Source organism: Micromonospora sp. B9E7 (assembly GCF_039871815.1).
Taxonomy (GTDB): domain Bacteria; phylum Actinomycetota; class Actinomycetes; order Mycobacteriales; family Micromonosporaceae; genus Micromonospora.
Genome location: NZ_JBDPLX010000005.1, coordinates 345,186 through 402,318, shown reverse-complemented (window position 1 = coordinate 402,318; position 57,133 = coordinate 345,186). Strand labels below are relative to the sequence as shown.

Annotated in this window: 50 protein-coding genes and 1 tRNA gene (2 of these 51 only partly in view); 18 read left to right on the top strand and 33 right to left on the bottom strand. The window is 71.1% G+C overall.

Annotated features, from left to right (window positions below; genetic code table 11):
- The 3 genes from ABGB10_RS11090 to ABGB10_RS11080 all read right to left on the bottom strand — a co-directional run.
- Positions 1-1,303: the 5' portion of a hemolysin family protein gene (locus tag ABGB10_RS11090; RefSeq protein WP_347660764.1), read on the bottom strand. 17 nt of this gene lie to the left of the window's left edge; 1,303 of the gene's 1,320 nt are visible here — the first part of the coding sequence; the start codon lies at positions 1,301-1,303; its stop codon lies beyond the left edge, outside the window.
- Between the two features lie 109 nt (positions 1,304-1,412).
- Positions 1,413-3,611: a (Fe-S)-binding protein gene (locus tag ABGB10_RS11085; protein ID WP_347660809.1), complete on the bottom strand. Its 2,199-nt coding sequence runs from the start codon at positions 3,609-3,611 to the stop codon at positions 1,413-1,415.
- A 208-nt stretch (positions 3,612-3,819) separates the two neighbouring features.
- Complete coding sequence (locus tag ABGB10_RS11080; protein ID WP_124821296.1) at positions 3,820-4,083, bottom strand: cell division protein CrgA; 264 nt, start codon at positions 4,081-4,083, stop codon at positions 3,820-3,822.
- Between the two features lie 221 nt (positions 4,084-4,304).
- Here ABGB10_RS11080 and ABGB10_RS11075 point away from each other — a divergent pair, with 221 nt between their 5' ends.
- The 4 genes from ABGB10_RS11075 to ABGB10_RS11060 all read left to right on the top strand — a co-directional run bounded on the left by ABGB10_RS11075 (position 4,305) and on the right by ABGB10_RS11060 (position 8,028).
- Complete coding sequence (locus ABGB10_RS11075) at positions 4,305-5,105, top strand: DUF881 domain-containing protein (RefSeq protein ID WP_347660763.1); 801 nt, start codon at positions 4,305-4,307, stop codon at positions 5,103-5,105.
- A gap of 338 nt (positions 5,106-5,443) precedes the next feature.
- Positions 5,444-7,090 (top strand): class E sortase, encoded by a 1,647-nt coding sequence (locus ABGB10_RS11070; protein ID WP_347660808.1) that lies wholly within the window; start codon positions 5,444-5,446, stop codon positions 7,088-7,090.
- Between the two features lie 3 nt (positions 7,091-7,093).
- Positions 7,094-7,375: a hypothetical protein gene (locus ABGB10_RS11065; protein ID WP_347660762.1), complete on the top strand. Its 282-nt coding sequence runs from the start codon at positions 7,094-7,096 to the stop codon at positions 7,373-7,375.
- A 2-nt stretch (positions 7,376-7,377) separates the two neighbouring features.
- A complete protein-coding gene (locus tag ABGB10_RS11060; RefSeq protein ID WP_347660761.1) occupies positions 7,378-8,028 on the top strand; it encodes an aminodeoxychorismate/anthranilate synthase component II in 651 nt (216 codons plus the stop codon).
- Positions 8,029-8,074: 46 nt separating this feature from the next.
- On the opposite strand, the gene ABGB10_RS11055 is transcribed toward ABGB10_RS11060, so the two are convergent.
- The 8 genes from ABGB10_RS11055 to ABGB10_RS11020 all read right to left on the bottom strand — a co-directional run bounded on the left by ABGB10_RS11055 (position 8,075) and on the right by ABGB10_RS11020 (position 17,788).
- Positions 8,075-8,686: an ElyC/SanA/YdcF family protein gene (locus ABGB10_RS11055; protein WP_347660760.1), complete on the bottom strand. Its 612-nt coding sequence runs from the start codon at positions 8,684-8,686 to the stop codon at positions 8,075-8,077.
- 101 nt (positions 8,687-8,787) lie between these two features.
- Positions 8,788-10,611: a Stk1 family PASTA domain-containing Ser/Thr kinase gene (pknB, locus tag ABGB10_RS11050; protein ID WP_347660759.1), complete on the bottom strand. Its 1,824-nt coding sequence runs from the start codon at positions 10,609-10,611 to the stop codon at positions 8,788-8,790.
- Positions 10,608-12,017 (bottom strand): protein kinase, encoded by a 1,410-nt coding sequence (locus tag ABGB10_RS11045; protein ID WP_347660758.1) that lies wholly within the window; start codon positions 12,015-12,017, stop codon positions 10,608-10,610. The genes pknB and ABGB10_RS11045 overlap by 4 nt, the downstream gene beginning before the upstream one ends.
- Before the next feature lies 1 nt (position 12,018).
- Positions 12,019-13,524 carry a penicillin-binding transpeptidase domain-containing protein gene (locus ABGB10_RS11040; protein WP_347660757.1) on the bottom strand — a complete coding sequence of 502 codons (1,506 nt, stop codon included), beginning with the start codon at positions 13,522-13,524 and terminating at the stop codon, positions 12,019-12,021.
- On the bottom strand, positions 13,521-15,011 hold the full coding sequence (locus ABGB10_RS11035) for an FtsW/RodA/SpoVE family cell cycle protein (protein WP_347660756.1): 1,491 nt from the start codon (positions 15,009-15,011) through the stop codon (positions 13,521-13,523). The genes ABGB10_RS11040 and ABGB10_RS11035 overlap by 4 nt, the downstream gene beginning before the upstream one ends.
- A gap of 30 nt (positions 15,012-15,041) precedes the next feature.
- Positions 15,042-16,511, bottom strand: coding sequence for a protein phosphatase 2C domain-containing protein (locus tag ABGB10_RS11030; RefSeq protein WP_347660755.1), 1,470 nt, complete (start codon positions 16,509-16,511; stop codon positions 15,042-15,044).
- Positions 16,508-16,993, bottom strand: a complete 486-nt coding sequence (locus ABGB10_RS11025; RefSeq protein ID WP_347660754.1) for an FHA domain-containing protein — start codon at positions 16,991-16,993, stop codon at positions 16,508-16,510. The genes ABGB10_RS11030 and ABGB10_RS11025 overlap by 4 nt, the downstream gene beginning before the upstream one ends.
- Before the next feature lie 6 nt (positions 16,994-16,999).
- Positions 17,000-17,788 (bottom strand): DUF3662 and FHA domain-containing protein, encoded by a 789-nt coding sequence (locus ABGB10_RS11020; RefSeq protein WP_007454122.1) that lies wholly within the window; start codon positions 17,786-17,788, stop codon positions 17,000-17,002.
- 207 nt (positions 17,789-17,995) lie between these two features.
- Here ABGB10_RS11020 and ABGB10_RS11015 point away from each other — a divergent pair.
- The 3 genes from ABGB10_RS11015 to ABGB10_RS11005 all read left to right on the top strand — a co-directional run bounded on the left by ABGB10_RS11015 (position 17,996) and on the right by ABGB10_RS11005 (position 20,067).
- Positions 17,996-18,081, top strand: a tRNA-Leu gene (locus ABGB10_RS11015).
- Between the two features lie 64 nt (positions 18,082-18,145).
- On the top strand, positions 18,146-19,261 hold the full coding sequence (locus tag ABGB10_RS11010; RefSeq protein ID WP_347660753.1) for an NAD-dependent epimerase/dehydratase family protein: 1,116 nt from the start codon (positions 18,146-18,148) through the stop codon (positions 19,259-19,261).
- Complete coding sequence (locus ABGB10_RS11005; protein WP_347660752.1) at positions 19,258-20,067, top strand: WecB/TagA/CpsF family glycosyltransferase; 810 nt, start codon at positions 19,258-19,260, stop codon at positions 20,065-20,067. Before ABGB10_RS11010 ends, ABGB10_RS11005 begins: the two co-directional genes overlap by 4 nt.
- A 66-nt stretch (positions 20,068-20,133) precedes the next feature.
- Here the strand turns inward: ABGB10_RS11005 and ABGB10_RS11000 are convergent, their stop codons facing one another.
- Entirely contained in the window at positions 20,134-21,690 is a 1,557-nt protein-coding gene (locus ABGB10_RS11000) for a S8 family serine peptidase (protein ID WP_347660751.1), read from the bottom strand.
- Positions 21,691-21,905: 215 nt separating this feature from the next.
- Here ABGB10_RS11000 and ABGB10_RS10995 point away from each other — a divergent pair, with 215 nt between their 5' ends.
- Positions 21,906-22,505: a hypothetical protein gene (locus ABGB10_RS10995; protein ID WP_347660750.1), complete on the top strand. Its 600-nt coding sequence runs from the start codon at positions 21,906-21,908 to the stop codon at positions 22,503-22,505.
- Here the strand turns inward: ABGB10_RS10995 and ABGB10_RS10990 are convergent.
- The 3 genes from ABGB10_RS10990 to ABGB10_RS10980 all read right to left on the bottom strand — a co-directional run bounded on the left by ABGB10_RS10990 (position 22,473) and on the right by ABGB10_RS10980 (position 24,143).
- Complete coding sequence (locus ABGB10_RS10990) at positions 22,473-22,871, bottom strand: hypothetical protein (RefSeq protein WP_347660749.1); 399 nt, start codon at positions 22,869-22,871, stop codon at positions 22,473-22,475. The genes ABGB10_RS10995 and ABGB10_RS10990 overlap by 33 nt on opposite strands.
- Before the next feature lie 199 nt (positions 22,872-23,070).
- Positions 23,071-23,292: a DUF397 domain-containing protein gene (locus ABGB10_RS10985; RefSeq protein WP_278136761.1), complete on the bottom strand. Its 222-nt coding sequence runs from the start codon at positions 23,290-23,292 to the stop codon at positions 23,071-23,073.
- Positions 23,262-24,143, bottom strand: a complete 882-nt coding sequence (locus ABGB10_RS10980) for a helix-turn-helix transcriptional regulator (protein ID WP_030487606.1) — start codon at positions 24,141-24,143, stop codon at positions 23,262-23,264. Before ABGB10_RS10980 ends, ABGB10_RS10985 begins: the two co-directional genes overlap by 31 nt.
- Before the next feature lie 623 nt (positions 24,144-24,766).
- On the opposite strand from ABGB10_RS10980, the gene ABGB10_RS10975 reads away from it, so the two are divergent.
- Together ABGB10_RS10975 and ABGB10_RS10970 are read left to right on the top strand one after the other, a co-directional pair.
- Entirely contained in the window at positions 24,767-25,051 is a 285-nt protein-coding gene (locus tag ABGB10_RS10975; protein WP_347660748.1) for a hypothetical protein, read from the top strand.
- A gap of 98 nt (positions 25,052-25,149) precedes the next feature.
- The gene (locus ABGB10_RS10970; RefSeq protein WP_347660747.1) at positions 25,150-25,605 is read left to right on the top strand and encodes a hypothetical protein; all 456 of its coding nucleotides are present in this window, start codon (positions 25,150-25,152) and stop codon (positions 25,603-25,605) included.
- 7 nt (positions 25,606-25,612) lie between these two features.
- Here the strand turns inward: ABGB10_RS10970 and ABGB10_RS10965 are convergent, their stop codons facing one another.
- A complete protein-coding gene (locus tag ABGB10_RS10965) occupies positions 25,613-26,419 on the bottom strand; it encodes a PASTA domain-containing protein (protein ID WP_347660746.1) in 807 nt (268 codons plus the stop codon).
- A 132-nt stretch (positions 26,420-26,551) separates the two neighbouring features.
- A complete protein-coding gene (locus ABGB10_RS10960; RefSeq protein WP_347660745.1) occupies positions 26,552-27,178 on the bottom strand; it encodes a PASTA domain-containing protein in 627 nt (208 codons plus the stop codon).
- Between the two features lie 195 nt (positions 27,179-27,373).
- Between ABGB10_RS10960 and ABGB10_RS10955 the strand changes: the two genes are divergently transcribed.
- Positions 27,374-28,756 carry a hypothetical protein gene (locus tag ABGB10_RS10955; protein WP_347660744.1) on the top strand — a complete coding sequence of 461 codons (1,383 nt, stop codon included), beginning with the start codon at positions 27,374-27,376 and terminating at the stop codon, positions 28,754-28,756.
- Positions 28,757-28,863: 107 nt separating this feature from the next.
- Here ABGB10_RS10955 and ABGB10_RS10950 read toward each other — a convergent pair whose 3' ends face one another.
- Together ABGB10_RS10950 and ABGB10_RS10945 are read right to left on the bottom strand one after the other, a co-directional pair.
- A complete protein-coding gene (locus ABGB10_RS10950) occupies positions 28,864-30,342 on the bottom strand; it encodes a glutamate--cysteine ligase (RefSeq protein ID WP_347660743.1) in 1,479 nt (492 codons plus the stop codon).
- A gap of 293 nt (positions 30,343-30,635) precedes the next feature.
- On the bottom strand, positions 30,636-31,217 hold the full coding sequence (locus ABGB10_RS10945) for a YceI family protein (protein ID WP_347660742.1): 582 nt from the start codon (positions 31,215-31,217) through the stop codon (positions 30,636-30,638).
- A 97-nt stretch (positions 31,218-31,314) separates the two neighbouring features.
- Here ABGB10_RS10945 and ABGB10_RS10940 point away from each other — a divergent pair, with 97 nt between their 5' ends.
- Positions 31,315-31,824, top strand: a complete 510-nt coding sequence (locus ABGB10_RS10940; RefSeq protein ID WP_347660807.1) for a MarR family transcriptional regulator — start codon at positions 31,315-31,317, stop codon at positions 31,822-31,824.
- A gap of 248 nt (positions 31,825-32,072) precedes the next feature.
- Here the strand turns inward: ABGB10_RS10940 and ABGB10_RS10935 are convergent, their stop codons facing one another.
- From ABGB10_RS10935 to ABGB10_RS10925, 3 genes are all read right to left on the bottom strand, one after another.
- A complete protein-coding gene (locus ABGB10_RS10935; RefSeq protein WP_347660741.1) occupies positions 32,073-34,733 on the bottom strand; it encodes a helix-turn-helix domain-containing protein in 2,661 nt (886 codons plus the stop codon).
- A gap of 125 nt (positions 34,734-34,858) precedes the next feature.
- Positions 34,859-36,007, bottom strand: a complete 1,149-nt coding sequence (locus ABGB10_RS10930) for an acyl-CoA dehydrogenase family protein (RefSeq protein WP_347660740.1) — start codon at positions 36,005-36,007, stop codon at positions 34,859-34,861.
- 116 nt (positions 36,008-36,123) lie between these two features.
- Positions 36,124-37,656 carry an acyl-CoA carboxylase subunit beta gene (locus tag ABGB10_RS10925; RefSeq protein WP_347660739.1) on the bottom strand — a complete coding sequence of 511 codons (1,533 nt, stop codon included), beginning with the start codon at positions 37,654-37,656 and terminating at the stop codon, positions 36,124-36,126.
- 169 nt (positions 37,657-37,825) lie between these two features.
- Here ABGB10_RS10925 and ABGB10_RS10920 point away from each other — a divergent pair, with 169 nt between their 5' ends.
- A complete protein-coding gene (locus ABGB10_RS10920) occupies positions 37,826-38,386 on the top strand; it encodes a snapalysin family zinc-dependent metalloprotease (protein ID WP_347660738.1) in 561 nt (186 codons plus the stop codon).
- A gap of 61 nt (positions 38,387-38,447) precedes the next feature.
- Here the strand turns inward: ABGB10_RS10920 and ABGB10_RS10915 are convergent, their stop codons facing one another.
- The 7 genes from ABGB10_RS10915 to ABGB10_RS10885 all read right to left on the bottom strand — a co-directional run bounded on the left by ABGB10_RS10915 (position 38,448) and on the right by ABGB10_RS10885 (position 48,629).
- A complete protein-coding gene (locus tag ABGB10_RS10915; RefSeq protein ID WP_347660737.1) occupies positions 38,448-39,368 on the bottom strand; it encodes a hydroxymethylglutaryl-CoA lyase in 921 nt (306 codons plus the stop codon).
- Positions 39,369-39,400: 32 nt separating this feature from the next.
- Positions 39,401-40,840 carry a M1 family metallopeptidase gene (locus tag ABGB10_RS10910; protein ID WP_347660736.1) on the bottom strand — a complete coding sequence of 480 codons (1,440 nt, stop codon included), beginning with the start codon at positions 40,838-40,840 and terminating at the stop codon, positions 39,401-39,403.
- The gene (locus ABGB10_RS10905) at positions 40,837-41,727 is read right to left on the bottom strand and encodes a M20/M25/M40 family metallo-hydrolase (RefSeq protein WP_347660735.1); all 891 of its coding nucleotides are present in this window, start codon (positions 41,725-41,727) and stop codon (positions 40,837-40,839) included. Before ABGB10_RS10905 ends, ABGB10_RS10910 begins: the two co-directional genes overlap by 4 nt.
- A gap of 122 nt (positions 41,728-41,849) precedes the next feature.
- The gene (locus tag ABGB10_RS10900; protein ID WP_347660734.1) at positions 41,850-43,187 is read right to left on the bottom strand and encodes a biotin carboxylase N-terminal domain-containing protein; all 1,338 of its coding nucleotides are present in this window, start codon (positions 43,185-43,187) and stop codon (positions 41,850-41,852) included.
- Positions 43,188-43,260: 73 nt separating this feature from the next.
- Positions 43,261-43,860: a TetR/AcrR family transcriptional regulator gene (locus ABGB10_RS10895; protein WP_145778291.1), complete on the bottom strand. Its 600-nt coding sequence runs from the start codon at positions 43,858-43,860 to the stop codon at positions 43,261-43,263.
- An 84-nt stretch (positions 43,861-43,944) separates the two neighbouring features.
- A complete protein-coding gene (locus ABGB10_RS10890; RefSeq protein WP_347660733.1) occupies positions 43,945-46,839 on the bottom strand; it encodes a hypothetical protein in 2,895 nt (964 codons plus the stop codon).
- On the bottom strand, positions 46,836-48,629 hold the full coding sequence (locus ABGB10_RS10885) for an HSP90 family protein (protein WP_347660732.1): 1,794 nt from the start codon (positions 48,627-48,629) through the stop codon (positions 46,836-46,838). The genes ABGB10_RS10890 and ABGB10_RS10885 overlap by 4 nt, the downstream gene beginning before the upstream one ends.
- Positions 48,630-48,749: 120 nt before the next feature.
- Here ABGB10_RS10885 and ABGB10_RS10880 point away from each other — a divergent pair, with 120 nt between their 5' ends.
- A complete protein-coding gene (locus ABGB10_RS10880) occupies positions 48,750-49,955 on the top strand; it encodes an MFS transporter (protein WP_347660731.1) in 1,206 nt (401 codons plus the stop codon).
- On the opposite strand, the gene ABGB10_RS10875 is transcribed toward ABGB10_RS10880, so the two are convergent.
- On the bottom strand, positions 49,952-51,109 hold the full coding sequence (locus ABGB10_RS10875; RefSeq protein WP_347660730.1) for an FAD-dependent oxidoreductase: 1,158 nt from the start codon (positions 51,107-51,109) through the stop codon (positions 49,952-49,954). The genes ABGB10_RS10880 and ABGB10_RS10875 overlap by 4 nt on opposite strands.
- 107 nt (positions 51,110-51,216) lie before the next feature.
- On the opposite strand from ABGB10_RS10875, the gene ABGB10_RS10870 reads away from it, so the two are divergent.
- From ABGB10_RS10870 to ABGB10_RS10860, 3 genes are all read left to right on the top strand, one after another.
- Entirely contained in the window at positions 51,217-51,798 is a 582-nt protein-coding gene (locus ABGB10_RS10870) for a TetR family transcriptional regulator (RefSeq protein WP_347660729.1), read from the top strand.
- Positions 51,799-51,866: 68 nt separating this feature from the next.
- A complete protein-coding gene (locus ABGB10_RS10865) occupies positions 51,867-52,415 on the top strand; it encodes a SigE family RNA polymerase sigma factor (protein ID WP_347660728.1) in 549 nt (182 codons plus the stop codon).
- Entirely contained in the window at positions 52,412-53,605 is a 1,194-nt protein-coding gene (locus ABGB10_RS10860; protein ID WP_347660727.1) for a hypothetical protein, read from the top strand. Before ABGB10_RS10865 ends, ABGB10_RS10860 begins: the two co-directional genes overlap by 4 nt.
- A 48-nt stretch (positions 53,606-53,653) precedes the next feature.
- Here the strand turns inward: ABGB10_RS10860 and ABGB10_RS10855 are convergent, their stop codons facing one another.
- The 3 genes from ABGB10_RS10855 to ABGB10_RS10845 form a co-directional block, all read right to left on the bottom strand.
- Positions 53,654-54,556, bottom strand: a complete 903-nt coding sequence (locus tag ABGB10_RS10855; RefSeq protein ID WP_282305837.1) for a sulfurtransferase — start codon at positions 54,554-54,556, stop codon at positions 53,654-53,656.
- 91 nt (positions 54,557-54,647) lie between these two features.
- A complete protein-coding gene (locus ABGB10_RS10850) occupies positions 54,648-55,094 on the bottom strand; it encodes a hypothetical protein (RefSeq protein WP_347660726.1) in 447 nt (148 codons plus the stop codon).
- Positions 55,095-55,096: 2 nt separating this feature from the next.
- Entirely contained in the window at positions 55,097-55,864 is a 768-nt protein-coding gene (locus ABGB10_RS10845; RefSeq protein WP_347660806.1) for an SGNH/GDSL hydrolase family protein, read from the bottom strand.
- 235 nt (positions 55,865-56,099) lie between these two features.
- Between ABGB10_RS10845 and ABGB10_RS10840 the strand changes: the two genes are divergently transcribed.
- A protein-coding gene (locus tag ABGB10_RS10840; protein WP_347660725.1) for a proline--tRNA ligase crosses the window boundary here: on the top strand, positions 56,100-57,133 show its 5' portion. 736 nt of this gene lie beyond the right edge of the window; 1,034 of the gene's 1,770 nt are visible here — the first part of the coding sequence; the start codon lies at positions 56,100-56,102; the stop codon falls past the right edge of the window.

The window sequence follows — 57,133 nt, the reverse complement described above, 5'->3', positions numbered from 1 at the left end:
GCTCCGCCGGGCGCAACACCCGGACCTGCTCGATCCGGTGCCGTTCCACCTCCACCACGGTGAACTCCCAGCCACCGGCCTCGACCGTCTCACCGGCCAGCGGGATGTGCCCGAGCCGGGCCATCAGGAACCCGGCCAACGTCTCGTACGGCCCCTCGGGCAGCCGGAAGCCGGTCTGCTCGGCCAGCTCGTCGGAGCGGAGCACCCCGTCGACCAGCACGGTGCGCTCACCGCCGGGCACGGTCAGCTCGGCCGTACCGGGGTCGTCCACGCTCGCCGGGTCGAACTCGTCGGCGATCTCCCCCACCAACTCCTCGACCAGGTCCTCGATGGTGACCACGCCGTCCGTGCCGCCGTACTCGTCCACGACGATGGCCAGGTCGGCGGCGGCGGCCTTCAACGCCGCCAGCACGCCGTCCAGATTGAGGCTCTCCGGCACGTACACCGGCTCGCGGGCCACCGCGGCGACCATTGTCGACGCCCGGGCGGCCAGCGGCACGCCCAGCGCGTCGGGCACACCGGCCACCCCGGTGACCAGATCGAGGGTCTCCTCGTACACCGGGAAGCGCGTCCGTCCGGTCCGTCGGGACGCCTCCAGCAGCTCGGCCACGGTGGCGGTGGCGCGCAGCGCGACGACGTCCACCCGGGGGGTCATCGCCTCGGCGGCCCGCTTGTCGCCGAACCGGATGGTGCGGCGCAGCAGCATCGCGGTGTCCGACGGCAACGCGCCGGCCCGGGCCGAGATGGCCGCCAGCAGTCCCAGCTCCTCCGGCGAGCGGGCGCTGGCCAGCTCCTCCTGTGGCTCCACGCCGAGCGCCCGGACGAGCCGGTTCGCCGAGCCGTTCAACCCCCGGATCAGCCAGCCGAACGCCCGGGAGAAGGCGTGCATCGGGCCGGCCGTGGCCAGTGCCGCCGGCATGGGCCGGGCCAGCGCCGCGTTCTTCGGCACCAACTCACCGAAGAGCATGGAGATCAGCGTGGCCAGGGCCAACGCGAGGAACGGGGTGAACCGCCCGGTGTTCTCCCCGACCATCGGGCGCAACAGCGGGGTGAAGATCCGCGCCAGGGCCGGTTCGGCCAGGTAACCGGTGAGCAGCGCGGTGATGGTGATGCCGAGCTGCGCGCCGGAGAGCTGGAAGGAGAGTTCGCGCAGCGCCGTGCGTACCGTCAGAGCGGCCTGGTCGCCCGCGGCGGCCCGCCGGTCGATCTCCGCGCGGTCGACCGTGACCAGGGCGAACTCGGCCGCGACGAAGAACGCGTTGCCCGCGGTCAGCGCCACGAAGCCGACCAGGGGCAACAGCATCGTCCAGAGTAGGCCGTCGATGTCGCCTCACCTCGGCGAGATTCTTGCACGACGACGGCGGCCCGCAGGGGCCGCCGTCGTCGATGTTCAGATCCCAGGTGTACGCGTCTCAGCCGCCGATCGGCGCGGTCTCCCTGCCGCCCTGCGGCTGCTCCGGCTTGACCGAACGGAGCAGCACGCTCGCCACGTCGATCACCTCGACCTGCTCGCCGGCGCCCTTGCCGTTGACCCCGTCGTTGAGCATGGTCGAGCAGAACGGGCAGCCGACGGCGACCGTCTTCGCACCGGTGGCCATGGCCTCCTCGACCCGGTCCACGTTGATCCGCTTGCCGATCTTCTCTTCCATCCACATCCGGGCACCGCCAGCGCCGCAGCAGAAGGAGCGCTCGCTGTTACGCGGCATCTCGGTGAGGTCGCCCGCGATGGCGTCGCCGAGGACCTCACGAGGGGCCGCGAAGATCCGGTTGTGCCGGCCCAGGTAGCAGGGGTCGTGGTAGGTGACACCGCCGTCGACCGGCTGCACCGGGGTGAGCTTGCCGGTGGCGACCAGGTGGGCCAGCAGCTGGGTGTGGTGGACCACCTCGAACTCGCCACCGAGCTGGCCGTACTCGTTGCCCAGCGTGTTGAAGCAGTGCGGGCAGGTTGCCACGATCTTGCGCTTGGCCTTCTCCCGGCCCTCGAACGCCTCGTTCAGCGTCTCCACGTTCTGCTGGGCGAGCATCTGGAAGACGAACTCGTTGCCGATCCGCCGCGCCGGGTCGCCGGAGCAGGTCTCGCCCTCGCCCAGGATCGCGAACTTCACCCCGGCCTCGTTGAGCAGCGTGGCGACCGCGCGGGTGGTCTTCTTGGCCCGGTCCTCGAACGCACCGGCGCAGCCGACCCAGAACAGGTACTCGAAGTCGTCCACCTCGCCGACCCGGGGCACCTCGAAGTCCAAGCCCTTGGTCCAGTCCTCGCGGGTGTTCTGCGGGGCACCCCATGGGTTGCCCTTGTTCTCCAGGTTGCGCAGCATCACGCCGGCCTCGGAGGGGAAGCTCGACTCGATCAGCACCTGGTAGCGGCGCATGTCGACGATGTGGTCCACGTGCTCGATGTCCACCGGGCACTGTTCGACGCAGGCGCCGCAGGTGGTGCAGGACCAGAGCACGTCCGGATCGATGACGCCACCGGACTCGGAATCGCCGATCAACGGCTTGTCGCCCTCGGCCAGCGACAGTACGTCCAGGTGGGCGAGCTGGGCCTGGGTGGCCTTCTCCTCGCCGGTCAGGTCCTTGCCGCCACCGGCGAGCAGGTAGGGCGCCTTGGCGTACGCGTGGTCGCGCAGGCTCAGCACGAGCAGCTTGGGCGACAGCGGCTTGCCGGTGTTCCAGGCCGGGCACTGCGACTGGCAGCGACCGCACTCGGTGCAGGTGCTGAAGTCCAGGAGGCCCTTCCAGCTGAACTGCTCGACGTGGGCGACGCCGAACTGGTCCTTCTCCGGGTCGGCCTCCTCGAAGTCGAGCGGCTTGCCCTGGCTCGTCATCGGGCGCAGCGCGCCGAGGCCGGAGCCGGCGGGCTTGGCCGGCTCGCGCTTGAAGAAGATGTTGGGGAACGCCAGGAAGCGGTGCCAGGCGACGCCCATGGTGACGTTCAGAGAGATGACGATCAGCCAGGTCATCGAGATGGCGATCTTGATGAGTGCGGCGACGCTGGCCCCGTCCGACCAGTCGGGCAGCATCGCACCGACCGCGTGGCTGACCGGGGTGGCCCAGAGCGGGTACTCGAAGTGGTCGGTGGCGACCTTGAAGCCGCGGATCACGAACCCGAAGATCAGGACCAGCAGCACGATCCACTCGACGAAGTAGCCCTGCCACATGGTCGAGCCGGTGAACCGGGAGCGACCCCCCGGCCGGGTGGGCCGGTTGCGCAGCCGGATCGCCATCAGCACCAGGATGCCGACCAGGCCGAGGATCCCGATCCACTCGGTGGCCAGGCCGAAGACCGTCCAGTGCCCGATGATCGGCAGCCCGCCGGTCGGGGTGACCACCTCGAAGTACGCCTCGAGCACCAGCAGCGACAGCACGACGAAGCCGACCATCACGAACCAGTGCGCGGCGCCCACCACGCCCCACTTGAGCATCCGGGTGTGGCCGGCGGTCTCCACCAGCATCGTCCTGGTGCGGGCGCCCTTGTCGGTGAACCGCTCCGGCGCGGGCTGGCCGAGCCGGATGACGGCCGTCATCTTCAGGACCGCACGCACCGCAAGCCACACCGCCACGGCGGTGATGGCGGCCGCGAGGATCGTGGTGACGATCTGGACGCTGCCCATCGAGTTGGCCTCCCCGGTCTGCTGCCTGATGACCTCGCTGCGCTCGGTCATGCAGTGCAGCCTACGCGAAGGTTACCCAGCGGTAACGTGAGTCATCTCGCAGTAGGCCGCGCTGCCTGCGGACACCATAGGGGGCCCCACCCGGTCCTGCCGGGCAGGGGCTCGATGAGGTGACGCGAAAGCGCCGGTGCGGCGACGCCGAGCCGGCTCAGCGCCAGCGAGAGAGCAACGCCAGCGAGGCGACCATCGCACCGAAGCCGACGGCGAGGTTCCAGTAACCCCACGCCATGACCGGGTACTCCTGCTCGGACAGGTAGTAGAGCACCAGCCAGCCGATCCCGACGACGATCAAGGCGACCGCGGTGGCCGGCAACCACACCGGGCTAGGCTTGCGCGACGACGCCGTCGTCGTCGGACGGACGTCCGTCGGCGGGGTGTACACCTTCTTCTTACGGACCTGAGACTTGGGCACGGCGCTCTCCAGAGGGGTGACGACCTCGTCCGGCCTGACAACCGGGCGCGGGGGCGACGGTCCATGGCCAATAATGTTCGAGAGCTAGCGTAGTCCCGATTGGCCGCCCGGACCACGAATGGGGTCAGGCCGGTGCACGGAGTGACCGAAAGAGGCGGGACTGTTCGCATCACCGGCCCGGCCGGCACGGACCGATCCCCGACACGCGGAAGGAACGCTCGGTGGAGTACACATCCGGGGCAACCTCCTGGCAGAAGGTCCTCCGACGGGCCGCCGCCGGGCTGCTGCCCCGGCGACCGCGCCAACGCCGACCAGGTTGGTCGATCGGGGTGCCCCTGATCGCCGCCGCGGCGGGGCTGCTCTTCACCACCAGCGCGACCACCGCCGACGGCACCGCCCTGCGCGAGGACCGGCGGCCCCAGCTCAACCAGCTCATCGAGGACCGGCGCGAGCAGGTCGCGGCGAGCGAACGCCGTGCCGCCACGCTGCGCGGTGAGGTCGAGCAGCGGACCAACACCCTGGCCGGCTCCGATGCGCCGATCAAGAACCAGCAGAATCGCGCCCAGGGCAGCCTCCAGGCCGCCGGGTTCACCGCCCTCGCCGGCTCTGGCGTCACCGTGGAGCTGAACGACGCGCCGCAGCTCGACCAGACCCAGTCGGACGCCAGCAACGACGACCTGGTGGTGCATCAGGGGGACGTCCAGGCGGTGGTCAACGCGCTCTGGGCCGGCGGAGCGGAGGCCATGTCAATCATGAACGTCCGCGTGCTCACCACCAGCGCGGTACGCTGCGTCGGTAACACCCTGCTGCTTCATGGCCGGGTGTACTCCCCACCGTTCAAGATCGTAGCAATCGGCGATCCCGCTGCCCTTCAGCAGGCCCTCGCCAGCTCTGAGGGAGTCCGGTTGTTCAAGGACGCGGTCGACGACTACCAACTCGGTTACGAGGAGACGGTTTCCACGGTGCGAGTGCCGGCATTCGAGGACTCGACCTCACTGCGCTCGGCGACGGTGCCCAGGTGAGCGGGCCGGAGGAGCGCCGCGACGGGCGACACCGGAACCAGACCGACGAGCCGACTGATTTCCTACCGAAGGTCGACCGGCCGGAGCCGGCACCCGGCCGGGCGACTCCGGCAGGCAACTGGCCGGAGCCCGTGCTGCCCGCGCGGCCCGGCGCGTCGCGCCCGCCGGTCACCCCGGAGCCTCCTCGCGCCTCCGAGCCTCCCCGCGCTTTTGAGCCTCCCCGCACCTCCGAGCCTCCTCGCACCTCAGGCCGCCAAGGTGGGGACGCCCCGCCACCTTGGCCGGGCAGCACAGCTCAGGGGCTCGGTCCGCACGGAGGCTCCGCGCCCGCGCCCGGCCTGCCGGCGGCCCCGACGAACCAGGGCCCGGTTCGGCCTGCCGCCCCCGACAACGGCCCGACCCGCCCCTCCTGGTCCAGTGCCGGCCCCACCGGGCAACCCACTACGCCCGGTACGGTCCCCACCGGCCCGGCCACGCCCGGAGCGGCACCCGCCCGGCCGGCCACGCCCGGGGCAGCCGCCAGCCGACCCGCTACCCCCGGAGCAACCCCCACCGGCCCGGTCCCGCCCGGAGCAGCGCCCGCCCGGCCGGCCACGCCCGGGGCCGACGCGACCCGGCCCGGGACGGCGGGTCCGAGCGGCTCGGCTGAGCTCGGTGGGACGCCCAATCCGAGCGGCTCGGCTGCGCCCGGTGGGACGCCCAATCCGAGTGGCTCGGCTGCGCGCGGTGGAACGCCGGGTCCGAGCGGCTCGACTGCGCCCGGTGGGACGCCCACCGGCCCGGCCTCCGGCAGCCCGAGCCGGGCCGTCCCGTCCGGCCCATCGACTCCGTCGGTGGCCGACTCGCCGACCGCGCTCATTCCCCAGGTCGCGGCCAGACCGGCGCGCCCCACCGGTTCTCCGGCGGCGCCGGTCTCACCGGCCGCCCCCGACCGCGTCCCGGCAGCCGACCAGCATGGTTTCTCCGCGAGCGGGTCCGACCGTGTCCCGCCGACCGGTCCCGGTCGCGTTCCTTCCGCCGGGCCGGGCCAAGTCCCCCCGGCTGGCCCGGATCGCGCCGTCGACCCGGCCGCCACCGCGCTGATTCCGGCCGTGCCCACCATGCCCGCCACCCGGCCGCCAGCCATGGACTCGACGGCACTGATGGGTGCCGTTCCCCGCGCTTCCGTCCCCGACGAGCCGACCGGTGACGGCGACAACCCCGGCGAGCCGCCCCGACCCCGGCGCGGCGAACGGGTCGTCCAACTCCGGCCGCACCAGACCGGCGAGGGCTACAAGAGCGTCTACTCCGAGCTCACCCGGCCGTCGCTCGGTTCCCGGATACGCACCGGCATCCGCGTCACCGGCGAGGTCCTGATCACCTTCGGCCTCGTGGTGCTGCTCTTCGCCGGCTACGAGGTCTGGGGCAAGTCGGCCATCGTCGACGCCCACCAGAACGACCTCAACAACCAACTGGCCCAGGAGTGGGGGCCCACCGACGACCCGACCGTGGTTCCGTCGGCCGGCCCGAGCGTCAAACCGTCGCCACCCGTACGCGGTAAGCCGATCGCGGGCCTCTACATCCCGAAGCTCGACAAGAACTGGGTCGTGGTCGAGGGCGTCACCCAGGAGGACATCCGCTACGCCCCGGGCCACTACCCGGCCAGCGCGTTGCCCGGCCAGGTCGGCAACTTCTCCGTCGCCGGCCACCGCAACCGGGCCACCTTCTGGCGGCTGGACGAACTCGACGACGGCGACCCGATCGTGGTCGAGAGCAAGACCGACTGGTACGTCTACCGGGTGTCGCAGTCGCGCATCGTCCGACCGACACAGGTGGAGGTGGTCGCGCCGGTGCCCGGCGAGCCGGACAAGAAGGCGACCAAGCGGATGCTCACCCTGACCACGTGCAACCCGAAGTTCGACAACTACCAGCGCCTGATCATCCACGCCGAACTGGACCGCACCCAACCCAAGTCGGCGGGACGGCCGACGGAGCTGGGAGGCTGACCGATGTACGCGTTCATCTGGCGCAAGCTGCCGTTCGGCCTGGCCGGAAAGCTGACCGGCTCGGTGCTACTGGTAGCCGCCACGGTGGCCCTTCTCTGGTATGTCGCCTTCCCGTGGGCCGAACCCCTGCTGCCGTTCGACGACGTGCAGGTCGAGTCCGGGGTCCCCGCGGAGCCCGGCAACGGCGACCCGGTCACCGGGGAGACCCCGGCCGGCGACGAGCACGACCTGCCGTACGACACCGAGCGGAACAATCCGGTCCCGTCGTCCTCGCCGAGCAGGTGACCATGCGCGTCCTGGTGATCGACAACTACGACTCGTTCGTCTTCAACATCGTGCAGTATCTGGGCCAGCTCGGCGTGGACTGCGAGGTCCGCCGCAACGACGAGATCGGCGTCGCCGAGGTGGGCAGGGTCGGCGCGGACGGCATCCTGCTCTCGCCGGGGCCGGGCAGCCCCGACCGGGCCGGCATCTGCCTGGACGTCATCCGGCAGTACGCGGGCGAGCTGCCGATCTTCGGTGTCTGCCTGGGTCACCAGGCGATCGGCGAGGCGTTCGGTGCGACCGTGACGCGGGCCCCCGAGCTGCTGCACGGCAAGACCTCCGAGGTGCGGCACCATTCGGTCGGCGTACTCGCCGGTCTGCCGGACCCGTTCACCGCCACCCGGTACCACTCACTCGCTGTGCTTCCCGAGACGCTGCCCGACGAGCTGGAGGTGACCGGGTGGACCGGCTCCGGCGTGGTGATGGCGATGCGGCACCGGACGCTGCCCATCGAGGGCGTCCAGTTCCACCCGGAGTCGGTGCTCACCGAGGGCGGCCATCTGATGTTGGCCAACTGGCTTGCCGGTTGCGGTCACCAGGAGGCGTTGGAGCGCGCACCCGCGCTCGCCGCCGAGGTCGACGCCCGCCGACTCGCCGCCTTCGCCACCAGCTGAGACCGGGACCCTCCGAGCCCGTCACCCAGGACCCGGGCGGGGCGGTTCAGCCCCGCAGCGCGTTCTGGATCGCCGGATCAGCGGGTGAGCGGACCGCAGGCGCACGGCCGCGGGCCGTGTCCCACGCCGCCTTGCCACTGGCGAGGTAGTCCCGGACCGACTTCTCGGCGAGCAGGGCGGTTCCGCAGCCATCACACCTGGCGATCATCCCGTCGGCGTCGAGGCCGAGATGTCGGCACAGCGTCACCGCCCGGGACAGGTGGTAGGACTGGGTCACGATCAGGGCCCGCTTGATGCCGTACACCTGACGCGCTCGGGCGCAACTGTCGTAGGTGTCCAGGCCGAAGGGGTCGGCCACGATTCGACGCGGATCGACACCGCGCTCGGTGAGGTACGAGGTCATCACCGCCGGCTCGTCACCTGACGTGCCGCCGCCGTCGCCCGAAACCAGGACCACCGTGGCTCGTCCGCTGGTCACCAGCGCGGCGGCGGTCTCCAGGCGGCCGGCGAGCCGCTCCCCTGGCCGCTGCCGGTCAGCCGCCACCGCGGTGCCGAGGACGATCACCACGTCGGCGGACGGCGCGTCGGCCTCGGCGTGCACGTGGCCCCGGGCGGTGAGCGTCGTCCACAGCCACGGAAGGCTGGCGAGAACCAGCACGGCGGCACCCAGGACGGCCAGACGTCGAAGGCGACGCGGTCTCCCTCGCACCGAAGCGCCGGAAGCCTCCGCGTCGGTCATCCCGATGCCCGAAATCGGCCCTAGTCCTCGGGAAGCCGGTTCGGCGGGGGCGGGAACGGCAGACCGATGCCGCCCCCGTTGCCGGGAGTGGTCGGCGTGGCCGTCGGCGTGCCTGTCGGCGTCACGGTGGGCGTCGGGTCGACGACCTTCTCCGGGATGCCGATCTCGATGGTCACCGTCTTGTCCTTGGCCAGCGAGGTGCCCGGATTCGGACTCTGCTTCTGCACCCGGCCGGCCTGGCTGGCCGGCACCTCGTCGCCGTCCCGGAACTCGACCTTGTAACCCGCCTCGCGGAGCTCCTGGGCAGCGTCGTCCCGCGTCGAGTTGATCACGTTGGGCACCTTGTTGACGTTGCCCTTGGAGACATCGACGACCACCTTCGTGTCCTGCGCGACGGTGGTCCCCGAGGGTGGAGTCAGCTTGAGGACGATGCCCTCCTGCGCGGGATTGTCGACCTTCTTCTCCTCGACCACCAACCCCAGGTCCTCGAGTTGGGTCTTGACGTTGTCGAACTGCGCGTTGATCAGATTAGCGGGGATCTTCACGTCCGGCTTGCCGCCGCAGAGCTGAATGGTCACCGTGCTGGCCTGCTTCAGCCGGGTGGCCGGCGCGGGATTCTGCTTCGCGACGGTGCCCTCGGTGCAGTCGTTGGCCAGGATGGATTCGCCCACCTGCGGTTGCAGATCGGCACCACGGATCTCGGCGACCGCGGCGGCCTGACTCTTGCCGACCAGGTTCGGCACCGACTTGTTGGCCTTGCCCTGCTGCTGACTCCAGAGCAGGGCGGCGACCAGGGCGATCACCGCCAGCACACCAACCGCACTGAACGTCGCGATCAGCCAGGAGGACGCCTTGCGTTGGCGCGGGTCACCGACCCGGGCCGGGATCTGCCCGGTCTGCGGCCCACGGCCAGCAGTCGGGTGGTAGCCGCCCCCGGCGCCGGCCGGGGCCATCGCCACCGTCTCCGCCTCACGCAGCACCGGGGTGGCCAGCACGGGCCGACCGGCGGCGGCGCGGAGCAGGTCGGCCCGCATCTCGCCAGCGCTCTGGTAACGGTTGAGCGGGTTCTTCGACAGCGCCTTCAGGACGATCGCGTCGATGGCCGGGGTGACGTCCGGGTTGATGTCGCTCGGCGTCGGCGGCGTCTCCCGTACGTGCTGGTAGGCGACGCTGACCGGACTGTCACCGACGAACGGCGGGTGGCCGCACACCAACTCGAAGAGCACACAGCCGGCCGCGTACACATCGGAGCGGGCGTCGACGGCCTCGCCGCGCGCCTGCTCCGGGGACAGGTATTGGGCCGTGCCGATCACCGCGCTGGTCTGCGTCATGGTGGTCGCACCGCTGGCGAGCGCGCGGGCGATGCCGAAGTCCATCACCTTGACCTGGCCGGTCTGGGTGAGCATCACGTTGCCCGGCTTGATGTCGCGGTGGATGATGCCGTGCCGGTGGCTGAACTCCAGCGCCGCGCACATGTCGGCGCAGATCTCCAACGCCCGGCGCGGCTGCAGCCGCCCCTCGGCGCCGAGGACCTCCTTCAAGGTCCGCCCGTTGACGAACTCCATGACGATGAACGGCAGCGTCTCACCGGTCGGCGCGGTCTCCTCACCGGTGTCGTAGACCGCCACGATCGCCGGGTGGTTGAGCGACGCGGCGTTCTGCGCCTCTCGGCGGAACCGCATCTGGAACGTCGCGTCCCGGGCCAGGTCGGTACGGAGCATCTTGATCGCGACGTCCCGACCGAGCCGGAGGTCGCGACCGCGGTGCACCTCGGCCATGCCGCCATAGCCGAGCAGCTCGCCGACCTGGTACCTGCCACCGAGCAGGCGGGCCTGCGCTGTCATCGCGTCTGTCGTCCTTCGCTCGTCGTCGTCCTGCCGCCGTCCGGCTGGAGTCGTACCTCTCGACGGTACGACGTCGGGGTCGGATCGTCGCGTCCGTCGAGTCGTAGCGCGCCGGACGTCACGGCGCGCGGAGTCAGCCCGGCGGGTTCACCGGCCTGCGACTGCTTCCGCAGGTTGTAGGAAATCACGCCGGAGCAAATTAGGACCAGCACCGCCAGCAGGATGGCCAGAAGCACCATTCCGGGCCGGGACCGGCGAGGATCAGGTGACGGCATCGACGGGCCGGCCTGCCGGACGTACGCCGGCGGGTGCTCCTGGTGGGGCGGTGCCGACGGCACCGCGGCGGCGCCACGTGGGTAGCCGTTCGGTGCGACCGGCGGGCGACCGGGCTGGACGGCCGGCGCGACGGCGGTGGGGCGCGGCTGCTGGGCCGGCGTGACAGCGGTCGGCCTCGGCCCGGCGACCGGCGGGCGGGTAGCGGGCGGACGCATGTGGTGCGCCTGCGGCACCTGGGCCCGGCCGGGTGCGGCGGGGGAGGCCGGCGCTGCGGAGACCGGCCCGGAGTTGGCACCGGCCCTGGCCTGCTGGGAGAGCGTTGCCTTGAGCTGGCGAGCGACCCCGGCGAGGGCGGCTGCGCTCGGCCAACGGGCGGCCGGGTCCTTGGCCAGCGCCCGTTCCACCACCGCGCGAACCTGCGGCGGGATGTCGGCCGGCAACGGCCGGGGCTTCTCCCGCACGTGCTTCATCGCGATGTCGAGCGGATTGTCACCCTCGAACGGCCGCCGACCGGCAAGGCACTGGTAGGCGACCACGCCGAGCGCGTACACGTCGGACGCCGGGGTGGCCACGCCGCCGGTTGCCTGCTCAGGTGAGATGTACGAGGCGGTGCCGAGCACGGAACCGGCGGCGGTGAGCTGGCCGACCATGTCGGAGCGGGCGATGCCGAAGTCGGTCAGCACCAGCGTGCCGTTCGGCCGGACGAGCAGGTTGCCCGGCTTCACGTCGCGGTGCACGATGCCCTTCTCGTGCGCGGCGTGCAGCGCGTCCGCGGCCTGCGCGACGAGCGCCATCGTCCGGGCCGGCGTGAGCCGCCCGACCCGGCTCAGCGTGGACGACAGGGCGTCGCCTTCGACGTACTCCATGACCAGGAACGCGATCTGCTGGTCGTTGCCGAAGTCGTAGACGTCCACCACGCCGGGGTGGTTGATGGTGGCCATGGTGCGGGCCTCGCCGCGGAACCGCTCGCCGAAGTCCGGGTCGTCGAGCAGTGCCGGGAGCAGGCTCTTCACCGCGACCGTCCGGCCGAGCACCTGGTCGGTGCCGCGCCAGACGTCGCCCATGCCACCGCTGGCGATCCGCTCGTCGAGACGGTAGCGGTTACCGAGCTGGACGCCGGGGCTGAGCATGTCAGCGACCCCCGGGATCGGCGATGGCGGCGCGCATGATCTGGCCGGCGATCCGGGCCGCCTCGGCGCTGCCACCGGGGCCGGCCTGTTCGAGCATGACGCAGACCGCGGAGACCGGGTTGCCGTTCTTGTCCATCGCGAAGCCGATGAACCAACCGTGGTCGGGCCGGTCCGGGGCGGACTGCGCGGTGCCCGTCTTGCCACCGACCGTGTAGCCGCCGATCGCGGCCTTCTTACCGGTGCCCTTCTGGACCACGCTGACCATCATGTCCCGCAGGTCGGTGGCGACCTGCGAGCTGACCGGTTGGCGCAGCTCCCGGGCCGTGGCGGTGTAGTAGCTGGTGGTCCGGTCCGGGGCGAGCAACTGCCGGACCAGGTACGGCCGCATCTGACTGCCACTGTTCGCGATCGCACCAGCGATCATGGCACCTTCGAGCGGGGTCATCCGGACGTTGTTCTGGCCGATCGAGGACTGGGCCAGTGCGGCCGGGTCGGTGCTGCCGTCCGGGTTCTGCATGTCCCCGGTCCGGCTGGCCGCGGCGGGCAGACCGTCCTCGCCGAGCTGGCCGACGGTGAGGTCCTCCTGCTCGAAACCGAACTGCCGGGCCTTCTCCTTGAGGACATCGGCACCGAGCTGCACACCGAGCTGGGCGAAGCCGGTGTTGCACGACTCGGTGACCGCCTCCAGCAGGGTGACCTTCGCCTCCGGGCAGATCGACGGCGCGGCGTTACGGATCGGGGTGCCCGAGGTGGGCGGGGTGTAGCTGGAACTGGCCGGGATCTGGGTCGTCTTGGTGATGCCGTTCTCCAGCGCCGCCGCGGCCACCACGATCTTGAAGGTGGACCCCGGTGGCAGCGTCTCGGAGAGCGCGCGGTTGTTCAGCGGGCGGTCCGGATCCTGTTCCAGCTTGGAGTACGCGGCAGCCGCTTCGCTGCTGTTGTGGCTGGCCAGCGGGTTCGGATCGAAGCTGGGCATGGAGACCAGCGCCTGCACCGCCCCGGTGCGCGGGTCGATGGCGATGGCCGCGCCCTTCTTCGCCCCCACCTGGTTGTTGCGCAGCTGGTCGTACGCCGCGTCCTGGGCCTTCTTGGAGAGCGTGAGCAGCACGTTGCCGCCACCGCTGTCGTCCCCGGTGAACATGTCCTTCAACCGGTCGCCGAGCAACTGGTCGCTGGTGCCGGCCAGGAAGTCGTTCTCCACCTGCTCGATGCCCTGGTCGGCCAGGTTGACCGGCTTGTAACCGAGCACGTGCGCGTACTTGGCGCCGCCCGGATAGGTGCGCAGGAACTTCAGGTTGCCGGTGGTCTCCTTGCTGGTGGCCAGCGCGGTGCCACCAGCCTCGATGTTGCCCCGCTTGCGCTTGTAGTCGGCAACCTGGACCCGACCGTTGTAGTCGCTGGTGCGGTACTCGTCGGCCTTCTGGAACTGGACCCAGTTGAGGTTGGCGAAGAGCAGGCCGAACAGGACCATGACGACGACGCCGACCCGGCGCAGTGGTGCGTTCACGGCTTGATCACCTCCGTGGGAGCACCGTGCATCTGCTCCGGCTGGCCACCGGCGGGTCGAGCAGCCTTGCCGGCGCTCCCTCCCAGCGGCCGGCGGGCTCCGTCGGAGACCCGCAGAAGCACCGCGATGAGCAGCCAGTTCGCCATCAGCGACGAGCCACCGGCGGACAGGAACGGAGTGGTCTGGCCGGTCAGCGGGATGAGCTTGCTGATGCCGCCGACGATCACGAAGACCTGGAGGCCGAGGGTGAACGCGAGACCGCCCGCGAGAAGCTTGCCGAACGAGTCCCGTACCGCGAGCGCGGCCCGCAGCCCGCGCTCCACGATCAGCAGGTAGACGACAAGCAGCGCGGAGAGGCCGAAGAGGCCGAGCTCCTCACCGATGCCGGCGAAGATGAAGTCGTTCTGCACCTCGGGCAGGATGTCCGGTTGGCCGCCGCCCGGCCCCGCACCGAAGAGCCCGCCGGTGCCCAGGGCGAGCAGCCCCTGGACGAGCTGATAGCCCTTGTTGGTCGGGTCGGCGAACGGGTCCAGCCAGATCTCCGCCCGCAGGTAGAAGTTGGCGAACGGCCCACCGACCGTCGAGCCGAGCACGTAGGCGAGGTAGGCGCCGCCGAAGAAGAGGACCAGACCGATCAGTAGCCAGCTGACCCGTTCGGTGGCGATGTAGAGGGTCACCACGAACATGCCGAAGTAGAGCAGCGAGGTGCCCAGGTCCTTCTCGAACACGAGGACCAGGAGGCTGACCAGCCAGACGCCGACCACCGGGCCGAGGTCCCGTCCTCGCGGGAAGTCGATGCCGAGGAAACGCCGACTCGCCAGTGACAGCACCTCGCGCTTGCGGACCAGGTAGTAGGCGAAGAAGACCAGCAGCGCCAACTTGGCGAACTCGCCGGGCTGGATGGAGAAGCCGCCCACCCGGATCCACAGCTTCGCGCCGTTGATCTCGGAGATGCTGGACGGCAGGACCGCCGGGAGCATCACCAGCACGATGCCGGCCAACCCCAGGGTGTACGCGTACCGGGAGATCGACCGGTGGTCACGCATGAGGGCGAGGAGGCCTGCGGCGAGGATCACCGAGGCGAGCGTCCACGCCAACTGCCGCCCACCGATCCCGGCGAAGATCGCCAGCTCCTCCCGGTCGGCCACCGGGGCCTCGCCCAGGTCGATCCGACGCAGGAAGCCCACGCCGAGCCCGTTGAGCAGGGCCACCGCCGGCAGCAGCGCCGGGTCGGCGAACGGGGCGAGGAACCGGATGACCAGGTGCAGTCCGAGGAAGACCGCACCGAGCGCGGCGGCGGGCATCCAGAAGTCCGGGGTGACCGTGTCCAGCAGGTTCGCTTCGACGGTCGCCCCGTACGCGGCCACCAGCACCATCGCGAGCAGCAGCAGGGACAGCTCGGCGTTGCGGCGCGACCGCGCCAGGCGTACGCCGGACTGCTCGCCCGCGGTGGCGGGCGAGGGTGCCGGTGTGGCCGCTACGGTCACGGGTGGAGTCCTCGGTATCTCAGCCGACGCTCACTCAGGAGACCGGCAACCGGCCGGGTCGAGCGCCGGCGTGGCCGAGTCGGAGGGCGTGACGTCGGGTGTGGTGGTCGGGCCGGCCGCACCGACGGCGTCGGTGGCACCGACCGTCGGGCTTGCGCTGACGACCCCGTTGGGGGTCGCCGACGGGTCGGCACTCGGGCTGCCGTTCGGGGTCGGGGTCGTACCGGCCGGCGAGGGCGACGGAGTGCCACCCACCGTGCTGGTCGGGTCGAGCGGGCAGAGCGGCTTCAGGTTGGGGTTGCTCGGGGTGTCGCTGGTCAGCTCGGCGAGCTGCCGCTCGGCGTCCGGCTCGTTCTTGGCCCGGATGCCGACCTTGACAGTGTCCTGAGCGGCGACTGTGAGGTCGTCCAGTCGGGTGCCGCTGCGCCGATGCACGGTGGAGAGGTCCATCCCGGCGATCTGGCCCTGGACGCCACGGAAGACGGCGACCTGCCCCTCCTCGGTGGCACCCACGTAGTACTGCCGCTGGGTGTACGTCCAGCCGCCGAAGCCTGCCCCACCGACGATGACCAGCAGGGCCAACACCATGGCGGCGGTCCGCACCGGGCGGCGCTTCGGCCGGTCCGATTCGTCGTCGGAGGCCGCCGGCTCCTCGGGCGCGGGTGGGCGCGGCGCGGAGAGCGCCGAGGCCCGGGCGGCCGGGGTGGAGTCGTCGGCGGAGGTCGCCATGCCCCGGTCGCGGGCGGCGGCGCCGCCGACGATCGGGGTCGCCTCGACGATGTCCTGATCCGTCGCGTCGGCGATGATCACCGTGATGTTGTCCGGTCCACCGCCGCGCAACGCGAGCTGGACCAGCCGCTCGACGCACTGCTGCGGGTCGACGTACTCCCGCAGCGTCTCGCCGATGGTCTCGGCGCTGACCACACCCGAGAGGCCGTCGCTGCAGATCAGGTAACGGTCGCCGGGCAGGACCTGACGCACCGAGTACTCCGGGTCGATGTCCCGACCGTCCAGAGCGCGGGTGAGCAGCGACCGCTGCGGGTGACTGCTCGCCTCCTCGGCGCTGATCCGGCCTTCGTCGACGAGCATCTGGACGTACGTGTCGTCCTTGGTGATCTGCGCGAATTCGCCGTTGCGCAGCAGGTAGGCCCGCGAGTCGCCGATGTGGACCATGCCCAGCTTGCTGCCGGTGAAGAGGGTCGCCGTCAGCGTGGTGCCCATCCCCTCCAGCTGTGGGTTGGCGTCCACGGTGTCGCGGAGTTGTTGGTTGGCGGTGCCCACGGCCGAACGCAACGCATCGACGAGAGCGTCCCCCGGGACGTCCTCGTCGAGCGGCGCCATGGCACCGATGACGATGTTGCTGGCGACGTCACCGGCGGCCATACCGCCCATGCCGTCGGCAACGGCAAGTAGCCGCGGCCCGGCGTAGACGGAGTCTTGATTGCCGTCTCGGATCAGACCGCGGTCGCTGTGGGCCGCATAGCGCAGGGTCAGAGTCATGGCCGTAATTCGAGGGAAGTGCGGCCGATCCGGATCGGCACGCCGAGGGGGACGGGGGTTGGTCCGGTGACCTTAGCGCGATCGAGGTACGTGCCGTTAGTCGAGCCGAGGTCCTCGACGTACCACTGCCCGTCGCGCGGCACGAGCCGGGCGTGTCGCGCGGAGGCGTAGTCGTCGGTGATGACCAGGGTGGAGTCCTCGGCTCGACCGATGGTGATCTGCGCTTCACCAAGAGTGATCCTGGTGCCGGCCAGTTGACCGGCGGTCACCACCAGCTGGTGTGCCGCCCTGCCCCGTTTCACCTTCGCCGGCTTCGTCGCCTGCCCGGTCGAGGCCCCCACCGCACGTGGTGCGGCCACCAGGCGACCGGACCGGGCGCCCGCGAAGAGATCCCGGCGGATCACACCGACCACCGTGAACACGAAGATCCACAGCAGGATCAGGAAACCGAACCGGGCAACGGTGATGACCAGTTCCGGCAAGGCGGGTCAGCCGTCCACGCGGAAGGTCAGCGTCGTCGTGCCGAGCTGGACCATGTCACCAGGGTTCAGCGCGACGGCGGAGACCCGCTGTCCGTTGACCATGGTGCCGTTGGTCGACCCCAGGTCGGTCAGCACGACCTGACCTCCGTCGAAATCCAGCCGGGCGTGTCGCCGGGAGATGCCGACGTCGGGCAGGCGCAGGTTGGCCTGGTCGCCGCGGCCGATCACCGTGGACCCCATCTGGAGCGGGTAGGTGCGGCCGTCGCCGGAGACCAGCCGCACGTTGCGACCGCCACCGTGCCCCGGCGGCGGGCCGTAGCCACCGCCCTGGTCGTACGCGGGGTAGGCGGGCGGACCGGCGTCGTAGCCGGGTGCCGACACCGGGGCAACCTCGCCGCCGGTGTAGACCTCGGCCGTGACACGGAACATGCCCGTGTCCAGGCCCTCGCCTCGCTCGATCTCGACGATCACGTCGCCGTAGACAGTCCACGCCTGCTCGCCGATGAACTCCGCCTGCGACTGGGCCAGTTCCTGGGCCAGCGCGGCGGCGTACGGCGCCAGCCGACTGTGGTCGAACGGCGAGAGATCGATCACGTAGCGGTTGGGCACCAACGTGCGCCCACCGGCCAGGATCGCCTTGTGCGCCTCGGCCTCCCGCTGCATGGCGTTGAGGATCTCCACGGGGTGGACCACCCCTTTGAAGACCTTGGCGAAGGCCCCTTCGACCAGGCCTTCCAGACGCTTCTCGAAGCGTTGCAGCACGCTCACCGGCTCCTCCTCGGGTCCCGAGGACATGATGGTATCCGGCCGGCGCGCGCGCAGCTCACACGCCGCTCGGCCGGCTGCTCCCGGCCCGTTCGGAAGGGTCGGGACTGTCGTGCTAATCTTTCGTCCGCCACGAACGGTAATCGCTCGTGGCGAGCGCCAGGGACAGCGTAGTATTCCCGAGGCCCGTTGGAGACAGCGGGACCGGGGCGGCTACAGTGTTCCGGGTCGTGCCACGGGGATGTGGCGGAATGGCAGACGCGCACGGTTCAGGTCCGTGTGCCCGAAAGGGCGTGGGGGTTCAACTCCCCCCATCCCCACCACCGACGAGGGCTCCGCTTGATGCGGGGCCCTTCCGTCATATCGGGACGTGCCGGACGTCACGCTATGCTGCGATGGATTCTGCCTCCGATGGACCAGGAGTGGCGTGTGAGTGTCGCGTTGGTGACAGGGTCGGGTGGCCTGATCGGTTCCGAGGCGGTCCGGCACTTCGCCGGCCTCGGCCTGGACGTGGTCGGCATCGACAACGACATGCGCCGGTACTTCTTCGGCGAGGACGGCTCCACCTCGTGGAGCCTCGAACGGCTCGGCCGTGACCTGGGTAACTCGTACACGCATTTCGCCGTGGACATCCGGGACCGGGACGGCCTGGAGCAGGTCTTCAAGAAGTACGGCTCGGACATCGCCGTGGTGATCCACAGCGCGGCGCAGCCGAGTCACGACTGGGCGGCCAAGGAGCCGTACACGGACTTCGACGTGAACGCCGGCGGCACGCTCAACATCCTGGAGAACACCCGGCTGCACGCGATCGACGCGCCGTTCATCCACTGCTCCACCAACAAGGTCTACGGCGACCGGCCCAACAGCCTGCCGCTGGTCGAGCTCGAGACGCGGTACGAGTTGCCCGAGGACCACCGGTGGTACCAGGGCATCACCGAAGAGATGTCGATCGACAACTCACTGCACTCGGTCTTCGGCGCCTCGAAGGTCGCCGCGGACGTGATGGTCCAGGAGTACGGGCGCTACTTCGACATGAAGACGGCCTGCTTCCGAGGCGGCACGCTGACCGGTCCGGCGCACTCCGCAGCCGAGCTGCACGGGTTCCTGGCCTACCTGATGCGCTGCGTCATGGAGGGCCGGACGTACAACCTGTTCGGCTACAAGGGCAAGATGGTCCGCGACGCGATCCACTCCCGCGACGTGCTGAGCGCGTTCGAGGCGTTCTTCCGGGCCCCGCGATCCGCGGAGGTCTACAACCTCGGCGGCGGCCGGCACTCCAACACCTCCCACATCGAGGCGTTCCGGATCGCCGAGGAGATCACCGGTCGCGAGGCGCAGATCAACTACGTCGAGCAGAACCGCACCGGCGACCACCAGTGGTACGTCAGCAGCATGGCCCGGTTCGAGGCGCAGTACCCGGACTGGAAGATCACTTACGACGTGCCGATGATCCTGCGGGAGATCTACGAGGCCAACGTGGACAAGTGGGTCCCCCAGTCATGACCACGCCGCGGACCAAACGCAACGTGCTCGGTGTCCTGGTCGACGCCACCGACTACGCCACGGCGACCGACACGGTGGTGACCGCGGCGCACGAGCGTCGTCCCCTCGCGCTCACCGCCCTGGCCGTGCACGGTGTGATGACCGGGGTACTGGACCCGGCCCACAACGCGCGGCTCAACTCCTTCGACGTGGTCACACCGGACGGGCAGCCGGTGCGGTGGGCACTCAACCTGCTGCACCACGCCGGGCTCACCGACCGGGTCTACGGGCCGACGCTGACCCTGCACGTGCTGTCGCGTTTCGCCGACGAAGGTCTGCCGGTCTACCTGTACGGCTCGACCGAGGAGACCCTCGCCAGGTTGATCCCGGCCCTGGAGCAGATGTTCCCCGCCTTGAAGATCGCCGGGGTGGAGCCGTCCAAGTTCCGTGCCGTCGAGCCCGGTGAGGACGCCGAGATCGCCGACCGGATCCGTTCCAGCGGCGCCCGGCTCGTCCTGGTCGGGCTCGGCTGCCCCCGCCAGGAGGTCTTCGCGTACGCCATGCGGCCGCTGCTCGACATGCCGCTGATGGCGGTCGGTGCGGCCTTCGACTACCACGCCGGGCTGCTCCGCAAGCCCCCACCGTGGATGCAGCGTGCCGGCCTGGAGTGGTTCTGGCGTCTCGGACTGGAGCCGAAGCGGCTCTGGCGCCGCTACGTCATCCTCAACCCGGCCTACCTGGGCCGGCTGGCCGCGCAGAAGATCGGCCTGTGGAAGGCCCGCCCGCCGGCTCCGGCCCACGACCGGCCGGCCACCTTCTCGGTCTGATCCCGATCCCGAACGACACGAGGCCCCACCCGTCTTCCGGGTGGGGCCTCGGTCGGGTGAGACGGGTCAGACGGTCAGGGTCCAGGTGTTGATGTAGCCGGTGTCGGCCCGGTAGGTGTCCCGCACCTGAAGTCGCCAGATGCCGTCGGCGGCCTCACCGGACACGTTGACCGTGTACGTGGCGTTCACGTTGTCGGCGCTGTCCGAGGTGCTGCTGTTCTTCAACCGGTACGAGCTGCCGTCCGGGGCGAGCAGGTCGATGACCAGGTCACCGCGGTAGGTGTGCACGATGTTCACCGCGACGGTGGAGGCCGACGAGGCGTTGCGGCCACAGCCCGAGATGGTGATCGAACTGGTCACCGCCGATCCGACGTCCGGGATCGAGACGTCGGTGCCGTTGGTGCCGGTGCAGCCGGTGGGCGGCGGCGGGGTGGTGCCGGTGCCCACGTAGAGCAGCAGGTTCGGCGAGCCCGAGCCAGGATTGGACACGACGTTCGGGGTCGCGTTGGTCACCAGTTGGTTGCGAACCTGGGCCGGGGTCCAGCTCGGGTTGGCGCTGGCCACCAGGGCAGCCGCTCCGACCACGTGGGGCGTGGCCATCGAGGTGCCGCTGATCGTGTTGGTCGCGGTGTTGCTGTTGTACCAGGCCGAGGTGATCGACGAGCCGGGCGCGAAGATGTCCAGGCAGGTGCCGACGTTGGAGAACGACGAGCGGGCGTCCGAGCTGGTCGTCGAGCCCACCGTGATGGCTTCCGTGGTACGGGCCGGCGAGGTGTTGCACGCGTTCGCGCCGTTGTCGTTGCCGGCCGCCAGGCCGTACGTCACGCCGGAGGCGATCGAGTTGCGCACGGCGTTGTCGAGCGAGGTGTTCGCGCCGCCGCCGAGGCTCATGTTCGCCACCGCCGGCTTGATCGCGTTCGCGGTGACCCAGTCGACGCCGGCGATCACACCGGCGTTGGTGCCGCTGCCGGAGCAGTTCAGTACCCGTACGCCGACGAGTTGGACGGCCTTGGCCACCCCGTACGCGGACCCGCCGACGGTGCCGGCCACGTGCGTGCCGTGCCCGTTGCAGTCGTCGGCCGACCCGCCGTCCACCGCGTCGTAGCCGGAGGTGGCCCGGCCGCCGAAGTCGTTGTGGGAGAACCGGATGCCGGTGTCGATGATGTAGGCGTGCACGTTGCTCGCCGTGTTGGGGTAGGTGTAGGAGCTGTCCAACGGCAGGTTGCGCTGATCGATCCGGTCGAGGCCCCACGAGGGCGGGTTGGCCTGCGTTCCGGAGATCGAGACGGTGTGGTTCTGCTCGACGTACGCCACCGCCGGGTCGGCTGCGATCCGCGCCGCCGCGCTCGCGCTCACCTTGACCTCGAAGCCGCGCAGCGCCGCCCCGTAGGTGCGGGCCACCGTGCCGCCGTGGCGGCCGGAGAGCCGCTTCGCGGTGTCGCCGACCCGGTCCCGGGCCACCGCGCTGTCCTTGAGTACGACGATGTAGCTGTCCGGCACTGCGGTGGCGCCGCCCGCGGCCTGCACCACACCGACGGGTTCGGCGGCCAGGGCCGGGGTGCCGACGGCCAGCACGGTCGCCGTGGCCACCCCGATCAGTACGGACCTTCGTGGAAGACCCATCTCCTACCTCCCTCTGACCGGCGGCGGAACGTGACACCGGTCCCGAAATCAATCGACACACGCCGATTCAGCTGAGGGTAGATCAGCCGCCGGGCACTTGGACATGTCGAAACGGCCATACCTTCGGGTGATGACCCCCTACGGGCCCGACGTCCGGGGTGAACGGGGGACCGGCCCGGATTCGCCCCGCCCCGATCCGGGAAAGACTCTCGAACATGGAGAGTCAGCTCACCATCCTGATCCCGGTCGCCGCCGTCTGGTTGACCGCCGGCGTCGTTGCCGACGGCCTTCCTCGTCTCCGCAGCACCCGCGCACTTCGCCGGCGTACCGGATGGTTGCTGGTTCTGACCTTCACCGGGCTGGCACTCACCGCGGCCGTGCTCGGCGGCGGTCTGCTCAGCGCCGGCTCCGCGCCGGTCGACCGGGCCGCCGCCGGGCTCACCCTGGCCGCCGGCCCGGCCCTCGTGGCGCTGGTCTGCTCGGTACGGCGGATCCGCCGGCTGTGGGCCGGAGCGGGCGCCTTCGTCAGCGCTCCCGCCACACCTGCGCCTCACGGGCTTCGCGCCGCGGCGGCCCATCCGCTCGTCGGGCTGCCCCTCCAGGCGGCCGCACTGGCCACGGTGCCTGCGGTGATCGCGGCGATCGGCACCGACCTCGGAGCCGACCCCAGCGTCACCGGGCCGGCGATCACGGTGGGCGCGCTCGCGGTGACCGCCATCGCGGTCCGGCACGCGCTGCGGCACAGCCGCCTGGCCGAGCGGGCCCAGCCGGACGCCGCACGATCAACGCGGGCGGCCGGCCCCCTGCACGTATAGCAGCTCCAGGATCGCCCTGGTCGCCTCGAACCAGCGGTCCAGCCAGTCCTGCGAGGGCAGGCTGCCCTTCGGCGGCAACTCCATCAGCAGGCCACGCAGCAGCGGGTGGTCCGCAAGGGACTCGGCCGGCTGCATCGGCCACCCGGTCGGCGGGAACGACGGCTCGATCAGCGGATTAGGGTCCAGCGAGGGCAACGAGAGCGGAGGATCCGTCGACTCGGCGGCTGTCTCCCGCCCGCTCAACTCCTGGTCGGTCGAGACCACCTCGGTCAGTACGGTGTCCCGACGGGCCCCGCGGTACTTGCCACCGAATCGTTCCGGCTTCGCCGGACCGTTGGTGAGGTTGTCTGAACCGATCGTCGTCATCCGTCTCGCCTACTCGCTCGGTTGCGGGTCGGTGCGGCGGGCCATCGACCGGCGCCGTACCGACCGGTTCAACGAGACGGGCGCGTTGTGGCGACGGGATCGCCCACGGAACCTCACCGACCACCGCCGATCCTCCGGCTCCCGAGACGGCGGAGTCCCCGTCCGGCAGGGCCGGACGGGGACTCGGTTGACCACTCACTCAGACCGCGCCGAACGCACCGCCTCGGGTGCCGGCGACGAAGGCGTGCCAGTCACCCGGTGCGAAGACCAGGGCTGGGCCCGCCTTGTCCTTCGAGTCCCGCACTCCGACCGCCCCCGTCACGTACGCCACCTCCACGCAGTTGTCACAGTTCGGCCCGCTCTTCGAGCTCTTGAACCATGCTGCCTGCGTCAGGTCCACGGGGAACCCCTTGGTCGCCATTTCCACAACGGCTCCTCTGCCAGTTTTGCGATGTGTGCGACGGACTCCTCCGGACGTATGGCCGCAGCGCGGATGTGATCGAAGATGAAGCTGTACTTCTGTAGTTCGTCGCTCTTCTCGAGGAAAAGCCCACCCGTGGCGTTCTCCGCGTACACAACATCCGGATCACCGGGCTCAGGGAAGCTGAGGATCGTGAAAGTGCCGTCCATGCCGGCGTGCGCACCCACCTCGAAGGGCAGGATCTGCAGCGTCACGTTCGGCAACTCGGCCACCTCGACCAACCGCTTGAGTTGGCCGCGCATCACCTCGTCCCCGCCCACCGGCCGACTTACCACCGCCTCATCGAGCACCACCCACAGATCGACCGGATCGTCCTGGGTCAGTAACGACTGACGGCCCAGACGGACACGCACCCTCTGGTGCACCTGATCGGCGGTGAAGTCCGGCCGAGCGGCGCGGATCATGGCCCCGGCGTACTCCTCGGTCTCCAAGAGGCCCGGCACGACCTGCTGTTCGTACGCCCGGATCGAACTCGCCGCCGCCTCCAGCCCGACGTACGCGCCGACGAGCACCGTGCTGTACGGGTGCCACCAGCCCTTCTGGCGGGCCTCCCGCGCGATCTGCACGAGCTCGTCGCTCTCGGCACCCACCACGCCGTAGATCCGCAGCATGTCCCGCACGTCGCGAGGGGTGGCCGTGGTGTGCCCGGTCTCGATCCGGGAAACCTTCGACGCCGAGCACTCCAACTGCTCGGCGACCACCTCGATGGTGATACCGGCGGACTCCCGCTGGCGGCGCAGCTCGGCACCGAGCCGCCGCCGTCTGATGGTCGGACTGCGCCGCTCACTCATGGCGCAACCCAGGAGTCAGTGGTCCCCGCCGCTGGCTGCTCGACCCCACTCGGGCTACCTCCGGTAACGCGCCACTGGGTGACACCCGCCGGGGGCGCGACCGTCGACCGGCGAGCGTTCGCGACGAAGGGGTGGTGCCGGTCCTCGGCCGGCCGCGACGGGCGAAACCGGCCCTCAGTGTGCCGCCCGGACGCGGATGGCTTCAATAGCCCTTTCGCGCGACACGCTCATGTATCGGCAAAAGTCGACGTGCAACTTGCATGAAGCACGTCCCTGATGCACTCTGTCCGTATGGCACGGATCACTCAGCGTCTCCGTTCACTCCCTCGGAGTGGTGACCCCACCGATCCGGGGAAGTTGGGCACGACGCCGGCCCGGCCGACGACACCGAGACCTGCTCCGGGGTAATGACCCCGCCGCTGCAAGCCGGCAAGCTGCGGCGGCGGGCGCGGTCCCGGAAGCAACCGGGTGGTGGTCGGGTGGCGGCACGTCACCAACGGAGTACGGCCCGACCACCACCATCCGCACCACCGGTTCACGAGGCACGACCCCGTCGCCGGCCGAGACGTCCCCCGTTCAGGCACCGCCGGCAGCCCGCCGGCCAACCCTCCCCAGGAGCCCATGTGCTTCCCCGCACCGGTGACGTACTGCACGTGACTCGCGCGGCGAGTGTCCAGTTCCTCAGGCCGATCAAGTTCCGGGTGATCCGGGTGCTCGACTGGCCCACCTATGACGGCTGGCTCTGGCTCGACGGCTACGAGTTGAACGCCGCGGGCGACGCGGTGAACCGACGGTCGATCTTCGTCCAGCGGGAAGGCCTGCAGCAACTGCAGTCCGCCCCCGAGCCCCGTCCGCACACCGTGCGGGCCCGCCGACCGGTTGCCCGTACCCCGGTCCGGGTGGGCTGACCGGCCCGATCCGCCGCCGGTGGGCGTGCCGTCGCCATAGAATCGGTACGCCCACCCCGGCACAGTTCCACCCGCGCGTCCAGGACCCTGACCCTGGGATGGTCATGGTCAATCAGCCCGCCCTGCGGCGGCACCACCGCTCCCGTATCGCCTACGCATTCGGACTACTTGCCCTCCTCGGGGCGATGGCCACAGTGCTGGTCCTCGTCCGCGACCCGGCGATGTCGTCCACCCGACTGACCGCGCCGGTGCCCGCACCGGAGATCACCGTGGTCGACGCCGACCCTCCGTCGGACGAAGATCCGTCGGTGTACGACGAACCCGGCTGGATCGGTGCCGACGCTCCGGACAACGAGGCCGCCGATCCGACCGGGCCGGTGGCCGGCCACGGCGCCGGCGGCCAGTCCGACGGCCGTCAGGAACTCACCGAAGCAGCTCCGGCCGGGCACACCGCGACCGACATCCGTCGGTCCCTGTTCTGGTCCGGGATCTTCGGTCTCACCATCTCGCTGGCTGGCCTCGGCCTAGTCGGTACCCGTCGCCGGATGTGGTGACCACCGGTCACGACGTGCTCGTCACCGTGGGGGTCGGCGTCGGGCTCACCCCGGTGGAGGGTCGGGCCTGGGAGATCACCAACAACACCTCGTCGTCGGTCGACACCGACGTGCCCGCCTCCGGCTCGGTGCCCACCACGGTGCCCGGCGGTAGTTCCGACGGGCGGTACACCACGCGGTAGGCAAGACCGAGCCGGTTCAGCAACCCCTCGGCGGTGGCCTGCGGCAGGCCGACGAGCGGTGGCACCGGCACCTCGTCCGGTGCCGTGGTGGTCGGCGAACTGCTCGGCGACTCGCTGGTCGGCGCCGCCGAGGTCGGGGATTCGCTGGTCGGCGCGGCGCTTGTCGCACTGGCCGGCGGGAGCGACGGGGTGGGCCCCGGATCGTCCCGGTCGTCGTCCTGGTTGGCGAGCACCAACCAGAGTGCTCCGCCGAGCAGGCCGGCGAGCAGCAGCGCGAGCACGCCCCAGAGGATCGGCAGCCACCAGCGCCGGCCGCCCTGTTCCTCGACGTACCACTCACCGGCGGAATCGGCCGGCCGGGACGGCCGGACCTCGGCCCGCCCGGACCACGAAGGCGGTATCTGCGCCGTCCGGTCGCCCGGCGTGCCGGCAGACCTGTCGATCGGCATGGTCTCGTCGGGCGACGGATCGGGACGCGCGGGGACGCGCGGGTCGATCGGCGCCGTCTCGTCCGCACCGGCGGTGGGTCGGGCCGGTGGCGGTGAATCCGGCCGGTCGGCGGCCGGTGACAGGGGTCGGGTCCGGTCGTCGTCGTTCTCGTCGGCGGGAGGCTCCTGGCGGTCGCTGCTCATCGCACGTCCCTTCCCGAACCGGACGGGCGTCATGGCCCTCGACCGTCAACCTAGTCGCCCAGGGCGCCGTCGGCGGGGATCAGCGTGCCGAGCCGCGCCGGAGGCAGCGCGCCGATCGGTGCGGGAAACAGCTCAGGAGGTGGGTTTGGTGGTCGGCTGTTCGGCACCGCCCGTCCCGCACCAGATGCTGACCTCGTCGTTCCACCGGGCAGCGCCGTCCTCGGCCGGCTCCTGCCGGGTGACCTTTCCGCTGCGCCCACTGACGTAACGCGGGTAGAGGCCCTCGTCGATCAACTCGTTGACGGCCTTGTCGCAGTTCTCCCCGACCACGTCCGGCACCTCGGCTGCCGGCGCTGGCCCAGTCACCCGCAGCTGCACAGTCGTACCCCGGGTGACCTCGGTGCCCACGGCGGGCAAGGTGCTCTCGACCGTACGACCGGCACCGCCTCCGAAGACCAACCGCCAGCCCAGCCGCTGCTTTCGCAACATGTCCCGGGCCTGGACGAAGTCGATGCCGACCACCGGTGGCACGGTCAGGCCGGTCCCCTTGGTCGCGCTGGCGGAGGTCCGGACGGCCGACGGGGTGGCCCGCCCGGTGCTCGGCCGGGGCGCCGTGACCCGGACGGTCGGCGAACCGGTCAGGCTCGCGACGGCGAGGGGATCCTCCGAGGACGGCTCGCCGTCGCCGGCCAGCAGCCAACCGCCGGTCGCGCCGACCGCGGCGAGCAGCACAGCGGCCAGCCCGCCACCCAGCAACACGCTGGCCCGGCCCGCGCCGGCACCGCCCTGGCCACCGACGGCATCCTGTCGGCCCCGTGTTCGTGTCCGTCATACCGCCCACCGCCTCATCACCGGCGACCGTACCGCCCGCCGCCCAACCTGTTGCGCCGGCCATCCGCACCGGCGGGTCGTTGCGACTCGCCGCGCCGACGACGGGACGTTACGCTGCCCGGCATGGCCAGACAGGGCTGGGGAGTATCGATCGTCACGGCGATCGGCGTCGCTGCCGGCGCGGGCGCTGCCCAACTGGGCTTCGGCTACGGGCTCGGCGTCATCGCCTGGACGCCCACCGAGGCCGGGGCCACCGACACAGCCTGGGCGGACGGTCTCGCCTGGGCCACCTGGCTCGCCGCCAGCTCAACGGTCCTCGGCGCGGTCTGCGCGCAACGACTGCACCAACGCGGCGCACCGAGGCCGGTCGAGTCGCAGGCGACGGACTCCTCCGACTCCGTTACCGCGCCGGAGCAGGCCACCCAGGCAGGCGGGCGTCCCCCTGCGGTCGACGCCCCCGGCCCGGTGACGGAGCAGGTGACCTCGACCGCCGAACGTGGCGGTCTGCTGCGCCGGGTGGCCCTCGCGCTCGGCGCCGGGATCGGCGGCCTGGTGACGGTGCTGCTGATCGCCGTACCCGCACGGGTCGCCACCGGTGCGGACACCGGCGCACCGCAACGGACCGCCGCCGTCCAGGCGGTGCTGGGCATCCTGCTGGGCGTGGTCGTCGCGATCTGGGCGCTGCGTTCCCGGGCAGCCGCGGTCAACGTGACCGCGACGGCCGCCTGGCTCTGGCTGCTCGCGGTGGTCTCGGTGATAGACGGGGTACGCGTCGGACGAGGGCTGACCGGTGCTCAACTGGGCACCTGGCAGCTCGACCCGGACCATTCGCGGTACTGGATCGGTGGTCAGCTCTACTGGCCCGGTGCGCTGCTGGCACTCGTACCCGCGCTACTGATCGGCGTTCTGGCAGCCCGGCGGGCAGCCCGCTCGACCGGACACCGGGTCGGCGCGGCGGCCTCCGGCGCTGCCGGCCCGGTGCTCGTCGCGCTCGCCTACCTGACCACACTGCCGCACTGGTCCACGCTGGGCCCCGCGCAGCTGTCCACCCAACTCGTCGCCCCGTACGCGGTGATCGCCGGTGTCGGCGGCTCGGTGCTGGCCGCCGTTCTCGCGGAGCGAGCCGACCGGAACCGGGCGACCCAGGGCTCGGCCTCGCCGGCAACGGCGGCCGACTCGACCTCGACCGTTCCGACCGAGCTGACCCCGGCCACCGTTGGCGGGCCGATCCCGACCCCTCAGGCCGATCCCGCTCCGGCCACCAGCGCCGACTCGGAGCCGCCGGCTCGCGATCCGTCGACCGGCGCCACGGGTCGCCGTCGCAGGGCCGCGCCGGAGGCAGCCGGGGCGACTTCCCGTCCGGACGACGATGCGCTCCCCAGGGTGCCTGCGCCACGGACGAACCCGGACCTCTCCGGGCCAGCCGATCCTGCCGACGAGGACCCGACACCAACCACCCGACGCGCCCGCCCAGCCCGCCGCTCCACCCGCCCCACCACCGACTGAACCCCAACCCCCGCCTCAGCCCTTTCGATCATGAAGTTATTGCCATCCCGCCCGTGTCGGGGCAATAACTCATGATCAACACGGGGTAAGGGTGGGGGTGGGAGGGGTCAGTCGACTGGCCAGGTGTGGACGGGCTCGTTCGAGCGCTGGAGTTCCGCGTAACGCTGGACCATGTGGCGCAGCGCGTCCTTCCGATCCATGCCGTACCGCCGCTCCGCCGCCCAGACCGCCTCGGTCTGCCAGACGGCGCCGTTGCGGCCGGTCCGACAGCGCTGCTCGATGATGCCGAGCAGCCGATCCCGTTGGGCCGCGGCGACACCGAACCCGTCCAGGCCAGCCGCCGCGGTGGGCAGCAACTGCTCCAGCACCAGCTTGGTCACCGGCACGTCACCGAGCCCGGGCCAGTGCAGCACGGCGTCGAGGCCACGTCGGGCGGCGGCGTGGAAGTTCTCCTCGGCGGAGCTGAAGGTGAGTTGGCTCCAGATCGGACGATCCGCCTCGGCCAGACCACGAGCCAACCCGAAGTAGAAGGCCGCGTTGGCGAGCATGTCCACCACCGTCGGACCGGCCGGCAGCACCCGGTTCTCCACCCGCAGGTGCGGGCGGCCGTTCATGATGTCGTAGACCGGGCGGTTCCATCGGTAGACCGTGCCGTTGTGCAGCCTCAACTCCCCGAGGTGCGGTACGCCGCCGGCGTGCAGCACCTCCACCGGGTCCTCGTCCTCGCAGATCGGCAGCAGCGGCGGGAAGTACCGGACGTTCTCCTCGAACAGGTCGAAGATCGAGGTGATCCACCGCTCGCCGAACCACACCCGGGGGCGCACCCCCTGGGCCTTGAGCTCATCGGGACGAGTGTCGGTGGCCTGCTGGAACAGGGCGATCCGGGTCTCCGCCCACAGTTGGCGGCCGTACAGGAAGGGGCTGTTCGCGCCGACCGCCACCTGCACGCCGGCGATGGCCTGGGAGGCGTTCCAGTAGTCGGCGAAGCTGTCGGGTGCCACCTGGAGGTGGAACTGGAGGCTGGTGCAGGCGGCCTCGGGGGCGATCGAGTCGGTGTGCGTCCGCAACTGCTCGACACCACGGATGTCCAGCTCGATGTCCTCGCCGCGGGCACCGACGATCTGGTCGTTGAGCACCCGGTAGCGCTCGTTCGTGGAGAGATTGTCCTCGACCAGGTGCCCCTCGGTGAGGGTGGGCAGGATGCCGACCAGGACGATCTTCGCGTCGGACCGGGCCGCGCGCTCGTCGGCCCGGGAAAGGCTGCCGCGCAGGTCACGCTCGTAGTCGGCGAAGCCGGTGCCCTCGATCAGTCGGGGCTCGGCGTTGAGCTCGAGGTTGAACTGCCCCAGTTCCGTCTGGAAGAGCGGATCGGCGATGTCGGCGAGGATCTCCTCGTTGCGCATCGCCGGCTCGGCCGTCGAGTCGACCAGGTTGAGTTCGATCTCCAGGCCGGTCATCGGCCGGTCGGCGTCGAACCCGAAGTCGTCGAGCATGAGGGCGAAGACGTCCAGGCACCGCCGGACCTTCTGCCGGTACCGGACGCGATCGTCCCGGGTGAAGGCACCCTGTGAGACGTCCCTGCCCATGTGTCCTCCCGACAGCCGGCGCGGTCGGGATCCTGCCGTCCCGGAAGCGCATTGTGAACCATCCACGGTAAGAGCGCCCACCTGACCGGGGCCAGAGGCCGACGGCGGTGATCCGACATCAACCCGAGCGGACGTCACTCGTGGCGCCATCTGTACCCCGTGACGGGCCGACACGACCCGATGCGGCGCGAACAACTCGTGACAATTACCACGACGTCGCCTCGGACGGCAGACGACGCAGGGCCCGCGCCGACGTGCGGCGCGGGCCCTGCGTACCGGTGATCCGGAAGGGATCAGGCCTGGCGGACGGCCTCACCCTCGATCTCGATCTTGATCTTGCGGCTGACCAGCACGCCCCCGGTCTCCAGGGCGACGTTCCAGGTCAGGCCGAACTCCTCGCGGTCGATCTCGGTGCTCGCGGAGAAACCGAAGATGTCCTGGCCGAACGGGCTGCGGCCGACACCCTCGAACTCCACCTCCAGCTCGACCGGCCGGGTGACGTCCTTGATGGTCAGCTCACCGGTGAGCACGAACTCGTTGCCGCGACGGGACTTGACCCCGGTGCTGCGGAACTCGAGCGTCGGGAACTTCTCGGAGTCCAGGAACTCGGGGCTGCGCAGGTGAGCATCCCGGTCGGCCTGGGTGGTGTCGATGCTGGCGGCCTGGATGGTCGCGACGACCGACGACTGCAGCGGGTCCTCCGCGACGGTGATGGTGGCGGTCGCGTCGTTGAACTCACCGCGGACCTTGCTCACCATCATGTGCCGGGCAACGAAGCCGACCCGCTTGTGCGCCACGTCGAGCGCGTAGGTGCCGGCCGTCGGGATGGTGAGGCCGTCCCAGTCGCGGGTAACCGCATCGATGCTGCTGGTCATGCTGCTGTCCTCCAGGAGAATTGTTTAGTAGCCCAACGACTGCTTGAGCAACTATAACTGCAACAACATTCCCGATGTCAAGTACTGCTACGATTAACTGGTGACCAACGTCTTCGACGATCCCCGGATCACCGCCGTCGGCCTGCTCTTCGAGGCACACGCCGGGTTGTCCGCCCGGTTCGACGCCCAACTCGCGGAGCACGGCCTCTCCGCGGTCGAGTTCGAGGTCATCACTCGACTGGCCCGCTCGCCCGGCAACCAGCTACGCATGACCGACCTTGCCGCGCAGACCTCACTGTCGACCAGCGGGGTTACCCGCGTGGTGGACCGGATGGAACGTGACGGCCTACTCACCCGTCGAGCCTGCCCGAACGACCGGCGCAGCTCGTACGCGGTGGTCACCGCCGCAGGGATGCAGCGACTGAACGAGACGCTGCCCGGCCACCTGCAGATGATCGAGCAGTGGTTCACCGGCCAACTCGACCCCGAGGCGCTGGCAGCCCTCCTCGACGGGCTGCGGCGGGTCCGCGACGCCGCGCATCCGTGCGCCACCGCCGGCAGCGACGACACCAGCTTCGCAGAGCAGACCGAGACCACTCAGCCCTGAGCACCTTATTCCCGCGAGGTGGTCGCACCGGCAGAAAGACCGGCAGAACTGGCCCCACCAAGCTGGATGATTCGGGCCAAGTCGACTTTCTGCCGCCGTAGCGGTGGCAGGCTTCGAGCACCGGGGATCAACCGGGGGGTGACGGCGCGGGCGATCAGCGAGGGGTAGCACAAGGGGGCTCTTCGCCCGCGCCACTCTCCCGGCCCAGCTCGTCCTCGACCGCGTCCGGAGCGTCTGCCCCCACGGCGCTACGGGACGGCCGGCCCGTCCCGATCGGCGATCAGCGCGTAGAGCAGTCCCGACTCCTGGGGCAGCAGCGCGATACCACTCTCCCGGCAGACCCGGTCGAGCCGATCGAGGACCGCCGGGTCCGCGGTGCTCGCGGCGAGCCCCACCAGCGCCTCCACCACGTCCCGGCGATCCTGACCCGAGTCGGCGGCCGCGGCGAACCATTCGGCCGCCAACTCCCGGTCACCCCGGTGCAGCGCCAGATTTCCCTCGATCAGCGCACAGAGACCGGCGTCCGGTCCGTCCCAGGACAGCGCCGTGTTCTCGGAACGCTGTCGTGGCACGACCCGCCGAGATGCTGCTCGCCCCGATCCCGCCGCCGCAACCTCGGCCATCCCCGCGCGTAACTCGACGAGCACCTCGGTCGCCTCCGCGGCACGCCCGTCCTGGGCGAGCGCCAACCCGACCGTCCCGAGTGTTCGGCGGCGACGCCCCTGGTCACCCAGCTCGGACAACGCCGCCATCGCCCGCCGACCACGGTCGATGGCGTCGGCGTACCAACCCTCCAGACGGGCGACCTCGGCTCGACCGGCCCAGACCAGCACCCGCAGCCGCTGCTCCCCGCTCTCGGCGGCGAGTCGGTCCGCCGCAGCGAGCCGGCGTCGGGCCGCGGCAAGGTCACCGGTCCGGATCTCGTGCCAGGCGAGACTGTTCTGGGCCACCGCCAGGTCCCGGGTCCGTCCATCACGGGCGGCCAACCGCAGCACCGCCTCGGTCTGCTCGCGCGCCTCGTCCTGCCGGCCGACGGCGATCAGCAGCGTGCCGAGCACGTTCCGCGCCTCCAGCTCACCTGTGACATCGCCGGCCCGCCGGAAGGTCTCCAACGCCGCACGTGCCGTCGCCAACTCCTCGGCGCCCGCACCGTGCTCGGCCGCGAGCCGGGCAACCCCGAGGGCGGCCCAGCCCCGCAGAATCGGATCGGCGTCGGCGGTACGCGGGTCCGCCAACAGCCGGTGCAGCCACTGCCGCCCGACGACGTCGCGCCCACGAAACCGCCACCAACGGGTCAGGCAGGCCGCCAGCCGCAGCGCGGTCAACGGGTCGTCCGTGGCCGCATGGGTCAGCGACGAGCTGATGTCACTTGTCATCTCGTCCAGCCGGTGCACCGCGTCGGACGATCGCGGACCAACCAGGTCGACTGCCGTGCGCGCCACCAACCTCGCGATCACCTCCGCATGCCGCCGCCGGATGCCGGTCAACTCACCCTCACCAGCCGCCTGCTCGACGGCGTACTCACGGACCGCGTCGAGCAGCCGGAACCGGAACGAACCGGTACCGCGTACGCTCAGCAGCCCCAACTCGACGAACCTGTCCAGCAGCGGAACCGGATCGATCGCCACCGTGCCGTCCCGGTCGGCCTCGTCGACGAGCATCTCCTCGGCCAACTCCACCGACCAGCGATTGCCGAACACGGCGAGCTGCCGCAGCGCTGCCCGCTCGTCGGGTGCCAGCAGTCGGTAGCTGGTCGCCACCGCCTCGCGCAGGGTGACAGTGGCCACCGCAGAAGGAGTGGTCGACCGTCGGGTTGGCGCGTCCCGCGCGTCCCAGCCCGGATGGACCGTGGCATCGGCGGGAGCGGCCAGGTCGAGCACCCGGTCGCCGTACCGGTCCAGCAACTCGGTGAGGTCGAGGAGCCGGCCTCGGGCGGCCATCAGCTCGATGGCCAGCGGCAGACCGCCCAGACGGCGGACCAGCGCGGCAAGCGCGGGCAGCTCGTCGGGGGTGGGTGTCTCCCGGCGGACCTGAGCCAGCCGGGCGGTGAACAGGGCCACCGCCGGCCACGATTCGAGGGTGGCCAGACCGGTGTGTTCGACGTCCGGGGGTGGCACGTCGAGCGGCGCGACCGGCCAGACCCGCTCGCCGGGTAGGCCGACCGGGTGCCGCCCGGTGACCAGCACCCGCAGCGAGGGCAGGGCTGCGATCAGTCGGTGCAGCGTCGCGGCGACCGGACCCGGGGCGCGTTCCACCGCGTCCATCACCAGCAGTGCCGGCCGGCCGGCGAGCTGGGCCACGAGTTCGGCCAGCCGTGCCGAGCCGAGTACGGACGTCGAGGCGGCGAGTACGTCCGGCCCGTCCGAGCCCTCACCGATCAGCACCCCGGTCACCCCGGCCGGGTGCGCGGGGGCCACCGCGTGCGCCACCGACGCCGCCAGGGCGGTCTTGCCGACCCCGGCCAATCCGACCAGGCTCACCAGCCGGGGCCCGCCCTCTGTGGTCAGCATCCCGGTCAGCTCGGTGATGTCGCGGTCCCGACCGATCAGCGTGACCGGAGGCGGGAGAGCTACCGATCGGTCGGAGGACGTGGTTCTGCCACCGCCCGCGAGCGCCGTCGAGATGGTGTCCGGCCGGGTCGGCTCGGTGCCGGAGCCGCGAGCCGCCGCCAGGAACGCCGTCCGGTCGCCGCCGGTCAACGCCAACGCCGCGGCGAGCAGGTCCACAGTGGTGCGCTGCGGCCGGACCGCCCGACCACGCTCCAGATCACGCACCGTCCGCACACCCACCCCGGCCCGGGACGCCAACTCGGCCTGGGTCAGGCCGGCGGCGCGTCGATGCTCGCGGAGCAGCTCCGGCAGGGCGGTACGGCCAGCCGGGCTCCGCGACCCTCCATGATCCGGAGTCATGGGCACGAAGAGTACGGATGGACCCCGACGGTCGGCAGTCGAACGTCGGGCTATTGACGCCCACCCGCCGAAATCCGACAGCCGTACGGACAGCCCGTCCGGTACGGACGGCCGGTGGAAGCTTTCTAGAGGCCCAGGTCGCGAGCGATGATCATGCGCTGCACCTCGCTGGTGCCCTCACCGATCTCCAGGATCTTGGAGTCCCGCCAGAAGCGGGCGACCGGGTACTCGTTCATGAAGCCGTACCCGCCGTGGATCTGGGTCGCCTCCCGGGCGTTGTCCACCGCGATGGTGCTGGCGTGCAGCTTGGCGATGGCGGCCTGCCGCTTGAACGGCTCACCGGCCAGCATCCGGGCAGCCGCGTCGTAGTAGGCCAACCGGGCGGTGTGCGCCTTCAGCTCCATGTCCGCGATCTTGAACTGGATCGCCTGGTTGGCGCCGATCGGTTGGCCGAAGGCGTGCCGCTCCTTCGCGTACTTGATCGACTCGTCGACGCAGCCCTGGGCGAGGCCGACGGCCAGCGCGGCGATGGCGATCCGACCCTCGTCGAGGATCCGCAGGAACTGGGCGAAACCCCGGCCCCGCGCACCGAGCAGGTTGGCCGCCGGTACGCGGCAGTCGTCGAAGGTCAGCTCGTGGGTGTCCGAGGCGGTCCAGCCCACCTTGGAGTAGCCCGGCGCGACGGTGAACCCGGGCGTGCCGGTCGGCACGATGATGGTCGACAACTCCTTGGAGCCGTCCGGGTTGGTGCCGGTCACCGCGGTGACGGTCACCATGGCCGTGATGTCGGTGCCCGAGTTGGTGATGAACGCCTTCGACCCGTTGATCACCCATTCGTCGCCGTCCAGCACCGCGCGCGTCTGGGTGCCGGCGGCGTCGGAGCCGGTGCCCGGCTCGGTGAGACCGAAACCGGCAAGTGCCTCGCCGCTGAGCAGCTTGGGCAGCCAGGTCGCCTTCTGCTCCTCGGTGCCGAAGCGGTAGATCGGCATCGCGCCCAACGAGACCGCCGCCTCCAGCGTGATGGCCACGCTGGAGTCGACCCGCGCCAACTCCTCCAGGGCCAGGCAGAGCGCGAAGTAGTCGCCGCCCATCCCACCGTGCTCCTCGGCGAAGGGCAGGCCGAACAGGCCCATCTTGCCCATCTGCCGGATCACCTCGTACGGGAAGGTGTGCTGCTCGTAGTGCTCGGCGATGACCGGGGCGACCACCTCGCGCGCGAAGTCCCGCACGCTCTCCCGCAGCGCCGCTTGTTCGTCGGTGAGCCGGAAGTCCATGTCGTTCCTCCTGGAAGGGGCGGGCCGCCGGGCGCTCGTGACGCGGAAGCGGCTGAAGCGTTAGGAAGGGCCCCCTCCTATACACCAGGCGTTAAGCGGGGGCCCTTCCTTGCGGGTCAAACGGGGGTCACGCCGTGCCGGCGACGGGAGAAGTGCCGGTCCTTCGTACGGGCCGCCGCGAACCGACGGACCAGCTCGGTACGCAGGTCGTGGGGCTCGACGATGGCGTCCACCACCAGTTCGCTGGCGAGCCGGACGACGTCGATGTCCTGCTCGTACTCGGCCCGCTTGGCGGCCACGAAGGCGGCCCGCTCGGCCTCGTCCTCGATGGCGGCGATCTTGTTGGCGTAGACGGCGTTCACGGCGGCCTCGGCCCCCATCACCGCGATCTTCGCGGTCGGCAACGCGATCGTGGCGTCCGGCTCGAACCCGGGGCCGGCCATCGCGTAGAGGCCGGCGCCGTACGCCTTGCGGACCACCACGCAGATCTTCGGGACCGTCGCTTCGGAGATCGCGGTGATCATCTTTGCGCCGTGCCGGATGATGCCCTGCTTCTCCACCGCGCTGCCGACCATGAAGCCGGGTACGTCGCTGAGGAACAGCAGCGGCACGTTGAACGCGTCGCAGAGCTGCACGAACCGGGTGGCCTTGTCGGCCGAGTCGACGAAGAGCACGCCGCCCTTGAACATCGAGTTGTTGCCGACCACGCCGACGACCTGACCGTCGAGACGGCCGAAGCCGATGGTCAACTCCTTCGCCCAGAGCGCCTGGATCTCGAAGAACGAACCCTCGTCGAGCAGGCCCTTGACGTACCGCCGCATGTCGAACGCCTGCCGCTCGCTGGCCGGCACCAGCGCGGCCAGGTCGGCCTTCGCGGGCGCGGCGACGGCCGGCGCGGTCGGCGGCGCCTGCGTCCAGTTCGCCGGGAGGTACGACAGGTAGGTCCGCACCACGTCGAGCGCGTCGGCCTCGGTCTTGCAGAGGAAGTGCCCGACGCCCGACTCGGCGGTGTGCACCTTGGCCCCGCCCATCGCTTCCAGGGTGGTCTTCTCGCCGGTGACCATCTCGACCATCCGGTCGGAGCCGAGATACATGCTCGCGTTGCCGTCGACCAGGGCCACCACGTCGCAGAACGCCGGAATGTACGCCCCACCGGCGGCGCTCGGGCCGAACAGCGCGCACACCTGCGGGATCGAACCCGAGGCGCGCACCTGGTTCCAGAAGATCTTGCCGGCGCCACGGCGGCCGGGGAAGAGGTCGACCTGGTCGGTGATCCGCGCGCCGGCCGAGTCGACCAGGTAGACCATCGGCACGCCGGCGCCGTACGCCCGCTCGATGATCCGAATGATCTTCTCGACGGTGCGGGCACCCCAGCTGCCGGCCTTGACGGTGGAGTCGTTGGCCATCAGGCAGACCTGTCGGCCGTCGATAGTGGCGGTGCCGGTGACCACACCGTCGGCGGGCAACCCTTCGGCCATCGTGTTGGCGTAGAGGCCGTCTTCGACGAACGAACCCTCGTCGACCAGGAGCGCGACCCGCTCACGGGCGAAGAGCTTGCCCTTGGCCGCGTTGGCCGCGTGGTACTTGTCCGCGCCGCCGGACCGGGCCCGCTTGCGCAGCTGCTCCAGTGCCTCACCGTCGAGCGTCACGCCGACTCCTCCGCCATGCTGACCTGAACGATCGTTAGGCTAGCGCATCGGCGCGACTGTCGGCGACCTACGAGCGAACCAGACAGCGAAGCCGAGAGCAAGACATTGAAAAACATGAATGCATATCGCTAGGCTCCTGGCACCCCTCCTCCCCGGATTGGAGTCAGCGATGACCTCCCGACTCAATCGGCTCGCGGTCGCGTTCCTCGCGACGGCACTCGCCACCCTCGGCATCACGGTCGCCAACCCCGCGCCCGCGTCCGCCGCCATGACCATCTGCTACAACACCAGCCAGGCGGGCAGCTACGCCAGCGTCGCCAACCAGGCCGCCTCGATCTGGAACAACGCCACCGTCAACCTGACGCTCTCCGCCAACTGCGGCTCCAACCTGCGGATCTACCAGATCACCGGCGGCGGCTCGTACGCCGTGCGGACCAGCCTCGGCAACGGTCGGGTCTACATCGACACCCAGCAGGCCGCCCAGTACAGCGTGCTGCGGATCATGACCCACGAGATCGGGCACATCCTCGGCCTGCCGGACAACTACAACGGCAACTGCTCGCTGCTGATGTCCGGCGGCAGCGCCGGCACCAGCTGCACCAACCCGTACCCGAGCAGCGCCGAGGCGAACCGGGTGAGCAATCTCTTCGCCGGCACGTTCAGCGCCACCGACCGCAGCGCGGACATCTTCCGCGACAGCTGGCCGGCCGCGCTCGCTCCGGTGAGCTGACCGACAGACACGTGGGAGGGGCCGGCGCACCCGCCGGCCCCTCCGTCGCGTCACCGAACGGTCAGCTCGGCATCGGCGTCAACCGGGTACGCGGCCCGGCCCGCAGCACGCCGGACGGGAGCTTCTTGCCGAGCAGCTCCTCCGCCAACTCCGCCGCCTCGATCAGGGCCTCCAGGTCGATGCCCGTGTCGATGCCCATGTCGTGCAGCATGTGCACGGCCTCCTCGGTAGCCAGGTTGCCGCTCGCCCCGGGGGCATACGGGCAGCCGCCCAGACCACCCACACTGGCGTCGAACTCGGTAACCCCCAACTCCAGAGCGGTCAACAGGTTCGCCAACGCGGTACCCCGGGTGTTGTGGAAGTGCAGCAGCACCGGCACGTGCGCGTTGCGGTCGCGTACCGCCGTCACCAGCTCACGGACCCGGCGCGGCGTACCCATGCCGGTCGTGTCGCCGAACGCCACCCGGTCCGCGCCGTCACGGACCACCCGGTCGACGATGCCGGCGACCCGGGCCGGGTCGACGTCCCCCTCGTACGGGCAGCCGAAGCTGGTCGCCACGATCACTTCCACCCGCGCGGACGCGCCGTGCAGCAGGTCGATCAGCTCGGCGATGTCGTCCAGCGACTCGTCGGTCGACCGGTTGACGTTGCGCCGGTTGTGCGTGTCGCTCGCCGAGACCACCACCTCGATCTCGGTGAACCCGGCGGCGAGGGCCCGCTGGGCACCCCGGGTGTTCGGCACCAGCGCCGAGTACCGCACCCCGTCGGCCTTCGCGGCCCGCTGCCACACCTCGTCGGCGTCGGCCATCTGCGGGATCGCCTTCGGATGCACGAACGACACCGCCTCGATCCGCTGCACGCCGGTGCCGGAGAGCGCGTCGAGCAGTCGCACCTTGGCGTCGGTCGGGATCGGGTCCTCGTTCTGCAACCCGTCCCGCGGCCCAACCTCACGGATGGAGACGAAATCCGGCAGTTCCGCCATAAGGAGTCACCTCACGCGATCGATTATGTCCGTTACTTATGGTCCGCCAGCGAGCCGGGGTAGAGGTTCGCTGAGGAGGGCACGGCGGTGCCGTGGGCCCACTCGGCGAAGAAGCCGGTGAGGTCGACGGTGGTGTTGCGCTGAGCAAGCGCCTCGAACTGGGTGAACGACGCGTTGCCGTAGCGGTGGTCGCGCAGCCACTGCCGAAGCGTACTGAAGAAGGCAGTGTCACCCACCGTGCGGCGAAGTGCGTGCAGCATCAGCGCACCCTTGTCGTAGAGAGCCGAGTCGAGCTCGCGTCCCGGCCCGGGATCGTAGAGCTTGACCCGCCAGTACTCGGGGTCGCCGAGATTCTCCGCCACCAATTCGAGGTAGTCCTCGTCGATGTCGGCACCTTTGTGCTCCCTCCACAGCTGGGCCGCGTACGTGGCGAAGCACTCGGCGATACATCCGTCGCGCCAGTCGGCGAAGGACACGCTGTCACCGAACCACTGGTGTGCCACCTCGTGCGCCATCGACTCCTCGAAGAAGACGCCCTGATAGGTGGGCCTGCCCTGGGTCTCCAAGGCCAAGGGCGCCCCCGGAGGGCTCAGGTAGGGCACCACGGTGGCACCCGAGACGCCGAACGGATAGGGGCCGAACGTGTCCGCGTAGAAGTCGAGGATCGACGGCATCACCTCCTCGGATTCGGGCCAGATCTCGGTGCCGGGAGCGTACGCGTACAACAGTGGCGTGCCATCGGGCATCGCCGCCTTGTGAACGGTGAACCGGTCGATGGCGATGGTCGTCAGGTAGGTCGCGATCGGCCGGTCCTCGTGCCAGCTGAACGTGGCGCTCTTGGCGTCGGTGCGCGTCGTGCCGGGTCGGCCGTTGCTGATCACGGTCCAACCTGTCGGGACGGTGGCGGCCACGGCGAACGTCGCCTTGTCCGACGGGTGGTCGTTGGCCGGAAACCACGAGGTGGCGCTGTGCGGCTCGCCGAGCGCTACCGCACCGCCACCGTCCGTGGTGTACCAATCCTTGCCAGTGGCGCCGGCGTAACGCGCGCGCACCGTGAACTCGCGCCCCGCTTTGATCTCGACCGCCGGCCGGATCACCAGCTCGTGCGCACCTTCCCGACTGACCTTCTGCGCGGGACGACCATCGACCGACACCGCGGTGACGTCGAAGCCCACCAGATCGAGGTGGAAGACGCGCAGGGTGGTGGTGGCACGCGCCGTGATCGTCGTGTCGCCGGTGAGCCAGCCGGGTTTCGCCGGATCGTAGGCGACGCGCACGTCGTAGTGCCCCACGTCGTAGCCGGCATTGCCGTCGTCGGGAAAATACGGGTCACCCAAGCCTGACCGGGCAGTGGATCGCTGCGGGTACGCGCCAGCGGACGGCACGCCGAGGAGCAGGCTGACGCCCACCACGACGGTGGTCGCGCAGGCGGCCCGGAGGAGGCGGCGACTGCGGGAGACGGACGAGGTCATGAACGCTTCCCGTCGCTGAGACCCCAGAGGGCATAGATGATCGCGTTGGTGCTGGTGGTCTGCACGGTGGGAGAGATGTTCTCCAACCGATCGCACGCGAGGTGATAGCAGGCGTCGATGCCGGTGGTGAACCCGCTGACCGGGATGCCCCGCTCGGCGAACGACACGTGGTCGGAGCTCCCCACCCCGATATCCCAGGTGGGGATGTCGTGCGCCGCGAAGTAGTCGTAGAACCCCTTAGCGAGCCCGTCTCCGGTGTCGACGACCAGCCACATTCCGGTCGTGTCGATGCCAGTCATATCGAAGTTCAGATAGGCGCCGATCGCCTTGCGCTGCCTGCTCGGCAGGTGTTCGAGGTAGGCGGCGGACCCGAGCTCGCCCAGTTCCTCCGCGCCCCACCAGGCGAACCGTAGGTGTCGACGCGACACGAGATGTGCCCGTGCCACGGCTTCGGCGGTGGCGAGCACCGCCGCCGCGCCGGAGCCGTTGTCATTGATGCCCGGGCCGGCGGGGACGCTGTCCAGATGCGCCCCCACCATCACCACGTCGTTGTCGTCCCCGCCCGGCCAGTCGGCGATCACGTTCTGACTGGTGTGGCGGACGCCCTTCTCGTCCACGTACACGAACTCGTCGATCCGGGTGCGGAAGCCGGCACGGTCGAGCACGCCCTTGACGTAGCGCACGGACTCGGTGTAGCCGGATGTGCCGGCAGCCCGGGTACCGCCGTTGCGGTCGGCGATCTCCTGCAGCGCCGTGAGGTGCGGCATGACCGCGCCGGCGCCGACGGTGGGCGGGGCAGCGGCGGCGACCGCCGGCGTCGGGGTGAGCGCGGCGGCCAACAGCAGCACGACAGCGACCATGCCGTTGGGCAAAGTCCGTTTCCTCATGGATACACCTCTCGTCAGCGACGGATGATCGGATCGATCCCCGTCCAGAAGACGATGCTTGGTGATCGATGTCAGGAAGTCGTCAGCTTCCTATTGTCATCCTGCACTCGAACCAACCGGGGTCAGCGCATGCGACCGACGATGCCGGTGTCGTAGGCGCCGGAGAGAAACTCCCCGTTCTCCAGCAGCTCGGCGAAGAAAGCGACGTTGTTCTTGGGGCCCTCGATCCGGAAGGCGCCCACCGCCGACCGGGCACGCTCGATCGCCTGCTCGCGGGTGTCGCCGGTGATGATCAGCTTGGCCAGCAGGCTGTCGTAGAACGGGGTGACCGTGTTGCCCTCGGTGTAGCCCGAGTCCACCCGGACACCCTCACCCGTCGGCTCCACCCAGGTCTTCACCACACCGGGGCCGGGCAGGAAACGCTTCGGGTCCTCCGCGTTGATCCGCATCTCGATCGCGTGGCCGCTCGGCGTCAACGCGTCCGGGTCGAACGTCGGCGCCAACCCGGACGCCACCAGCAACTGCTCCTCGACCAGGTCGATCCCGTAGACGTACTCGGTCACCGGGTGCTCCACCTGCAGCCGCGTGTTCATCTCCAGGAAGAAGAAGTCGCCGGTGGCTGGGTCGAGTAGGCACTCGACCGTGCCCGCGTTGCGGTAGTTGACCGCCTCCCCTGCCCGCACCGCCGCCGCCAGAAGGCGAACCCGCAACTCCGGCGAGACCGCCGGCGACGGCGACTCCTCGACCAGCTTCTGGTTGCGTCGCTGCACCGAGCACTCCCGCTCGCCGAGCGCCACCACCCGACCGTCGGCCAGGCCGAGGATCTGCACCTCGACGTGGCGCACCCGGGGGAAGTACCGCTCGATCAACACCGACCCGTCGCCGAACATCCGCTCGGCGAACGCGCGCACCTTGTCGTACTCGGTGCGCAGCGCGGCCTCGTCGACGGCGACGCCCATGCCCATGCCGCCGCCACCGGCCGCGGCCTTGACCATCACCGGGTAGCCGATCTCGGCGGCGGCCGTCACCGCCGCGTCCAGGTCGGCGGCCGGGTCGGTGGTGCCCGGCGCGACCGGAACACCGGCCGCCGCCATCAGGTTCCGGGCGTTGATCTTGTCGCCCATCGCGGTGATCGCGTCCGCGTCGGGCCCGACCCAGATCAGGCCGCTCGCCTCGACGGTACGGGCGAACTCGGCGTTCTCCGACAGGAACCCGTAGCCGGGGTGGATGGCCTGCGCACCGGTCGCCTTCGCGGCGGCGAGGATCGCCTCGGTGTTGCGGTAGCTCAGCGCCGGGTTCGGCGGGCCGATGAGGACCGCCTCGTCCGCCTCGGCGACGAACGGCAGGTCGGCATCGGCCTCCGAGTGGACCGCGATCGCGCGGATGCCGAGCCGCTTCGCGGTCCGGATGATCCGGCGGGCGATCTCACCCCGATTGGCTACCAGCAGTGACTCGATCATGTTTCCTCCCGGCGTCCGGATGGTGGGACGGTGGTTAGGGAATCATGACCGACGAACCTGCGCCGAGTCGGGCTCAGGCGAGCAACGCGGCCAGTGTCGCGCCGCGCAGCAGCTCGGCCCGGCGACGCCGGTCCACCTCACCGCCGAGGAACGGAGTCGAGTTCATCAACCCGAACGCCGCGTGCGCGAGCACCCGCGCCTCGCCGTCGGGCATCCCCGGGTGCAGGGCGGTGAGCACGGTCACCCACTCCTCGACGTAGAGCCGTTGCAGTCGACGGATCCGGCGTCTCGGCTCCTCCGGCAGGCGGTCCAACTCGTGCAGGTGCAACGCGATCACCGCCGGGTTGGCCAGCGCGAACTCGACGTGGAAGTCGATCAGCGATTCCAGCACGCCGCGCGGGTCGTCCGGATGCCCAGCCGCACGTTCCCGCCCGCCAGCCAGCAACCCCTCGCTGACCGGGATCAATGCGGCGGCCAGCATCGCCTCCTTGCCGGCGAAGTGGTGGTAGAGCGCCGGTCCGGTGACCCCCGCCGCCGCGCCGATGTCGTCCATCGACACGCCGTGGTAGCCACGGGCGGCGAACAGACCGACCGCGATCTCCAGGATCTCGTCCTTGCGGGACCTGCGCCGGCCCGCGCCCGCCGCACCCCGTGCCTGCTGCTCCACCGTCACCGGGCAAGCGTAGACCGCGACCTGGCCACGGTGGGCCGCTGATCACCGAGCGGTTGAGCACATCTCAGCCGCCTGGCGGGACGCTCAGTCGTCGTCCGGGTCGAGGTCGTGCTCCGTTCGCAGCGCGGCGGCCTCGTCCGGCCGGTCCAGCAGATCCAGGGCACGGGCCAGCAGCCAGGCCGTCTGGCGGACCGGCCGCGAGTCGGCCGGCAGCCCGCCGAGAACCCGTCGCAGAAGCGGCTCCGCCTCCGCCGGACGGTCCAGTCGAAGCAGCAGCTCACCGGCGAGAACCTCCACCTGGGCGGCCTCACCGAAAGCCTCGATCGACCGTAGCCGGTCGGGCACCCCGGCGAGCCGTGCCAGCGCCTCGTCCGGCCGGTTCTCGGCCGTCAGCACCCGCGCCCCGACCTCGGCGGCCATCGCCAGCTCGTACGTCACCGGTGGCTCCGACTGCCCGGCCAGCGGCACCGCCAGCGCATCCACCTGCTCGACGGCACGAACCGCCGCCGGCCGGTCGTCGGCCCAGAACCAGGCGTACGCCTCCCGCCGGCGCGCCCGCAACTCGTCCTGCGGCAGGCCGCCGAGCCGGTACGCCTCGGCGGCTGCGGCGAACCGCTCCGCGCCGGCCGCGTCCCGGTCCGCGTCGTAGAGGATGCCCCCGGCCTCCTCCAGCACCTGCGCCCGGTGCGGGAGGTTGTCGGGACCATCCAGGTTGTCGGCCAACTGCTCCAGCAGGGTCAGCGCCGGATCGATCTCGCCGAGCCCGGCGTACACGCCGGCCAGTAGATGCCGGCACCGGTCCGCCTCGGCCAGGGCGCCGAGCCGGTCCAGACCGAGGACGGCCTCCTCGGCGACCTCGGCCGCCTCACTCAGCCGACCCACCATCCGGTACGCGTTCGCCAACTCCCAGCGCAGGAACGCGTCCCCCTCGGCACCCCGCTCCACGCAGAGCGTCACCGCCTCGACGAAGTCGTCCACCGCGTCGGCGGCCCGGCCGGCCGCGAGCAACGCGCGGGCACGGGCAACGCGAACCGGCAACTCCGCGTCCGCCGGTGCCGACGCCAGCGCCTCGTCACAGGCGGCCACCGCGTCGGCGGGGTCGTCCACCGCCCGGGCGTACGCCAGGGAGGCCGCCGCGACCAGTTCGCCGACGCCCACTTCCCGACCGATCCGGCGGGCTTCGGCGGCGGCGGCTCGCGCCTCGTCGAAACGTTCCGACTGCTCCAGCAGGTGGGCTCGGTGCAGCGCGACCCGGGCCGCCAGGTACGGGTCGCCACCCGCGTCGGCCGGCACCCGGTCCAGTGCCGCGAGCGCGTCGTCCCACCGTTCCCGATGGAGCAGCGCCAACGCCACCCGGTGGTGGGCAGCGGCCCGCTGCCGGGCGTCGCCGTCCCGGTCCAGCAACTCCGCGGCCTTGCGGACCAACGCCAATCCCTCGTCGGCGTCGTCGTCGGACCGGGCCAGCAGCACGCCGAGTCGCCCGGCGACCACCTGGGCGGACAACTCGTCGCCTTCCGTCCGGTACAGGTCCAGTGCCGCTCGGTTCATCTCGATCGCGCTCGACAGGTGGTCCTCGTCGCCGTGCTCGGCCGCCCGCAACGCCATCCGGTGGGCGACCGTACGCGCAGGCAGGTCTGCCGAACCGAACCGCTCGTCGTAGGCCGCCAGCGCCGCCCGGAACGTGACCTGGTCGTGCCGGCCCCAGCTCTGCTCGGCGAAGTCCAGAAGCTCGTCCGGCCCGGCGTCGGCGGGCACTGTCCGGGCGGGTGCCTCGGCCATGCCGGCGCGCGTCGCGCCGCCGGTCGCCGCCGGAGAGCCCTCACCGCGGGGAGTGGTCGGGTCGTCACCGCTCAGGCGTGGCGGGCGACGGCGGACGCTCGCGGACAGCGGCAGGTGCTCACCGCGCGGCCGCACAGCGAGCCGGCGGGCGATCCACTCCGACTGGTGGGTGCTGCCGTTGCGGGCGTCGAAACGCTCCGCCAGCCCGGTCGCGGTCCGCGTCAGCTCGTCGGCGAGCACCGACACCGACACCTCGCCGGCCGGTCGGCCCTCGGCAGCGCGGCGGTAGACGGTCGCCGCGCCACTCTGCCCGGCCTGGCGCAGCGCGGCGGCGGCCGTTGCCGCGAAGTGCATCGCGGCGGCCGGCGACGGTGCCCGGTCCAGCCAGTCCAGATGCCGTTCGACCAGCTCCACCGCCCGCGCCTCGTTCCCGGTCAACGTGCAGAACTCGACGTGGTCGCCGATGTCCCACAGGTCGGCGAGGTTGCCGCGCAACCTGCGGTACGCCTCCCGGTGCGCGTCCCGCGCCGACTCGTCCCTTCCGGTCCGCAGGTACGGCAGGAGCAGCGCGGTGAGGATCGCCTGCGGCTGCTCGTTGCAGGTGAGCCGGCCGGCGAGCACCGGCTCGGACAGCGCCACCGCCTCCGCGTCCCGCCCGGTGTCGGCGAGGTAGTTCACCTGGCTCGTGGGGTCGCAGCCGGCGCAGTCGGAGAGGTCGTCGCGCGGGGTGGTCTGCCAGAGCCGGTACCAGTGCGCGGCCGCCTCGGCGTCGCCCACGTGGTCGGCGACCCGGAACCGATGCTTGTGGACGGTCTGCAGGCTGTGCCCACCGGCCCGGTAGCGGCGTTCCATGTCGTCCAACACCGCGTAGGTGCGGTCGAGCGGCACCTCCGGGAAGTTCAGCAGACCGGTGATCATGTACTTGAAGTGCCACAGCAGGTTGTGCTGGTGACGTTGGTGATAAGGCTGCGGGTCACTGTCGAACTCGGACAGACACCAGGAGAAGGTCACGAAGGACTTCGCCGGTTCACCGCCGTAGATGTAACCGGTGGTGGCCTGCATCCGGGTGACGAAGGCAAGGTGCCGGTCGTCGGCAGCGTCGACCCGGCGCAGCAACTGCTCAAGCGCGGCGATCTGCCCCGCCCCGTACGGCATGTCGGAGATGCCGCGCAGCACCCGCCACAGATCCTCGTCGCTCATGCTCGCTCCTGTCCTGGCACGGCCCGGCCGAGCAGGCCGAGGAAGGAATCGTTCAGCAGCGCCGCGTCGGCGGCACGGATCGGATGGTGGCCGAGCAGCAGCGCCTGGCCGTACAACGCCTCGACGGCGAGCCCGACCAGCTCCGGGTCGGCCAGCGCGGTGACCCGGCGGACCAACGGGTTGCGGTGGTTGAGCACCAACTGCGGGCGGTCCGGCGGCGCGGTGGCGGCGAGCGCGTCGAGGACCCCGCCCCACAGTTCGTCGGCCCGTTCCCGGCTGGCCGCCAGCTGGTCGTTGAACGCCGCCGACCTGCTGACCAGGTAGAGCGCGGGCAGCGACACCGGGTCGTACGCCCGGATCACCACCTCGCAGCCGGACCGTTCGACGGCCCGCTGCGCGGCGGCGAGGAACGGCCGCAGCGCCAACTCCACCTGCGGGTCGAGCGCCTCGAAGCGGGTGGTCAGGTCGCTCGGCTCCAGCCGTTCGATCAGCACCGAGCGGTCCACCGCCGGCAGCCGCTCGATCAGCTCGGTGTCGTACGTGTAGCCGCCGTTGACCACCGCCAGGTCCTGCGCGGCAGCCACCGCGGCGAGCTGACGAAACTCGTCCAGGCTCGCCGCGTAGCGGAGCACGCCGTGGCGCTCCCGGAACTCGGCGAGGGTGAGCGTGCCGACGTTGGTGTCCATCGGCCACCACCGGTCGACCAGCCGGAGCATCTCGTCGTCGTGCAGCGCCAACGCCTTCACACCCAGGTGGTGCACCTGGAGGAACTCGGCCAGCCGGTGCGGGTCGTGCCGTGCCAACCGGACCAGCCAGCCGCGTACCTGGTCGCCGAGCGCCTCCCGGGTCGTGGTCAGCAGGGTGTCCTCGTAGAGGGCTTCCCGGCTGGCGGTGGGGCGCAGCTCGCTGGCGTCCACCACGCAGTGCGCGAAGAACGCCCAGTCCGGCAGCAGCCCGTCGGCGTTCTCGGTGAGCAGCATGCGCTTGAGGTAGACCCGGTGCCCGGCACGGGCCGCCGGGTTCACCGGCGTGGGCAGGATGACGGCGACACCGGTCAGCCCGGCCTCCGGAACGCTCAGGGGCAGCACGTCGAACGGGTCGACGCCGAGCGTCTCCCGGGCGTAGGCGACAAGCGCCGCCCGGTCGACCGGCGCGCCGGGGGCGGTCGGCCAGGGCGGTTCGCCGGTGGTGGTGACCACGTCGCCGACCCGGACGGTGACCGGCAGCAGCGAACCGAAGAGACGGGCCAGGTCGGTGACGGTCGGGGTGGCGAACCACTGGTCGGCGTCGCGGCGGGGCACCAGCGTGACGGTGGTGCCCGGTTCGGCGCGGGCGGCGTCCGGTGGGGCCAGGCTCACCGCGTACCGGCCGTCGGCATACCCGGTCCAGCGCACCGTGGGGTGGTCGCCGTTGCGGGTGAACACCTGGATCTCGTCGGCGACCAGGAAGCAGGAGAGCAGGCCGATGCCGAACTGGCCGAGGAACTCGTGCCGGGAGAAGCCGAGTTCGTCCCTCTTGGAGCTGCGTCCGATGGTCGCCAGCAGCTCGTGCACCTGCGCCTCGGTCAGACCGATGCCGGTGTCGTGCACCCGCAGCGTCCCGTCGCCGGTGATTTCCGGAGTCTCGATGCGGACCAGGGCCGGCGCGTCCGGCTCGATCGAGCGCCGCGCGGTGATCGCGTCCACCGCGTTCTGCAGCAGCTCGCGCACGTAGACCCGTGGACTGCCGTAGAGGTGGTGGCTGAGCAGGTCGACCACGCCACGGAGGTCGACCTGGAAGGTGTGGTCCACGTGTGTTTCTCCCCGGTCCCGAAATGCCGGCGCTCACCGTACCGATGATCACCGACACGCGCGTCCCCCTTTCGCCCGGCGGCTTGACCCTCGACCCGGTCGAACCCGCACGGTCACCGGATGACCTCCTCAGCTCTCGGCCGGGACTTCCGGCTGCTCTGGTCCGCCGCCGTCTCGTCGCGGTTCGGGGACGCGCTGCGTACACCCGCACTGGCCCTCCTGGCCGCGACCGTGACCCGCGATCCACGGATCATCGCGGCGGTCACCGTGGTGGGTCAGCTGCCACCGCTGCTCTTCGGCCTGCTCGGCGGCGTGTACGCGGACCGTTGGGACCGTCGTCGGACGATGGCCCTGGTCGACGGGGTACGCGCCGTCGTGGTGGCGGCACTGGCGGTGGCGGTCGCCCTCCATCGGACCAGCGTCCTGGTGCTGCTGGTGGCGGCGTTCCTCCTCGCCACGCTGGGCACTCTGTTCGACTCCGCCTCGTTCGCTCTGCTTCCCGCGCTGGTGCCACCGGACGCGTTGCCCCGGGCGAACGGTCAGCTTCAGGCGGGGTCCGCGGTTGTCGGGGGTTTCCTCGGGGCGCCCGCCGCCGGTGTCCTCTTCGCCGTCGCACCGGCTCTCCCGTTCGCCCTCGACGCCGTCACCTTCGCGGCAGCCGCCCTGCTGGTGCTGGCCCTCAGTCCGCCTCGCACCATCACCGCAGGGACGGAACGGCGGCGCGGATCGGTGTGGAGCGAGATCGCCGAGGGGCTGCGCTGGCTGTACGCGCACCGGACCCTGTGGCGGGTCACCCTGCTCGCCGCCGCGAGCAACCTGGCGATCAGCGGGATCATGGCGGTGCTGGTGCTCTACGCGCTGGACGTGTTGCGGGTGCCGCCGGCCGGGTACGGGCTGTTCGCCGCCGCCGCCATCGTCGGGGGTGTGGCCGGGGCGCTCGGGGCCGGTCGGCTCGCCGCCCGACTCGGCACGGTCCCGGCGCTGGGCGCGGTGCTCGCCGCGCAGACCGTGGCGCTGACCGGGTTCGCGCTGGCCCGACATCCGGTGCCGGGCGGTGTGGCGTTGGCCGTGTTCGCCGCCGGGACCGTGGTGTGGAACAGCCTGTGGGCGTCGTACGGGCAGCGGAACGTGCCGGCCGGGCTGCTCGGCCGGGTCGGTGCGGCCCAGCGGATGGTCGGTCTGCTCACCGCGCCGATCGGTGCGGCACTCGCCGGGCTGGCCGCCGCCGCGTTCGGGACCGTGCCGGTGGTGGGCGCGGCCGCGGGCGTGTTCGCGCTGGTCACCGTCGCGGCGTGGCGGGCACTGCGGTCGGTGCGATCCGCTTAGCTCGGCGTCCGTTCCCGGTGGGACAGCCCGGACAGGCGCAACGCGATTCGCCGACGGACCGGCGGCACCGCACCGACCAGCCGCAGCAGCACGTCACGGGCCGGCCGGCGGGCCGGGGAGACGGTGGCCAGCCGGGTCAGCCCGGCGGCGAAGCTCAGCACGTCCTCGGCCATCGGCCGCTGCAGGGCGGTGTAGTCGTCGAGCAGCGTGTCCGGGCCACCGTCGAACACGTCCGCCAGCGCGGTGCCGAGGGCGACCGCGTCGCAGATCCCGAGGTTCATGCCCTGCCCACCGGCGGGGCTGTGCACGTGCCCGGCGTCCCCCGCCAGCAGCACCGACCCGGCTCGAAAGGTGTCGGCGATCCGGTGGTGGACCCGGAACCGGGAGCCCCAGAGCACCTCGGTCACCCGGTCGGGGCGCCGCGCCGGGCCGCGCTCGTCGAGTAGCGCCTGGAGATACGCCTGGTCCGGCTCGGGCGGGGCGACCGCCACGGCGGCGACCAGCCGGACCACCCCGTCCGGCAGCGGCGCCCAGATCAGCGGCCCGGGGCGGGCGAGGAAGAGCGCCGCCTCGTTGCGCGGCAGTTCGCTGCGCACCCGCACGTCGGCGAGCACGAAGGACTCCTCGTCGCTCGGGCCGGTGAAACCGATGCCGGCCAACTGTCGGACGGTGCTGTGCAGGCCGTCCGCGCCGACGACGAACCGGGCGCGCAGCGGCTTCCCGTCGACCTGTGCGAGCACCCCGTCTGCGGTGTTGCTCAGGCCGGTCAGTCGGCACGGTCGTCGCACCTGGACGCCGAGGTCGGCGAGCTGCCCGGTGAGCACCGCCTCGGTCACCGACTGGGAGACCAGCAGCGCGTAGGGGAAGCGGGACGGCAGCTCGTGGAAAGGCACCGACAGCAGCACCCGGTCCCGGTCGCGCACGGTGAAACGCGGCGTCCGCACCGCCTGGGCGATCAGGGGCGTCGCGGCCCCGACCCGGTCCAGCACCTCCAGGGTGTACGCGTGCACGACCGCCGCGCGGGAGGTCGTCGGCGGCTCGGCCATCTGGTCCAGCACGGTCACGTCGACCCCGCGCCGAGCCAGCGTGAGGGCTGTGGCGAGACCGGTGGGGCCGGCGCCCACCACCAGGACGTCGGTGCTCGTGGTCAGCATGGCCACCTCCGGACGGATCGTTGCCAACACATGTTGGCAAACACTTGTTGGCGACATTAGGGCTCCGTCGATTGCATGTCAACAGTTGTTGGCATACGGTCGTTGACATGACAGCGCCCGCCCCGCCGACCCAACCCCGCCGCTCGGACGCCACCCGGGCGGCGATCCTGCGAGCAGCCCGCGAACGGTTCGCGGCGGACGGGTACGAGCGCGCCACGATCAGAGCCATCGCCGCCGACGCCCAGATCGACCCGTCGATGGTCATGCGCTACTACGGCAGCAAGGAGGGTCTCTTCGCGGCGGCGGCCGAGTTCGACCTACGCCTGCCCGACCTGACCCCGATCCCGCCCGAGCAACTCGGTGAGACCCTCGTCCGGCACTTCCTCAGCCGGTGGGACGGTGACGAGACGCTCGTGGCGCTGCTGCGGGCCGCCAGCACCAACCCCGGTGCCGCCGAACGGATGCGCGACATCTTCGCCAACCAGCTCACCGCGGCGGTGGCCACCTTCGGCACGGACCCGACGACGACCGCCCGCCGAGCGGGGCTGGTGGCCAGTCAGATCCTCGGCCTCGCCTTCACCAGGTACGTCGTCCGCCTGCCGCCCATGGTGGACATGCCACCGGAGGACCTGGTCTCCTGGATCGCACCGACCCTTCAGCGCTACCTGACCGGAACACCGGGAAGCTGACCCAACCTTTTCCCCACTCCCGTGCGTCTGCCAGGTGACGCGCATCGGGACGGCCGGGAGGAGGGCGGATGGCACCCAAGGGTGACGACGGGCGCGACGGCTACCTCGCCTTCGTGGAGAGCCACCAACACCGGCTGCTCCGCGCGGCGTACCTGATCTGCGGCAACCGCCACCAGGCCGAGGACCTGCTCCAGGACGCCCTGATGAAGCTGGCGCTGCGATGGGGATCGGTCCGCAACGCCGACCCCTCCGCGTACGTGCGGGCCATCCTCTACCGCGACTCGGTGTCGTGGTGGCGTCGCCGAAGGCGGGAGTGGCTCAGCGCCGCACCGCCGGACCAGGTGGCCCATGACCGGGACGGCGCGTTACGGCTGACGCTGCACGACGCGCTGGGCCTGCTGCCACCTCGGCAGCGGGCCGTGCTGGTGCTGCGCTACTACGAGGATCTGACCGAGGTCGCCACCGCCGAGGCGCTCGGGGTGACGGTCGGCACCGTGAAGAGCCAGTGTCACGCGGCGCTGCGTCGACTTCGCGAGGTCGCCCCGGACCTCGCCCAGGACACCCGACCGAGCCGGGGCTCGGCCGACCTGGCCAACGGTCTGGAGGTGAACCCGTGAACGAGCAGGACCTGCGCCAACTGCTGATCGTCAGCGTCGAGGACGTGCTGCCCAGCCAGCCGGCCACCGCCGGATGGGAGCGGGCTCGCCGTACCCGGCGTACCCGACGGGCCGTCGCAGCGGTCGCCGTGGCCGTGGCACTGGTCGGCGGTGGCACGGTGGCCGCCCTACGATCGCCCGCCGACCCACCGCCGGCCCCTCCGGTGGGTCCGACGGTGACCCCGACCGTCGACCCCTCCCACGCGGGTCCGGTGCAGCGACCACCCGCCGAGCTGACCTTCCCGCCAGATCCGTTGGCCCGACTCGGCGATCCGGCGACCGTGCCGCTCTCCGCGCGACCGGTCCAGCGGGCGCTGGCGCTGTTCCAGCCCCTGGACGAGGAGAACCGCGCGGACGGCCCGGTCCGGGTCCTCGGCGACGACGGCGTGGTGCGCAGTCTCGACGTCGTGACACTGGCACCCACCCGGGACGCGGGCGGCAACGAGGCGCCCGCGCTGAAGCCGGGGGTGCTGTCGCCGGACGGCCGCTGGGCCGCATTCGCACAGACCAACGAGCTGATCATGGTCGACCTGACCAGCGCGGGCGTACGCCGGGTTCCCCTCGACGGCTACCTGGAGCTGGTGGTCTGGGCGAACGACCGGGTGCTGGTCGGCGGCGACAACCGGACGTACGCGGTGGACCGGGATGACGAGGCGGCGAGCACCATCGACGTCTCGGCCTGGGAGGTGGTCGCACCCGACCCGGAGGCGGGCCGCGAGGCGGCGCTGATCGAACTGGGCGGCGAGTGGGGTGGCCTGACACTGCGCAGCCGCACCGCCCGCGAGGGCACGATCCGCTCCGAGGAGCGGATCACCGCCGACGCGTTGCCCTCGCCGTACAAGGTGAACGAGTTCTACGGCCGGGGCTGGCTGCACGGCGAACGGATCGCCAGCGCCGCGTGGATCACCAGCAGCGAGATCGACGGCGCTGAGGGGGTGGCCGTGCTGGACGCGCGCACCGGTGCGGTGACCCACCTGCTCGACCTGGGCCGGGAACGCGCCAAGGGCTGTTGCCCGGTGCTGGGTTGGGACAACCAGGGCGCGGTGCTGCTCCGCCTGGAACCGGCCGGTCTGGCCCGCTGGAACCCGGAGACCGGGGAGATCACCGGCATCGTCCGCGACCTGCGCGGGGCGATAGCACTCGCCAGCTGACGGCCGTCCCCATGCGACCGGGCAATCGCGCGGGGACGGCCGTACGGCTCAGGCGGCCAGGCCGCCGGGCTGGTCACCCTTGACCACAGGTGCCCGGACCAGGTTGCCCCACTCGGTCCACGACCCGTCGTAGTTGCGCACCTGCGGGTAGCCCAGCAGGTGCCGCAGCACGAACCAGGTGTGGCTGGACCGCTCCCCGATCCGGCAGTACGCGATCACGTCGTCGTCCGGGCTGAGCCCGAGCTGGTCGGCGTAGATCGCGCGCAGCTCGTCGGCGGACTTGAAGGTGCCGTCGTCGTTGGCGGCGGACTTCCACGGCTTGCTCACCGCACCCGGGATGTGCCCGCCACGCAGCGCGCCCTCCTGCGGGTAGTCCGGCATGTGCAGCGTCTCGCCCGTGTACTCGCCCGGCGAACGGACGTCGACCAGCGGCCGACCTGCGGCGATGTGCGCCATGACCTGCTCGCGGTAGGCCCGCAGCGGCGCGTCGTCGCGCAGCGGCACCGGGTAGTCGGCGCGCGGTCGAGCCGGCTTGTCGCGGGTCACCTCGCGCCCCTCGGCGATCCACTTCTGCCGACCGCCGTCGAGCAGTCGCACGTCGGCGTGGCCGAAGAGCGAGAACACCCAGAGGGCGTACGCGGCCCACCAGTTGAAGTTGTCGCCGTAGAACACGACGGTGTCGCCCCGGCCGATGCCCTTCGCGGCACACAGCTCGGCGAAGCTCTTCGCGTCCAGGTAGTCCCGGGTCACCTGGTCGTTCAGCTCCAGGTGCCAGTCGACCTTCACGGCACCGGGAATGTGGCCGGATTCGTAGAGCAGCACGTCCTCGTCGGACTCGACGACGACGAGGCCCTCGTCGCCCAGGTGCTCGGCCAGCCACTCGGTGGTGACCAACCGCTGTGGGTCCGCGTACGACTGGAGGCGGGGATCAGGATCGCTCGGCACAGACATGATCCCCAAACTACGCCGCAACGCGTCCGGACGGCCCGCCATCGGGGATCGGGAACGACACATGTGGCGCGGGGAATTTTGGCGGTGCCGTTCAGGCGCGGCGGTGGACGATCCGACCGGCGACCACGGTCACCAGGCAGACGCCGTCGACACCGTGGACCGCGAAGTCGGCGCGCCCGCCCGGAAGCAGCACCGCCGACACGGCGACGGGCAGCACCAGCAGGTCGCTCCTGTCGACGGCGGCCCGCAGCGGCGGGTCGGTCAGGTGCTCGGCCACCACCGCCGTCACCCCGTTGCGCAGCAGCGCGTGCACCCGCTCGCGTGGGGTGGGCGCCGCCGGCAGCGGACCGTCGTGCAGCAGACCCGGCCCCAGGGTGCCGGGCCAACGGCGCACCCGAACGCCCGGGTACGCCGCATTCAGCTCGGCCAGCGGCCCAACCGCGTCGATCCGGTCGCCGCCCACGAGTACGGCGTGCTCCGGCACCGCCTCGCCGACCCGGTCGCGGCACAGCAGCGGCGCGGTGTGCAGGGTGAGCATGCTCAGTCGACGATGGGCCCGAGCAGCGGGCGCTTCGCCGTCACCGTGTCGCCGGACGACCGGCCGGTAAGCCGCCGCTTCACCCACGGCGCGAGGTACTGACCGGCCCACCGCAGGTCGGCGGCGCGAGCGGCCAGCCACGGCGACGGGGCCGGGTGCGGCGGGACCAGCAGCCACTCCTCGTCGCACCCCACCCCCAGCGCGTTCAACACCTGCCCCGCGACCCGCCGGTGCCCGGCCGCGGAGAGGTGCAGCCGGTCGGTGCTCCAGAGCATCGGGTTGAGGAAGGTGTCGTCGGCGTACAGGTCGACCATGATGGCGCCGTGCCGCTCCGCGGTCTCGCCGACCGCCTGGTTGAGCAACTGCACCCGGGGAGCGACGAGTCGCTGGCCGGGCAGCCGGGCCATCACGTCGGCGAACCGGAACAGCAGCACGTCCGCGCCACCCGAACGCAGTTGCCGAACCACCTCGTCGAAGCGGGCGACCAGCGTGTCCGGGTCGAAGGTGCGGCGCAGCACGTCGTTGCCGCCGGCCGCGAAGCTGATCAGGTCGGGCTTCATCGCCACCGCCGCCGGCACCTGCTCGGCGACGACCCCGGGGAAGAGGCGGCCCCGGATGGCCAGGTTCGCGTACCGGAAGTCGGGGCCCGTCTCGGCGGCGAGCCGGGTCGCCACCAGGTCCGCCCAACCCCGGAAGGTGCCGTCCGGGTACGCGTCGTCCATTCCCTCGGTGAAGCTGTCCCCGACCGCGACAAAACTGCGCCAGCGCACCCGCGCCCCCTTACGCCATTCGTTGCCTGCGGCGACCAGTCTGTCACCGGAGGCGTCACCGGCACCGCCCCGATCGGCGGACGTGGCAGAGGTCATGAGCCGGCCCGCGGGTGATCGACTCGGTTTCGACGATGCCGGGTGTCCGGGCAACTGGGATGCCCCGATTTTCGGGAAACCGTGCCCCCTGCACGAATTGTGCTCGCCCGGCCGGCCGGCGCGGCCCTAGGCTGCGCCCATGCTGCTACGCATGTCGACCCTGTTGCTGCGGACCCTGCGCGAGGATCCGGCCGACGCGGAGGTGCCGAGCCATCGGCTGCTGCTGCGTGCCGGCTACGTCCGTCGTGCCGCACCGGGCGGCTACACCTGGCTGCCGCTGGGCAAGTTGGTGCTGGACCGGATCACCGCTGTGGTCCGCGACGAACTGGTCGCGATCGGCGATCAGGAGGTGCACTTCCCGGCGCTACTGCCCGCCGAGCCCTACCGGACCAGCGGCCGGTGGACGGAGTACGGCGACGACATCTTCACCCTCGCCGACCGGCGCGGTGCCGAGCACCTGTTGGCGCCCACGCACGAGGAGATGGCGGCGCTGCTGGTCAAGGACCTGTTCACGTCGTACCGGGACTTCCCGGTGACGCTGTTCCAGGTGCAGACGAAGTTCCGGGACGAGGCCCGGCCCCGGGCCGGGCTGCTGCGCGGCCGGGAGTTCCTGATGAAGGACGCATACTCCTTCGACCTGGACGAGGCGGGGCTGCGGGACGCGTACGCGCGGCATCGTGCGGCGTACCGGCGGATCTTCGACCGGCTGGGTCTCGACTACACGGTGGTGCACGCGATGTCCGGCGCGATGGGCGGCTCCGCGTCGGAGGAGTTCCTGGCGGCGACACCGGTCGGCGAGGACACCTACGTCGGCTGCACAGCCTGCGACTACGCGGCCAACACCGAAGCCGTGGTCACCCGGGCACCGGCCGCCGGAAACCTGACCGGGCAGCCCCCGGTCGAGGTGCACGACACACCGGAGACGCCGACGATCGCCAGCCTGGTGGAGCTGGCGAACGCCCGCCGGTTGGGCGGTCGGGACGGCTGGACCGCCGCCGACACCCTGAAGAACGTCGTGCTGTCCGTCCGTCAGCCGGGCGCGGACCGGGCCGAGCCTCTGGTGATCGGGCTGCCCGGTGACCGGGAGGTCGACCTCAAGCGGGTGGGCGCCGCCCTGCACCCCGCCCAGGTGGCCGTCTTCGAGGAGTGGGCCGAGCATCCCGAGTTGATCCG

Bases quoted from the DNA above. Each gene is read 5' to 3' on its own strand.
- ABGB10_RS11060 (WP_347660761.1), top strand. From the start codon at position 7,378: ATGCGCGTCCTGGTGATCGACAACTACGACTCGTTCGTCTTCAACATC.
- ABGB10_RS10865 (WP_347660728.1), top strand. From the start codon at position 51,867: ATGGCACCCAAGGGTGACGACGGGCGCGACGGCTACCTCGCCTTCGTG.
- ABGB10_RS10955 (WP_347660744.1), top strand. From the start codon at position 27,374: ATGGCCAGACAGGGCTGGGGAGTATCGATCGTCACGGCGATCGGCGTC.
- ABGB10_RS10875 (WP_347660730.1), bottom strand. From the start codon at position 51,109: ATGCTGACCACGAGCACCGACGTCCTGGTGGTGGGCGCCGGCCCCACC.
- ABGB10_RS10905 (WP_347660735.1), bottom strand. From the start codon at position 41,727: ATGAGGAAACGGACTTTGCCCAACGGCATGGTCGCTGTCGTGCTGCTG.
- ABGB10_RS10965 (WP_347660746.1), bottom strand. From the start codon at position 26,419: ATGAGCAGCGACCGCCAGGAGCCTCCCGCCGACGAGAACGACGACGAC.
- ABGB10_RS11065 (WP_347660762.1), top strand. From the start codon at position 7,094: ATGTACGCGTTCATCTGGCGCAAGCTGCCGTTCGGCCTGGCCGGAAAG.
- ABGB10_RS11005 (WP_347660752.1), top strand. From the start codon at position 19,258: ATGACCACGCCGCGGACCAAACGCAACGTGCTCGGTGTCCTGGTCGAC.
- ABGB10_RS10915 (WP_347660737.1), bottom strand. From the start codon at position 39,368: ATGGCGGAACTGCCGGATTTCGTCTCCATCCGTGAGGTTGGGCCGCGG.
- ABGB10_RS11010 (WP_347660753.1), top strand. From the start codon at position 18,146: ATGCTGCGATGGATTCTGCCTCCGATGGACCAGGAGTGGCGTGTGAGT.
- ABGB10_RS11000 (WP_347660751.1), bottom strand. From the start codon at position 21,690: ATGGGTCTTCCACGAAGGTCCGTACTGATCGGGGTGGCCACGGCGACC.
- ABGB10_RS10980 (WP_030487606.1), bottom strand. From the start codon at position 24,143: ATGAGTGAGCGGCGCAGTCCGACCATCAGACGGCGGCGGCTCGGTGCC.
- ABGB10_RS10985 (WP_278136761.1), bottom strand. From the start codon at position 23,292: ATGGCGACCAAGGGGTTCCCCGTGGACCTGACGCAGGCAGCATGGTTC.
- ABGB10_RS11085 (WP_347660809.1), bottom strand. From the start codon at position 3,611: ATGGGCAGCGTCCAGATCGTCACCACGATCCTCGCGGCCGCCATCACC.
- ABGB10_RS10900 (WP_347660734.1), bottom strand. From the start codon at position 43,187: ATGATCGAGTCACTGCTGGTAGCCAATCGGGGTGAGATCGCCCGCCGG.
- ABGB10_RS10880 (WP_347660731.1), top strand. From the start codon at position 48,750: ATGACCTCCTCAGCTCTCGGCCGGGACTTCCGGCTGCTCTGGTCCGCC.
- ABGB10_RS10870 (WP_347660729.1), top strand. From the start codon at position 51,217: ATGACAGCGCCCGCCCCGCCGACCCAACCCCGCCGCTCGGACGCCACC.
- ABGB10_RS10970 (WP_347660747.1), top strand. From the start codon at position 25,150: ATGGTCATGGTCAATCAGCCCGCCCTGCGGCGGCACCACCGCTCCCGT.
- ABGB10_RS10945 (WP_347660742.1), bottom strand. From the start codon at position 31,217: ATGACCAGCAGCATCGATGCGGTTACCCGCGACTGGGACGGCCTCACC.
- ABGB10_RS10935 (WP_347660741.1), bottom strand. From the start codon at position 34,733: ATGACTCCGGATCATGGAGGGTCGCGGAGCCCGGCTGGCCGTACCGCC.
- ABGB10_RS10930 (WP_347660740.1), bottom strand. From the start codon at position 36,007: ATGGACTTCCGGCTCACCGACGAACAAGCGGCGCTGCGGGAGAGCGTG.
- ABGB10_RS10950 (WP_347660743.1), bottom strand. From the start codon at position 30,342: ATGGGCAGGGACGTCTCACAGGGTGCCTTCACCCGGGACGATCGCGTC.
- pknB (WP_347660759.1), bottom strand. From the start codon at position 10,611: ATGACAGCGCAGGCCCGCCTGCTCGGTGGCAGGTACCAGGTCGGCGAG.
- ABGB10_RS10855 (WP_282305837.1), bottom strand. From the start codon at position 54,556: ATGTCTGTGCCGAGCGATCCTGATCCCCGCCTCCAGTCGTACGCGGAC.
- ABGB10_RS10850 (WP_347660726.1), bottom strand. From the start codon at position 55,094: ATGCTCACCCTGCACACCGCGCCGCTGCTGTGCCGCGACCGGGTCGGC.
- ABGB10_RS10890 (WP_347660733.1), bottom strand. From the start codon at position 46,839: ATGAGCGACGAGGATCTGTGGCGGGTGCTGCGCGGCATCTCCGACATG.
- ABGB10_RS11045 (WP_347660758.1), bottom strand. From the start codon at position 12,017: ATGCTCAGCCCCGGCGTCCAGCTCGGTAACCGCTACCGTCTCGACGAG.
- ABGB10_RS10990 (WP_347660749.1), bottom strand. From the start codon at position 22,871: ATGACGACGATCGGTTCAGACAACCTCACCAACGGTCCGGCGAAGCCG.
- ABGB10_RS10910 (WP_347660736.1), bottom strand. From the start codon at position 40,840: ATGACCTCGTCCGTCTCCCGCAGTCGCCGCCTCCTCCGGGCCGCCTGC.
- ABGB10_RS11030 (WP_347660755.1), bottom strand. From the start codon at position 16,511: ATGACTCTGACCCTGCGCTATGCGGCCCACAGCGACCGCGGTCTGATC.
- ABGB10_RS10920 (WP_347660738.1), top strand. From the start codon at position 37,826: ATGACCTCCCGACTCAATCGGCTCGCGGTCGCGTTCCTCGCGACGGCA.
- ABGB10_RS10995 (WP_347660750.1), top strand. From the start codon at position 21,906: ATGGAGAGTCAGCTCACCATCCTGATCCCGGTCGCCGCCGTCTGGTTG.
- ABGB10_RS11020 (WP_007454122.1), bottom strand. From the start codon at position 17,788: ATGTCCTCGGGACCCGAGGAGGAGCCGGTGAGCGTGCTGCAACGCTTC.